General features: G+C 49.0%; 44 protein-coding genes and 2 tRNA genes (1 of these 46 running past the window's edge). 8 read left to right on the top strand and 38 right to left on the bottom strand.

Annotated elements, in window-relative coordinates:
- Positions 1-36 precede the first annotated feature (36 nt).
- From OCV58_RS05935 to OCV58_RS05875, 13 genes are all read right to left on the bottom strand, one after another.
- Positions 37-1,158, bottom strand: a complete 1,122-nt coding sequence (locus OCV58_RS05935) for a glycosyltransferase (RefSeq protein ID WP_154877244.1) — start codon at positions 1,156-1,158, stop codon at positions 37-39.
- 5 nt (positions 1,159-1,163) lie between these two features.
- Entirely contained in the window at positions 1,164-2,171 is a 1,008-nt protein-coding gene (locus OCV58_RS05930) for an adenine nucleotide alpha hydrolase family protein (RefSeq protein ID WP_154877243.1), read from the bottom strand.
- A 19-nt stretch (positions 2,172-2,190) separates the two neighbouring features.
- Positions 2,191-2,841: a nucleotidyltransferase family protein gene (locus tag OCV58_RS05925; protein WP_154877242.1), complete on the bottom strand. Its 651-nt coding sequence runs from the start codon at positions 2,839-2,841 to the stop codon at positions 2,191-2,193.
- On the bottom strand, positions 2,835-3,476 hold the full coding sequence (locus OCV58_RS05920; protein ID WP_154877241.1) for a hypothetical protein: 642 nt from the start codon (positions 3,474-3,476) through the stop codon (positions 2,835-2,837). The genes OCV58_RS05925 and OCV58_RS05920 overlap by 7 nt, the downstream gene beginning before the upstream one ends.
- Positions 3,469-3,699 (bottom strand): hypothetical protein, encoded by a 231-nt coding sequence (locus OCV58_RS05915; protein WP_154877240.1) that lies wholly within the window; start codon positions 3,697-3,699, stop codon positions 3,469-3,471. Before OCV58_RS05915 ends, OCV58_RS05920 begins: the two co-directional genes overlap by 8 nt.
- Before the next feature lie 30 nt (positions 3,700-3,729).
- Positions 3,730-4,800 (bottom strand): FkbM family methyltransferase, encoded by a 1,071-nt coding sequence (locus OCV58_RS05910; protein WP_267312814.1) that lies wholly within the window; start codon positions 4,798-4,800, stop codon positions 3,730-3,732.
- On the bottom strand, positions 4,797-5,624 hold the full coding sequence (locus OCV58_RS05905) for a glycosyltransferase family 8 protein (RefSeq protein WP_267312813.1): 828 nt from the start codon (positions 5,622-5,624) through the stop codon (positions 4,797-4,799). Before OCV58_RS05905 ends, OCV58_RS05910 begins: the two co-directional genes overlap by 4 nt.
- Before the next feature lie 5 nt (positions 5,625-5,629).
- The gene (locus tag OCV58_RS05900; protein ID WP_154877237.1) at positions 5,630-6,505 is read right to left on the bottom strand and encodes a radical SAM protein; all 876 of its coding nucleotides are present in this window, start codon (positions 6,503-6,505) and stop codon (positions 5,630-5,632) included.
- A 23-nt stretch (positions 6,506-6,528) separates the two neighbouring features.
- Complete coding sequence (locus OCV58_RS05895; RefSeq protein ID WP_154877236.1) at positions 6,529-7,233, bottom strand: histidine phosphatase family protein; 705 nt, start codon at positions 7,231-7,233, stop codon at positions 6,529-6,531.
- On the bottom strand, positions 7,196-8,065 hold the full coding sequence (locus tag OCV58_RS05890; RefSeq protein WP_154877235.1) for a serine hydrolase: 870 nt from the start codon (positions 8,063-8,065) through the stop codon (positions 7,196-7,198). The genes OCV58_RS05895 and OCV58_RS05890 overlap by 38 nt, the downstream gene beginning before the upstream one ends.
- On the bottom strand, positions 8,049-9,815 hold the full coding sequence (locus tag OCV58_RS05885; RefSeq protein ID WP_154877234.1) for a non-ribosomal peptide synthetase: 1,767 nt from the start codon (positions 9,813-9,815) through the stop codon (positions 8,049-8,051). The genes OCV58_RS05890 and OCV58_RS05885 overlap by 17 nt, the downstream gene beginning before the upstream one ends.
- A 1,037-nt stretch (positions 9,816-10,852) precedes the next feature.
- Entirely contained in the window at positions 10,853-11,755 is a 903-nt protein-coding gene (locus tag OCV58_RS05880; protein WP_267312816.1) for an IS3 family transposase, read from the bottom strand.
- A gap of 8 nt (positions 11,756-11,763) precedes the next feature.
- Positions 11,764-12,045, bottom strand: coding sequence for a transposase (locus tag OCV58_RS05875; protein WP_072983483.1), 282 nt, complete (start codon positions 12,043-12,045; stop codon positions 11,764-11,766).
- A 234-nt stretch (positions 12,046-12,279) separates the two neighbouring features.
- Here OCV58_RS05875 and OCV58_RS05870 point away from each other — a divergent pair, with 234 nt between their 5' ends.
- From OCV58_RS05870 to OCV58_RS05860, 3 genes are all read left to right on the top strand, one after another.
- On the top strand, positions 12,280-12,981 hold the full coding sequence (locus OCV58_RS05870; protein WP_154877232.1) for an ATP-binding protein: 702 nt from the start codon (positions 12,280-12,282) through the stop codon (positions 12,979-12,981).
- Between the two features lie 104 nt (positions 12,982-13,085).
- Positions 13,086-13,526 (top strand): hypothetical protein, encoded by a 441-nt coding sequence (locus tag OCV58_RS05865; RefSeq protein ID WP_154877231.1) that lies wholly within the window; start codon positions 13,086-13,088, stop codon positions 13,524-13,526.
- A gap of 14 nt (positions 13,527-13,540) precedes the next feature.
- A complete protein-coding gene (locus tag OCV58_RS05860) occupies positions 13,541-14,668 on the top strand; it encodes a site-specific integrase (protein WP_154877230.1) in 1,128 nt (375 codons plus the stop codon).
- 367 nt (positions 14,669-15,035) lie between these two features.
- Here OCV58_RS05860 and guaA read toward each other — a convergent pair whose 3' ends face one another.
- The 8 genes from guaA to OCV58_RS05820 form a co-directional block, all read right to left on the bottom strand.
- Positions 15,036-16,571 carry a glutamine-hydrolyzing GMP synthase gene (guaA, locus tag OCV58_RS05855; protein ID WP_154877229.1) on the bottom strand — a complete coding sequence of 512 codons (1,536 nt, stop codon included), beginning with the start codon at positions 16,569-16,571 and terminating at the stop codon, positions 15,036-15,038.
- A 178-nt stretch (positions 16,572-16,749) separates the two neighbouring features.
- Complete coding sequence (locus OCV58_RS05850) at positions 16,750-17,232, bottom strand: CBS domain-containing protein (RefSeq protein ID WP_087476903.1); 483 nt, start codon at positions 17,230-17,232, stop codon at positions 16,750-16,752.
- A 146-nt stretch (positions 17,233-17,378) separates the two neighbouring features.
- Positions 17,379-17,858, bottom strand: coding sequence for a 23S rRNA (pseudouridine(1915)-N(3))-methyltransferase RlmH (rlmH, locus tag OCV58_RS05845; protein WP_154877228.1), 480 nt, complete (start codon positions 17,856-17,858; stop codon positions 17,379-17,381).
- Positions 17,858-18,970 (bottom strand): S1C family serine protease, encoded by a 1,113-nt coding sequence (locus OCV58_RS05840; RefSeq protein ID WP_154877227.1) that lies wholly within the window; start codon positions 18,968-18,970, stop codon positions 17,858-17,860. The genes rlmH and OCV58_RS05840 overlap by 1 nt, the downstream gene beginning before the upstream one ends.
- The gene (locus OCV58_RS05835; RefSeq protein WP_154877226.1) at positions 18,967-19,896 is read right to left on the bottom strand and encodes an MBL fold metallo-hydrolase; all 930 of its coding nucleotides are present in this window, start codon (positions 19,894-19,896) and stop codon (positions 18,967-18,969) included. The genes OCV58_RS05840 and OCV58_RS05835 overlap by 4 nt, the downstream gene beginning before the upstream one ends.
- 99 nt (positions 19,897-19,995) lie before the next feature.
- Positions 19,996-20,072: transfer RNA gene (locus tag OCV58_RS05830), tRNA-Ile, on the bottom strand.
- A gap of 44 nt (positions 20,073-20,116) precedes the next feature.
- A tRNA-Ile gene (locus OCV58_RS05825) sits at positions 20,117-20,193 on the bottom strand.
- A 147-nt stretch (positions 20,194-20,340) separates the two neighbouring features.
- Entirely contained in the window at positions 20,341-21,528 is a 1,188-nt protein-coding gene (locus OCV58_RS05820) for a pyridoxal phosphate-dependent aminotransferase (RefSeq protein ID WP_154877225.1), read from the bottom strand.
- 210 nt (positions 21,529-21,738) lie between these two features.
- On the opposite strand from OCV58_RS05820, the gene OCV58_RS05815 reads away from it, so the two are divergent.
- A complete protein-coding gene (locus OCV58_RS05815; protein WP_154877223.1) occupies positions 21,739-22,920 on the top strand; it encodes an MFS transporter in 1,182 nt (393 codons plus the stop codon).
- Between the two features lie 83 nt (positions 22,921-23,003).
- On the opposite strand, the gene OCV58_RS05810 is transcribed toward OCV58_RS05815, so the two are convergent.
- The 8 genes from OCV58_RS05810 to OCV58_RS05775 all read right to left on the bottom strand — a co-directional run bounded on the left by OCV58_RS05810 (position 23,004) and on the right by OCV58_RS05775 (position 30,984).
- Positions 23,004-24,353, bottom strand: coding sequence for an MATE family efflux transporter (locus OCV58_RS05810; RefSeq protein WP_267312812.1), 1,350 nt, complete (start codon positions 24,351-24,353; stop codon positions 23,004-23,006).
- Between the two features lie 53 nt (positions 24,354-24,406).
- Positions 24,407-25,723 carry an MATE family efflux transporter gene (locus OCV58_RS05805; RefSeq protein WP_154877248.1) on the bottom strand — a complete coding sequence of 439 codons (1,317 nt, stop codon included), beginning with the start codon at positions 25,721-25,723 and terminating at the stop codon, positions 24,407-24,409.
- A 148-nt stretch (positions 25,724-25,871) separates the two neighbouring features.
- Positions 25,872-26,702: an amidohydrolase family protein gene (locus OCV58_RS05800; RefSeq protein ID WP_154877221.1), complete on the bottom strand. Its 831-nt coding sequence runs from the start codon at positions 26,700-26,702 to the stop codon at positions 25,872-25,874.
- Between the two features lie 11 nt (positions 26,703-26,713).
- A complete protein-coding gene (gene deoD, locus OCV58_RS05795) occupies positions 26,714-27,421 on the bottom strand; it encodes a purine-nucleoside phosphorylase (RefSeq protein WP_154877219.1) in 708 nt (235 codons plus the stop codon).
- A 62-nt stretch (positions 27,422-27,483) separates the two neighbouring features.
- The gene (locus OCV58_RS05790; protein WP_154877217.1) at positions 27,484-28,737 is read right to left on the bottom strand and encodes an AMP-binding protein; all 1,254 of its coding nucleotides are present in this window, start codon (positions 28,735-28,737) and stop codon (positions 27,484-27,486) included.
- Between the two features lie 3 nt (positions 28,738-28,740).
- A complete protein-coding gene (locus tag OCV58_RS05785) occupies positions 28,741-29,877 on the bottom strand; it encodes a thiolase family protein (protein ID WP_154877215.1) in 1,137 nt (378 codons plus the stop codon).
- The gene (locus OCV58_RS05780; protein WP_267312811.1) at positions 29,874-30,422 is read right to left on the bottom strand and encodes a biotin transporter BioY; all 549 of its coding nucleotides are present in this window, start codon (positions 30,420-30,422) and stop codon (positions 29,874-29,876) included. Before OCV58_RS05780 ends, OCV58_RS05785 begins: the two co-directional genes overlap by 4 nt.
- Positions 30,400-30,984, bottom strand: coding sequence for a hotdog family protein (locus OCV58_RS05775; RefSeq protein ID WP_154877213.1), 585 nt, complete (start codon positions 30,982-30,984; stop codon positions 30,400-30,402). The genes OCV58_RS05780 and OCV58_RS05775 overlap by 23 nt, the downstream gene beginning before the upstream one ends.
- Before the next feature lie 631 nt (positions 30,985-31,615).
- Here OCV58_RS05775 and OCV58_RS05770 point away from each other — a divergent pair.
- Both OCV58_RS05770 and potE read left to right on the top strand, forming a co-directional pair.
- Entirely contained in the window at positions 31,616-32,797 is a 1,182-nt protein-coding gene (locus OCV58_RS05770; RefSeq protein ID WP_087476889.1) for an acetyl-CoA C-acetyltransferase, read from the top strand.
- Positions 32,798-33,047: 250 nt separating this feature from the next.
- The gene (gene potE, locus OCV58_RS05765) at positions 33,048-34,376 is read left to right on the top strand and encodes a putrescine-ornithine antiporter (protein ID WP_087476888.1); all 1,329 of its coding nucleotides are present in this window, start codon (positions 33,048-33,050) and stop codon (positions 34,374-34,376) included.
- Between the two features lie 54 nt (positions 34,377-34,430).
- Here the strand turns inward: potE and OCV58_RS05760 are convergent, their stop codons facing one another.
- On the bottom strand, positions 34,431-35,291 hold the full coding sequence (locus OCV58_RS05760) for a hypothetical protein (RefSeq protein ID WP_154877212.1): 861 nt from the start codon (positions 35,289-35,291) through the stop codon (positions 34,431-34,433).
- Positions 35,288-35,680, bottom strand: coding sequence for a hypothetical protein (locus OCV58_RS05755; protein ID WP_233127978.1), 393 nt, complete (start codon positions 35,678-35,680; stop codon positions 35,288-35,290). Before OCV58_RS05755 ends, OCV58_RS05760 begins: the two co-directional genes overlap by 4 nt.
- A gap of 221 nt (positions 35,681-35,901) precedes the next feature.
- On the opposite strand from OCV58_RS05755, the gene OCV58_RS05750 reads away from it, so the two are divergent.
- Both OCV58_RS05750 and OCV58_RS05745 read left to right on the top strand, forming a co-directional pair.
- On the top strand, positions 35,902-37,161 hold the full coding sequence (locus OCV58_RS05750; RefSeq protein WP_095630220.1) for a DEAD/DEAH box helicase: 1,260 nt from the start codon (positions 35,902-35,904) through the stop codon (positions 37,159-37,161).
- 23 nt (positions 37,162-37,184) lie between these two features.
- The gene (locus tag OCV58_RS05745) at positions 37,185-37,715 is read left to right on the top strand and encodes an LptM family lipoprotein (RefSeq protein WP_087476884.1); all 531 of its coding nucleotides are present in this window, start codon (positions 37,185-37,187) and stop codon (positions 37,713-37,715) included.
- Positions 37,716-37,778: 63 nt separating this feature from the next.
- On the opposite strand, the gene OCV58_RS05740 is transcribed toward OCV58_RS05745, so the two are convergent.
- The 7 genes in view from OCV58_RS05740 to OCV58_RS05710 are tightly spaced (at most 17 nt apart) and all read right to left on the bottom strand, a layout consistent with a single transcriptional unit that may run on beyond the window.
- A complete protein-coding gene (locus tag OCV58_RS05740; RefSeq protein WP_154877211.1) occupies positions 37,779-38,537 on the bottom strand; it encodes an ABC transporter ATP-binding protein in 759 nt (252 codons plus the stop codon).
- Positions 38,534-39,331: an ABC transporter ATP-binding protein gene (locus OCV58_RS05735; protein WP_267312810.1), complete on the bottom strand. Its 798-nt coding sequence runs from the start codon at positions 39,329-39,331 to the stop codon at positions 38,534-38,536. The genes OCV58_RS05740 and OCV58_RS05735 overlap by 4 nt, the downstream gene beginning before the upstream one ends.
- Before the next feature lie 5 nt (positions 39,332-39,336).
- Positions 39,337-40,890 (bottom strand): ABC transporter substrate-binding protein, encoded by a 1,554-nt coding sequence (locus OCV58_RS05730; protein ID WP_154877210.1) that lies wholly within the window; start codon positions 40,888-40,890, stop codon positions 39,337-39,339.
- Between the two features lie 17 nt (positions 40,891-40,907).
- Positions 40,908-41,747: a nickel transporter permease gene (nikC, locus tag OCV58_RS05725; RefSeq protein WP_267312809.1), complete on the bottom strand. Its 840-nt coding sequence runs from the start codon at positions 41,745-41,747 to the stop codon at positions 40,908-40,910.
- Positions 41,747-42,679 carry an ABC transporter permease gene (locus tag OCV58_RS05720; RefSeq protein WP_267312808.1) on the bottom strand — a complete coding sequence of 311 codons (933 nt, stop codon included), beginning with the start codon at positions 42,677-42,679 and terminating at the stop codon, positions 41,747-41,749. Before OCV58_RS05720 ends, nikC begins: the two co-directional genes overlap by 1 nt.
- Positions 42,680-42,687: 8 nt before the next feature.
- Positions 42,688-43,470, bottom strand: coding sequence for a class I SAM-dependent methyltransferase (locus OCV58_RS05715; RefSeq protein WP_154877207.1), 783 nt, complete (start codon positions 43,468-43,470; stop codon positions 42,688-42,690).
- Positions 43,471-43,482: 12 nt separating this feature from the next.
- Positions 43,483-43,502, bottom strand: the final stretch of a protein-coding gene (locus OCV58_RS05710; protein ID WP_107196364.1) for a class I SAM-dependent methyltransferase. Its footprint extends 694 nt past the window's final position; only the last 20 of its 714 coding nucleotides appear in the window; its start codon lies off the right edge, out of view; it ends in the stop codon at positions 43,483-43,485.

The raw sequence follows: 43,502 nt of genomic DNA, 5'->3' as shown, positions 1-43,502 counted from the left end.
TAAGCCTCCTATGATTTAGATTGTATCATAGAAGACCTATACCTGGCAGTTATTTACAGAAAAAGCTTCACATAGTCGCTGGTGCAATATATCATTTATGAAACTCAATGCCGATTCATTTCCCGGTACAAACATTACTTTGGGGTTCGAAAATTTAATAACAGATTTTATATTATCCGCTAAATTTTGTGCTGATGAGGATAAGTCAACTGTTTTGATTCCATCGGGATTATATTGCAAGACTTTATTAATATTCTTTTTTTGTTCTTCAGAGCGAAAATCATTATTTGCTGACAGCAAAATAGATGGTATTTTTAAATATAGCAACTCGCTGGTAGTATTACGACCTGCTCTACAGATTACAGCTTTCGCTCCAGAATACATGCGCGCAGGATTGACATACGAATCAAAGATTTTTACAGAATCATTTTCAGACAAATATTGATGCAGTGCTGAAGCCACTGTTCTGTCATTACAATATATCCGACAACGATATGCAGATAGTATTCTGGAAGATTCTATCATCTTTTTCCCCATCAGAATCGTTGATTCCCAAAACCCCTTTGAGGAATTTTGACATCCACCGCCTAATATTCCGACGATATCTTTTGAACTATCATTGTTTTTTATATTTATGATTTCATCTCTCAGAATCGTGTTCACCCACTTGATTTCACTGGAGTTTTTTTCCAATACTTCTGATTTCTCCACCCCCACCCCATGAACAATAGAATATCCGGCACTCAAATAGTGCCTCTGATAAAAAAGCCTCGATGAAATTGGCAAGGAAGGATTATGCAAATCTGACGGATTCAATAAGGATATAATTTTTTCTCGGGGATATATCATGCTGAGTGTACTGATGAACAAGGGTTCACCGTCCACAAGAACTAAATCCGGTTTGTTTTTAATGATATCATCATATATCTCACCAGCAATTTTGCTGATAGGATTCAATCCGATAACCATGATATGAAGTTTCGACGGCTGTTCGTCATGAATTAATGAGATATTATTCTGTTTAAGAACTTCAAGTCCCTGCAGATACGAATAAGCATATACTTCATAGCCCTGTCTCCTTAATGAATTCAACAAAGCAACACCAGACATAACTCTTCCCAACCCTGGAAAACCTCTAAATATTCCATATATTTTCATATTTTTCAAAGCTCCAATATTCCACTTTCAACAAGAATTTTATGCACAGAATCTTTGCTATCTCTAAGACCTTTTTTGACAGCATTTAGCGCTGTTCCCTTATCAATGAATCCAACTGTGATTTCTCTTGATAAGCGCGTTGAATCCAAATGGAATCCCAAATTCTCATAAGCAATCTTTTCACACGCATTAGCCAGAGGGCAGCATTTTCCACCGGTTTCAACACCAAGTTCCTCTACATCGCTCAGGCAGTTCATTTCTTTGAGCTTGTTTTTCAATTCACTGTATTTACGGCGCATTAAAAATGGTAGATGAACAATCAGTACCTCTGCTTGATCAGCAAATGGTTTCAAGCGTCTGATAGCAGAATAACGCCCGTCTGTAAGCGCAGCCCATTCATTGATTCCCACAAAGACTACCGACACATTGTGTTTAATCGCTTCTCCATAATAAGCTTTGATTGCCACCTTTCGACAGGCCTGACAAGGACGCACAAACGTGCAAACAGTATCATCTTTAGTCGAATAGTGTAGTCTTCCTTCTTTATAGGTATCTAAGAAATCCTGATGGCTTATTTCACCTCGTACTGCAGCATCATAAAAATCGCTCATCGCTTGGAAATTTGCAGAATCAGTCTTTGTAATATAGGGAATAGCATCGATCACTTCATAATCTAATCCCATTTTCCGTGCAATCCTATGAATTTTCTCTACACGCTTTTCATTTAAGTTATTGTATCTGGCCTGAAAAGAGAATGCTGTCGGATGGAAGCCTAATGCCAATGCATCCTGAATCATCGCTATACTGTCTTTGCCGCCAGATAAAGCAATTAATGAATCTGCTTTATTTTTTCGTACATAATTTTTCAATATGGACACTTCTTCATCCAAATACGAAGGATCATAATGCTCTTGAAAACTATTGCATACATTGCATAATCCATTTTCTAAGATTCGGATCGATGGATTTTGGGTGGTATTCAAGCATTGACGGCACTGCTGTATTGTCGACATAAAAATGTTCCTCCTTTTGTTAATACTCATCAAATGTTGTATACTTAAATAATATATTTTGATACTCTTTATTTTTCAGTAAGTATATAAGTTGATCGGTAAATTTAAAGAATATCAAATTTAGTTTATCCTTAAATGATCTTTTCTCCACGATGGAGATTCGCTTTTCAATTTCTCGGATATACTGTTCTTTGAAAGCTTTTTTATCAAAAACAGCTCGGACAATCAAATACATTAATATATTTTCATCGCTCATTATCCAATAATTGTATTTATTATTCCATTTTTTCGTTGCCCAAATATCCTTTTGAATATCATTATGAAGCGGAATAACACTGTCACCATAGTTTGTGTAGCTGATACAAGCCAACTTGTCAAATATATGGACTTTAAAATTTCCTTTACAAAAAAACATATCTGGCCGCATTGAATATACAAAAAAATATTTGCAGGACATTCCATTCATAATATTGAAATCATGTTTAATCAGCAAGGAACGGATTTTTACATAATCATTGGGATGCACCAAAATATCAAGATCTTTATTTTCCGGCATATTCATAGGAATGATATTCCCATCGTTTTTCTTCAAAACATAATTGATTTTGTTATCATTTAATAATTGGAATAATTCAATTATATTGTTAGGTGAAACAATATTTTTTACCATTTTACTATTTCCTTTTCTCTTCCCCTGGTATAGTTTGCATCAAAATGAAACCGCAATACGGGAATACTGTACTTACTCCCGTATTTATACATTAAATATGCAGCCCTGATTTCACCGTCTAATATTCGATTATATTCATCAATAATTATAAACTGATTTCTAAATGGATATCCTTTATCATCAACGATTTTCCGTATTCCTTCAATATGCTCCTCTTTTGAAACATTTATTGGTCGATTCATGCAGAAAGACAAAGCCCACTCTCTATGACCATTGAAATAGCAGAAAAAAGGCGACTGATTTAGTTCGAGAATAGTTTTAGGCTCATATAGTGCTTTCAAATCACTGACAACAACATCCTCTTTTGTTATATCAGTTATTTTAGCCCAACAAGGAGCAAATTCATATATAAAATACGGATCAAAATCAGACATTGTGTAGTTTTCAGGCAATGAGATCACTTGGTTCAACGCTTCTAAAACAGCCTGACTGAAATCTAAGAACTCCTTCGTAGATAATGTTAATCTCGTAATCCCTAAATGTAAGTGAATAGCCTCGCCCAAATTATCTTCCCATTTTATATTTGTGCCATTTATACTCGAATTCGATAAGCAAAAAACACCAGGATTACTCATTGGATAGATTGCCTCCCTTATTTTTAAGCCTTAAATAATTTTTTCTGGCAATTGCTGTCGATGCTGCAAATTCAATAAAATGTACGTCTTTAAAAAGAAATTGTATCAATTCATTTTGAATATGTATATTAAACCCGCTACCTTTATTTCCATGGTTAAGTTCAATAAAAAATTTCGAATCTTTTAACTCACAAGTTGATAAATCTTTTATTTTCTCTCCCATCGTATATCCCTCCCATGCGTATTATGAATTTCACCAGGCATAGCAAACCGTTTCCAATAAATTCGACATATTTGAGTGATTATATATGGCTATTTTATAGGCTGGATTGAATTCATGTATCAATAATGGGATATTCCAAAAATCTGACTGCCAATGATAGATACATATTGCAAGTTTAGGTTTATGCATAGATATTGTTTTCCTCAACCCCTTTAACGCATCTATTTCAGAGCCTTCGATATCCATTTTTATAAATGTTGCAGGCACCGGTAAATTATCACCACTCATAGAAGCTACAGTGATATCACCATCATTACCTACGTGAGGATTGCTCCTTTTTGTCGATGAGTGCGAGGACAAAAAGCGGCAATTCCCATCATGGCATCCGAGCGCAGCATTATAGAGTATAATATTGCTGTATTGAGATAAGTTATCCTTAGTCTGCATGTAGTTTTCTGGATCAGCTTCAAATCCATATACAGCTGAATATTTATGATTGACTTTCTCTAAAAAATTAATTGTATCTCTTCCATCATACATTCCAGCGTCTATAAATACTTCTTTATTAGAAAAGGTAAACGCATCATGGAAATACTGGATACGGCTTTCAATATATGGATAATGAAATTGATACGGAGCAATCAACCTGGTCATACAATCCAAGTAAATTTGTTTTGACTGATTATCATATAATAAATTATACACTTTACAAATTTTTTCTATATTAGAATAGATGACATTTCTTTTTTCATAGAGATCAATGTATCCATGTGAATTAGGTCCAACATATACATTATCCGGGATAATACCGTGAGGAGCCATTTTGTTATAAACGCGCTTCGTCAATGCATGCGTATGGATAAAAACAGATTTCCTTTTATTTTTTTTAAGCAATGATGTAAGTTCGTCATCATTTAGAAGCGTAATAATTTCACTGGGTTCGCTATCTGTACATTTTTTGAAATCCAAAATATCTTCCTTTTTATCCGAAACAATCAATACTCTCTCTCTGGCATAAAAATTGTTTGTTTTTTCTATATACCTGTTCTTATTATTTAACAATAGCTTTTCGAAGTCAGACTCCGTTATTATTCTATTCATTTTAACTCCATAAATTTTGAATAATACGTCCAATACAAATCATCATAGATATTATTTCCTATTTTCTCATGCTTATTTTTGCTTCGTATCGCAGCCCAATGGTAAATACCATCCGATAAAGAGGTAGGATTTTTCTTCAGTTCAACAACATATTGGTTATATTCATATGGAAGAATTTTTAAATCATTGTTATTGCCAAAAATGGAGTTAATAGCATCTTGATCACCAAAAAAACTTTTAGGATTGTTTTTAAAATAGTTCATAGCATCATCATAAAAATGATATTTTTTTCTCAGCCTATCCAGGTTGAATATCAAAACTCCAGCATTTACATACGCATCCATGTTTTTGATATCCGTGATGCTTTTTACCCATTCTTTCCACGCCTCATTGTTTCGGAATATATTTAAATCCAACACGGCGGCACAAGTAATATCCTCCAAATCTGTCATCCATATATTACATATGTCGCAGTTTATAATTGTATCTGCGTCAAGATATATAATTTTATCAATGTATTCTGGAAAGATTTGGTCAATATATAATCGATACATGGTCGCATAGGAATGTTTTTCTATGCACTGAGGATCCACATACTTCGTCAGTTCTTCATGCGAATTAATATAGATAAAATTAATACTGCAATAGGTGTATTTACTAATTGCCAACAGATGGTTTTGAGCTGCGTTTGATAAAGTACTGTCTGTAATGATGAATATATTGATATTGTCTTTATTCTTATCACATAATGATATTATCGAAGCTCCTAATTGCTCATAATACGTCCCATCCACATCTGTCAAAGCATAACAAACATTGATCATTCGGATCACCTCAACAATGGACATTCATTAAAATTATCCCATAATAGCGTTATCTGTTTTCGGATGTCTGCTGGCTTAAAACTGAAAACAGGTTCTTGCTTAGAAGTAATACAGCTCATAAAACTGAGATTCGGTAAGAGACGTAATTCCGCATAATCTCTACAAATAGTGATGTCTTTTTGGGCGCATGCCAAGGGAATGATCTTTACAACGGTATCGTTCTTAAGTCTCCATAGCGTAATACCAGAACGAATATCAAAGGTTCTTGTTGCTCCTTTCTTAAATAATAATTGACCCACATTTTCAACCCAATATTCAACTTGATTATCCTTATACTTGCCTTCCAGCAAAGGAAGGATTTTTAGGCGCCGATGCATTTTAGAGGCATAGTCTATTATGTCTTCAACATAGTCATATGTTAATTTGCATAAAACAAAGTTAAAAGAATAATCAACATTATTTGCTTCTAGCGTTTCTACGCAGCGAATAAAAGCAGAAAACTCATTACCAGTAACTTTATGATAATTCTCCTCATTTACTCCTGGAAAATGTAACGTCACTAATACATGAGCCACCGCAAGTCTTTTTGCGATAACAGTATTTATCAGGCTTCCATTAGTGGCTATACCGATCTCATAAGGACCTTTTCGATGAACTAAGTCGATCATATCGAGTATTTCTGGATTCAGAAAAGGTTCGCCACCCGAAAATCGAATCTGATTGATTGGAGTCTCCTCTATGCCTTTAAATATTTGTGAAAATTGTTCATATCTCAAGAATTGCTTTTTGTTAACACTTTCCTGCCCTTCATTATGACAATATATACATTTATAGTTGCAAGAATCTGTTACCAATACGCGTAATATCTTCCAAAAAGACATTTATCCCACATCCTTACGTTTAATCATCTGAATTCTGGTTGCAATCCATAATACGAACGATTAGGATCATCAATTAATAAATATCCTGTTTCGCCATATCCCGCACATCTGAAGATAGTTATTCCCTTTTCAATCTCTTCTGTTCGAAGTACAGTATATGAAGCTGGCGCCATCCAAAATGAATTCATCATTACTGTTAAAGGGATATTCAGTAGATGCGATAATATAACTGATATGGTAGCAAAATGAGATACCAGGAGGATTGTAGCTGTAGGGTCTAATGATAAATTCCTATAAATATTTTCTTCTCGCTGATACCCACTTTTTTTCAACAACTCATCCAAAGGATTCCAAACCGCATCACAATACTTCTTTATATCTCCATTTTTATACATTGAATGTGTTCGATATGATTCGTTACTCAACAATGCCTTATTATTAGCCCAGTATCTTGGGGGAATTTGCCAAGGATAATGCAGTTCACCATTAGGCAATGTGATGAAATGCTTAAATTCATTGAGCCAGTCAACTTGATAAATTGGTAATTTCAAATGCTCATTCAAAATTATCCCAGTTTCTATAGTCCTTGCAATCGTCCCAGTATAAATTTTATCAATCTTAGTTTTTGATAGATGAGCTCCCAACTTATGAGCTGTAATTACGCCCTTATCTGTTATAGAATAATTTTCTTTACAGGGATCCGCATGTCGGACAAAGATTAGTTTCATTGTTTTTAGCCTCCACAAACATATCAAAAATCAAAGTACTGATAGTCTGCATCTTTGCCTTCATTTGATTAAGATCCATATTGGAGTCATAGCTTAATTCCCCTAATATTGCTATTGTATAGTTCCCCTTCTTTGTAAAAACTATACCGCCATCCACGATATAGCTATCTGTCGTATCATCATATATTTTTCCATCAGCCTTTCCACTCTTACATGCAACATCCAAATAATCATCTTGCGCTAACAAATGACCAGCAATTATATCTTTATATGTTTGCTTTAAAAAGATATCTTTCAATTCTTTACAAACAATTTCAGGAAATAATGTATTTTCTTCCAGATTGCTATAAAATGTGGCATATTCTCTAGGTGTTGTCGCTCCAACATTCTTCACTTTTGGAATTAAAAATTTCTTTTTTAATATCGTATTTTTATATCCAAAATCTTGAATCGTCTTATTAATAGACTCTATGGTCAAAAAGTCTATTACCATATTGGCAGCTATATGGTCACTTTTTTCAATCATTAGTTCTACACAATCTTTCAATTTCAATTCGCTATTGATAGGCAGAAACTTTATTACTCCAGCCCCTGTCGCATAATTGTCAGCAGTATAATTCAACAATTCATCGCCAGTAATTAAACCTGAACTTTTTCTTTTTTCATATTCAAGCAGGATAAATGCCATAATGCTACAGGCACTATCAAAAATATCATTTTCATGAAACGAGAAAACAGCTTCGTTTTTAAATTTAACGCTTATACCAATTCTTGCCTTATTACTTTCTATCTCTTCAATAATATGATATATATTATCATCTATTTTTTTCATTATGTTCTCTCACCTGCTCTGATACAAAATCAATCAAATCCCCGATGGTAATTATTTTTTTCTCTATAAGCAATTGATCATCAAATGGTATATTAAAGTAATATTCTAACGTACAAAACAGGTCCGCAAATGCCAAAGAATCAAACCCTACATGCTTCAACAATAGATTTCTATAATTGTCCTGCAGCTTAATCTTACGAATTTCTTCTATCTTATTTCGTATAACTGATGAAACATCTTTTTTCTCTTCAGTTACATCTGTATGCAGTAACGCACTAACTGCTTCTTTACATGACAACCTGTCGATTTTATTGTTTTTCAAATGTGGAATTTCTTTTATATAGAATATTTCTTTAGGCAGCATGTACCGAGGAACTATTTTACACAATTTTTTATATATATTTTCAGGAGATACCTTATCATACGAATAGACACAGAAGATACTGGTACTGTCGTTCTTGTCGTTAATCGGAACAATACAGCACTCATTGCTATCGATAAGCATAGATATTTTCTCTTCTATATATTCAATTGAAATTCTATAACCATTTATATTTACTACATTATCTTCTCGCCCGACAATATAATATTGATGATTCTTAAATTCAACGATATCATGTGTATTGAATACTGTCTTTCCATCAAGATACTTAACGTTGTTATTTACACTATTGTAATAATCATTATATAATTTTTCTGATTCAACCCACAATGTTCCGGAATTTACTTTAGAACCCCCCTGTAGCAGCACTTTAAACCCTTTTAATGGATGACCAATAGGAATTCTATTATATTGTTGAATTTCATTTAAGCCTATTTCTACTCGATGGAAAAAAATTGTCCCTAATTCGGTGCATCCGTAATTATTAAACAAATCGATATTTTTCGTTCGGAATAGCAATAACAAAGCAGCCCCCAGGTTCAGGCGCTCTCCACCGGATACAATATACCTAACACAATCCGGAATATATTCGATTAGCTGGGGTTGTCTACTAAGCAGCTTCAATATTGGTGCACCCAAAAAGACTCCCGTTGATGCATTTTTATTTATCTGGGTACATATTTTCTTAAAATTTATGTTTTTATCGATATCATCAATACATATCGTAGATCCAGCACAGAGGAAAATAAGTGACTGGTCTAGCGAAAAAGCAAAACAAAGCGGAGCATATTGCTGTACAATCTCACCAGATAGAAAAGGTAATTCATCCTTAAATTGCCTATAACTAAAATTCAATTGTCCCAATTTTTTCCTTACGATTTTTGGCTCCCCTGTTGATCCAGATGTCGTGATGTAATAGCATACTTGAGAGTCATCATGAATATTTTCAATACCAAACTTAATTTCCTTTCCTTTAATATTCTGTGTCTGTCTATAACTCTTTAGAGATCTAATAGAAAATACATTATCACAAATTTGCTTTAGTTTAGCATTATTATCTTTAGTATATATAGTTTTTATGTTTAATTTTTCTACAATATTTTTTATATAATTAATTGGAGCTTTTACATCTAAGTTGATAAATGGAATATTTGCCTGCATACAAGCAAGCATTAATAAAAAGTGTTCAATGGATCCATTATCATAAATGCCGATAATATCCCCAATTATGTTTTTATGAACGAGGTCCTTTGATATACTATTACTGATGATATATAAATCTGAAAAAGAAATCTCCCTATCATAACACTTCAAAGCGATGTTCCCATTGTTAAGCGCATGTTCCTGGAATACAGAAAGAATGTTCATGATACACCTTCTTATATACAAGAAATTCGTTTTAAATAAAAATTATCTTTTAGAAAATACTCACGTCCGGAAATTGTTAAACGTCTATTTATCGCTAAATCTCACGAAAATGCTGAACATACTTTTATTATACAGACTTATTATACAAATTGACAAGGACAGATTCTGTCATTTTCCATACTTTCGTTTTCAGTCGACCTAGGTACGCCACATTTGCGTCCAATAACAACAATACCGCTAACACTACTTTGCAATGTTAGCGGTATTATTATGCTTCCTGTTATTCTAAGCCATATTTCTTAAAAAGTGTTTCACGGAACTCTCTATCAGAAACGGCTTTATGGGTAGCTTCATCACTCATGATCAATCCACCTTCGGATTCAGATGGATGCTGCGCATCCTGAAACTCTGGATTGTATTACAACCGTGTACCATTTGTCATAAATCCCGGCTATACACAGGATTCGCGCGGGCTGCCGGTTATGGCAGCCCCTACGCACAAGGCCTTCGGCCGTGTAATTATTTAATATCGCCTGTATGCGATTTCGTAGGGGTCGCCGCGTGCCTTTTCAGCCCGTCAGGTCGCGACCGCAGGAAGTGGCAGGACGGCTGCTGAAACGGACAGCAGAGGCGGGCGACCCGCCTTGAATAATGGCATCGTCACGGAATTTATGACGGACTGCGCATGGTCGTAATACAATCTTGAGTCTGTCGCGGCGCAGCCGCATCTGATTCCGAGCAGGCGAAGCGTGACAGAACCCTACCACCACTACGTGGTCCCCCTCCATCTACGCTGTCCGTTTGGGCAGCTGCCCTGTCGCTCCCTGCGGTCGTTCCATTGCAGACCCAAAAGGCCCTTCTCAGGGGAGGCTTTCTGCTTTTTACTGCTCTTCGCTGCCCTTCGCTACACATACTTTCTTGCCGCAGAAGGCGATACCGTATTTCCATACTTCCTTTATGCCGCGCTTTTGGAATTCTGTGACGTTGGTCCTATGTCAAGTTTGAGTACAAGTTAAATTGAGGTTTTTATCAATCAGTTATCCAGCAATCAAAGCTGTCTTTTTCTTGTAGTTTGCATATAATTTCTCATAGTCATTTGGTGACATATAGTTACAGTGACTGTGAATTCGAACGGTATTATAAAACGTGTTAATGTATTCAAACACCAGCATATAGGCTTGTTGATAATTTTCAATCTTAAATCGATTCAGCCATTCTCGCTTAATCAATGCATGGAATGATTCTATGCAGGCATTATCCCATGGATAGCCTTTCTTCGAATAGCTGCGGCACATCTGTGCGGTTTCCTTGATATAGGATTGCGAAAGATATTGACAACCGCGGTCAGTGTGAATTACTACCAGACGGCCTGGATTCCTGGTTTGCTTTGCCGTTTGAAGCATCCTAATAATGCCAGATGCATCCAACTTCCGGGATAAATTCCAGGCAATGATTTTTCGAGAAAATAAATCCATGATACTGGCCAAATACACAAAGCCTTCAGTAGTCCAAATATAAGTAATATCGCTGCACCAGATCGTGTCTGGTCTTGGCGGATTAAATTGTTCTTGCAGAATATTAACTAATATGGCATCCAAACAACGGCTCTGGGTCGTAACGGTATAATGCTTGACCCAACAAGCACGAATCCCCATTTGCCGCATGTAAAGGCCCACTGTCCTTTCGGAAATACATTCACCTTTCTGTTGAAGCAATTTAGTAATTTTGGGTGCTCCATAGATTTGCTTTGAATCTTCGTAAATGGTTTGAATCTGTTTTTTTACCTCCTTACGGTGCGTAGCTTGTTTGGATAATTTGCGATGACTCCATCCATAGTAACCTGATGTAGAAACGCCCAGTTCTGCCAGCACTCCAGATACCGAAAAATGGCGTTTCCCCTGATGGGCTTTTTCGGCTTCCTGTTTGACGCTATGGTAAATGGCGGGGATTATTTGTCTAGAATGCTGATAGCTTTTTTTAAGACATTGATGGCATCCTTGGCATCTCGTAATTCACGTTTCAAACGAGCGATTTCCTTGGCTTCATCAGATGCATAGTTTCCGGATCCGCGATATGGCATTTCCCCATTATCCCGTAATTGCTTTTGCCATCGGGACAGTGTCTGTTGGGAAATTCCTAAATTATGGGCACACCCAATCAGTCCTAAGTCACGATGATCATGGTAATATTGGACAGCATCCATTTTAAATTGTTTGTCGAACTTCGTCATACTAAGACCCCCTATATATACTTTTATTGTATCACTTTATGGAAAACCTCAGTTTGACTTGTCCTATTTATATGCTAGCACCAAAAAGTATCACCATGCTACTTTCCCAAGACTTACCTGACATCGATACTATAAAGGCGTATGTTGTTGCGTCCGAGCACAAAAAAAAGCCAGCATCATGGTTATTTTGTGCTTTACGAGATAGATATGAGTTAGAACAAGGAGTTGATAAAAATGGAACAAGCCTTAAATGCTCAAAACCACACTCTCCTGAAGGAAAAGCTGGAGAAAGCCTACACGCTCTGGAAGAATATGCCTCGGATTGGTGAGCCTACTGCTGAACCTAAATCCGTACCTTTGGATCTAAGATCATACGGAATATATGCGCGTTATGCCGATGTCACTTTTTCCACTATTGAGTCAAGAGGTATACCCACAAATATTAATGAGCCCTACAAAAAAATCAAACGATACGTAGAGCATCTAACCGAGAATGTACACGACGGAATTGGCCTTATCCTTTCCGTTCCTGTGGGAAATATGAAGACCACCTTAGCAGTAGCTATCTTAAGGAAATACATTGAACTATATCATAAAGGATTTATGGTTTCGATGTCGTCTTTTTTGACAATGATCGACAATAATTACCACTTCCATAAGGTTGATGCTCGAATTGAGAAAATAAAGAATACACACTTGCTCATCATCGACGACTTAGGGGCAGAGTATGACCACTCATGGGTTCAGACACAAGTTGATGCGATCATAACTGAACGATATAACAATAAACTAGCCACAATTATCACAACTAATCTTAGCCGTGATAATATCAAAAGCAGGTATCAACAACGTATATACGATCGTCTACAAAGCACCAATTATCTAGTTAGTTTTTCTGCTAAAAGTCAGCGGTCACCTTTAAAATGGGAATCATAGCATACGAATTATGCGTCACAAAATAGTATAAGCAAGGCCTATTCGGTTACTATATGCAAACAAATGGGCCTGAAATAAATTTATTCAACAAGGAGGTAATTGATATGAGATATCAAATTAAAGCAGGAAACAAAACGATTACCGGACTGAGGGCATGTGTCACCTACCTTCTGCACAAAGTATCGAAATCTCACACTTGGGAGGAAAATTGCCCTGTCGTCATTCGTAAAGGGGCCGACGACAAAACTGCCTTCGTTCAATTTGACTCGGGCCATTGGTATGTCTTTAATTTTGAAGCTGAAATGGTAAATCGCATTCCCGATGAAGTCATCGAAGTCCTTGCCGATGAAAATGAAATGCAAAAAAGAGTGGCGATTCTTATGAAAAATCTCCACTTGGTGGCACTCATGATCAAGCACATGCATTCCTGTGATTGGGTCGATGGACTGCCAATCAAACCATTCTTCAAAGACGGTTTCAGCTGCATCCAGTACGAATCTGGCCGCTGGTGGCACTATGATATTGACAATCTAAACTGGTTCTAGCGAGGTGATTGTCATTGCCAGTATTCAAAGATTCCTCGAATAACACCTGGAGTGCGTCCTTTTACTACACCGATTGGACGGGCCAGCGCAGGCGGAAAAAGAAAGTTGGTTTCAAGACCCGTCGAGAAGCCTTGGCCTTCGAGGAAAATTTCAAGTCCAAGGCCGCCGGGGCCACTACGATGACATTCGGTGAGTTATACGAACTCTACATGGAAGACGCCAGGGTCCGTTTAAAGCCGACAACATACCGGAATAAGGAGTTTATCATCAAGCTGAAGGTCCTGCCCTTTTTCAAGGACCTTCCCATCTCTTCGATTACGCCGGCGATTATCCGGAAGTGGCAGAATCAGATGCTGAGCGCAACGTACACGCCCTTTGGCAAACAGAAGACCGCCCAGCCTTACACGCAAACCTACCTGAAGACGATCAATAATCAAGTATCGGCCATCTTCAACTTTGCCGTGAAGTACTATCACCTTCCGCAAAATCCAGTCCGGCTCTGTGGTTCCATGGGAAAAAAACGGTCCGACCGTATCAGCTTCTGGACGCTCGACGAATTCCGCCAGTTCATTACGGTGTACAAAGACGACATCCTGTACTACACGATTTTCATGCTCCTCTTCTGGACCGGTATGCGCGAAGGCGAACTCTTAGCACTAACCGCAGCGGATTTCGACCTGGAAGAGCAAACGGTCAGCATCACCAAGAGCTATTCCCGTCTGGACGGCCAAGATCTGATTCAAAAGCCCAAAACGTCGAAGAGCATCCGGACCATCACTATCCCGCCCTTTCTCTGCACCATCGTCCAGAACTACATGAACGCCATCTACGGACTCCGCAGCCAGGACCGGCTCTTTCCCACGACGAAGTACGCCATCCTGAATCACCTTCACACAGGCAGTAAAAAAGCCGGCGTGAAAAAAATCAGGGTCCACGACCTCCGCCATTCCCACGCGTCCTTCCTCATCGACCTGGGCTTCTCACCCCTAGTCATCAAAGAACGCCTGGGACACGAAAACATCGAAACCACCCTGAGTACCTACACCCACCTGTACCCATCACAGCAGCGGAAATTGCTAGCGGCCATGGAAAAATTCGGTGAAAAGTCCATCCCTAAAGATGACGACAAAACTACAGCCTAAGTAAATCCAAAACCAGGCGCTGTCATACGAAGACAGCGCCTGGTTGTTTTGTCCATTTCAAATTCATAAAGACTTGCCATTATATCAGAACAGTCTATGTTTAAATTTTACAGCGGGCCGCCCTGTCCGGGTCGGCCCTTACGCACAAGGCCGTTGGCCGTGTATATGTTCAGATTGCAAATCTACGTGTCCTTTGTAACCAAGTCTATTCCATATGTATAAAAATGCACATTTTTTGTTCGAGAAATTTGGCAAAATTAGGCCCCCAAAAAAGTTTTTTAAAATTTTTTGGTACACTTTTGGAACTTTTGAAAAAGCAAAAGCCTCACAAATGGCTTGGTTAAGCGATTTGTGAGGCTTGTTGCAACTATTCCCATTCAATCGTTGCAGGCGGTTTGCTCGTAATATCGTACACGATGCGGTTGATATGGTCCACTTCGTTGACGATGCGGCTCGACACCTTGTCGAGGACATCGTAGGGGATGCGCGCCCAGTCGGCAGTCATGAAGTCCGTCGTCGTGACGCCGCGCAGGGCCAAGGTGTAGTCATACGTGCGGAAGTCGCCCATGACGCCGACAGTGCGGTTGCTCGTGAGGACGGCAAAGTACTGGTTAATGGAGCGCTGCAGGCCGGCGTTGGCGATTTCTTCGCGGAAGATGGCGTCGGCGTCGCGGAGGATTTCGAGTTTTTCCTTCGTGATTTCGCCCATGACGCGGATGGCCAGGCCCGGACCCGGGAAGGGCTGACGCCATACGAGGTAATCAGGAAGGCCCAGTTCTTCGCCCAGTTCGCGGACTTCGTCCTTAAAGAGGTTGCGCAGCGGTTCGATAAGGCCTTTGAAATCGACAACTGCCGGCAGGCCGCCTACGTTGTGGTGGCTCTTGATGACAGCGGCGTCGCCGGCGCCCGATTCGATGACGTCGGGGTAAATCGTGCCCTGAGCCAGGAAGTCGACGGCTCCGATTTTACGGCCTTCGTCTTCAAATACGCGGATAAATTCTTCGCCGATAATCTTGCGCTTCCGTTCCGGTTCGCTGACGCCGGCCAGCTTCGACAGGAAGCGTTCCGACGCGTCGACGCGGATAAAATTCATGCCCGAGCCCTTGAACGCCGCTTCGACTTCGTCGCCTTCATTTTTGCGCATGAGGCCGTGGTCGACGAAGATACAGGTCAGCTGGCTGCCTACGGCCTTAGAAATAAGGGCCGCCGCAACGGAGCTATCTACGCCGCCCGACAGGGCCAGTACGACCTTGCCGTCACCGACGGTCTGCTTGATCGTTTCGATAGCCGTCTTGGCATAGTTGGCCATCGTCCAGGTACCGGTGCAGCCGCAGACTTCAAAGAGGAAATTGTGAAGCATTTCCTTGCCGTGTTCCGAATGGAGCACTTCCGGATGGTACTGCATGGCGTAGAGCTTTTTCGCCGGGTTCTGCATAGCCGCTACGGGGCAGTTATCCGTATGGGCGACGATTTCAAAGCCTTCGGGAATGTCCGATACATAGTCCGTATGGCTCATCCATACGATTTCTTTTTCCTGCAGGCCTTTAAACAACGGGGAAGACGTGTTGACGGTAACCGGCGTCTTGCCGAATTCGCGCATTTCCGCAGACTGCACCTTGCCGCCCAGGGTCTGAGCCATAAACTGCATGCCGTAGCACAGGCCGAGGACAGGGATTCCTAAGTGAAATACTACTTCTTCAATCTTCGGCGCATTGTCCTCATACACGCTGGCCGGGCCGCCTGTAAAGATAATGCCCTGAGGCTGCATTTCCTTTATTTTTGCCAGAGCCTTCTGATACGGGTACACTTCGCAGTACACGTGGTTTTCACGGACGCGGCGCGCAATAAGCTGATTATACTGACCGCCAAAATCGACAACAATAACGAGTTCTTTGTTATCCATTTCTTCCTCCTCATTTACGATAAAATCTCCCAAGCTGCAGTGCAGTCATGGTTTTATGATTCTGTTATTATATCATGAATGGACGCGCAGAAAAAGAGGCAACCCGAGAAGATACGTCAAAAAGCAGGCCGGCAGAGCTTCTCTTGTCTGCCGACCTGCTTTACACACGTTGTCGTCGTTATTTATTTTCTTCCGAAGTGCCGTATTCCTTGTACAATTCGTCCAAAATATTATACCGCGTGACAATTCCCACGACGCGGCGGCCGTCTACGATGGGAATGACCTTCAAATGTTCCGCTACCATGACGCCGGCCAGCTGTTCTACATCGGCGTCGGGAGCCGCGATGATGACGTTCTTGGTCATCATTTCCTTTGCCGTGCAGGCCATCAGCTTTTTAAAGCCCTTGTCGTACTCGCTGATGCCGTTGTAATAAATGCTGGCTCCCAGTAAGTTGACATAGTGAGGAACGTGAGGCTTGATTTTTTTGTACAGCAAATCTGCGTCGGTAATGATGCCGATAAGCTGCTCTTCTTCGTCTACGATAGGAATCGCCGCCACCTTATTTTTTACAAACATGTGAACCAAACTGAAGACGGACGTAGACGGACTTGCCGTCACAAAATTCTTTTCCATGATATCAGACGCAGTACGTTCTTCCATAAGCTCAACCCCTTTTCCGATGTAGTGCAAACCATATTCTAGCTTACAAATCGAGTATGTATAAATACTATATGATATATCGTATATAATAAGTTACACATACGCAAGGAGAATTCCTGCTTGACAAGGAAATTTTTTACTCGTCCTTACCAATGATAGGGCTCATGGCGCTGAATTTTGACAGCCCGATAAATTTGCTCCAGCAAGATCATGCGGATCATCTGGTGGGTCAGCGTAATCCGCCCGAAGGATATGCGGCTGTCGGCGCGGCGGCGCACGCCGTCGGACAAGCCGAAGGGGCCGCCGATGATGAAGGTCAGCTCGCTGCATCCGTGGAGGGCTATTTCGGAGAATTTCGCCGCCATGTCTTCCGACGAAATCAGCGTCCCCTGCACGTCCAGCACGAATACGTACGATCCCTGGCGGACGTGGCGCAGCATTTTTTCCCCTTCCTTCTCCAATACCTGCCGCTTTTGGGCTTCCGAGGGATTATCGGGCATCTTTTCTTCCGGCAGCGCCGTAATTTCCACCTGCCCGTACGGCCGCAGCCGCTTGAGAAATTCATCGATGCCCGCCGTCAGGTACTTCTCTTTTATTTTTCCAATGGTAATAATATGATATTTCATCAGCTTTCTTCATTCTCCGGGCTTGCCTGCAAGACGACTGTCGCCGTCTGTTCCGATTGGCCGCGCATGTAGGTAATGGAAACAGACTCGCCGACCTGGCAGCTGTCCAGCACATTCTGCAGTACTGTAAAATCTTTGACTCTTGTGCCATTAATCGACAGGATGATATCGCCGCGGCTGATGTCGGCCTGATCCAGCGGGCCACCGGGCACTACTTTATAGACGAAAATCCCTTCTACGTCAATTTTCATGCCGAAGCGGGCTGCCATCTGCTGATCCAGCCCGTACAAGCCGAGATAGGGCCGGACGACCTTGCCGTTTTTAATCAGCGCGTCGAGGATCGGCCGGGCCGCATTGATGGGAATGGCAAAGCCCAGGCCTTCTACGCCTTCCTTGGAAATCTTCGCGCTGTTGATGCCGATGACCTTGCCGTCGGCGTCGACCAGCGCGCCGCCGGAATTGCCCGGGTTAATGGCCGCGTCGGTCTGAATCAGCTTCATGCTTTGCCCTTCAGCGCCCAGGGTCCGATTCATCGAGCTGATGACGCCGGCCGTAACGGTGCCCTGAAATTCCAGTCCCAAGGGATTGCCGATGGCGATGGCCGGCTCGCCGACCTGCAGGGCATCGCTGTCGCCGAATTCTGCGACGGGCAGGTTATCCACATTGATCTTGACGACGGCCAAATCGGTCTTTTCATCGCGGCCGACGACCGTGCCCTCCGTGCTCTGCCCGTCGGCCAGCGATACGATGACGGTCTTGCTGTTGCCTACGACGTGCTGATTCGTAGCGATATAGCCGGCCTTGTCAAAAATAATGCCGGAGCCGACGCCTTCGCCGACCAGGACGCGGCGGTTGAAAATATCGCGGTCATAGACCTTCGTCGTAATGCCGACGACAGCGGGCGACACCTTTTTCGCTGCCCGTACGACGGCCGTATTGCGGGCATCGGAAATATCGCCGGACGGGGCCGGCTCGGCCAGCTGCTCTATCGTTCCCTGGTACGTGCGGTTGGGGGCGAAGAAAACGTCGTGAATTTTAAATCCGCCGGCGACGCCGACGGCAATCAGTATGATCCCTACGGCGGCGGTTAGCATGTGTTTGCGCTGCATCAGGCATTACCTCCTTCTTGAAAGCGGACATGGCCGTTTTGACAGGCCAGGCGCAGCAATATATCCTGTCCGACGACGCGGCCGCCCCGGCTGAGCACGGTCCGTACCGTGTGCAGGGACAGGGCGGGCGTATTATTTTTTTCACTGCGATGAGCCAGCAGTACCTTCATCAGCCCTTTCGAGGGGATGCGGGCCAGAAATTTCGCCGCGTCGCGGTTGGACAAATGGCCCCACCGGCTCAAGATGCGGTTCTGCAGGGCGTACGGATAAGGCCCGTTTTTCAGCATTTCCTCATCGTGATTGGCTTCTAAAATCAAGATGTCCGAATAGGCCGCCGCCAGCTCCACGTCATGGCTGATATATCCCAAGTCCGTAGCCAGGGTAATCTTGCTGTCGCCGTGATAAATCGTATAGCCTACGGGGCGGGCTGCGTCGTGGGAAATCAAAAACGGCACGATTTGTATCTCCTTCAGGCCCACACGGCGAGGCAGGCGGACAAACCGGCCGGCATATTCGCCGGCTTTTCTGCCCAGGCAGCTCCACGTCTCCCGCGTCGTATATACGGGGATATCCGTCTTTTTCAGCAGCGTCGCCAAGCCGTTTACGTGGTCGGCATGTTCGTGGGTGATAAAGACGGCGTCCAGTTCAGACAAGGAGCATCCGTACGCTTTTAATCCATTTTCGATACGGCGGCAACTGATGCCGGCGTCGATGAGTATTTTCGTGCGGCCGCAACGGATAAACGCGGCGTTTCCCTTGCTCCCGCTGGCCAGCATGCTGACTAAGCAGTCTCTGTGGCGCGCTTCACCGCCCATGACCGGAATATCCTCCCGCTGCCCTCCCTCCGGCAGGACGGCGCATCCGGCCCGCTGCCTGGCCCGCCCGATCGACGCGGCCAGCTGTTCCAAGCGAAGCTCGCTTTCCGTCATAGATTTCCCCCCTTGTAGTCCTTCTCTTCGTGCTATTATAGCATAGGTTTGGCAAAAAAAAACCATCGTATCGGAATTTCTCCTTAACGATGGCTTATTTGGTGGGCCTAGGTGGACTTGAACCACCGACCTCACGCTTATCAGGCGTGCGCTCTAACCAGCTGAGCTATAGGCCCATGACGTATTTAGTATACCATACAGTTGTCAAATGTCAAGATAATGGTGGGCCTAGGTGGACTTGAACCACCGACCTCACGCTTATCAGGCGTGCGCTCTAACCAGCTGAGCTATAGGCCCATATCTTTGTGACTTGCTTAGTATACCACATTTCACCGAAGTGTCAAGATTTTTCCGCAAATTCTTTGAAAATTTCTGTTTCCTTATGGATTTCCCCCTCGCCGGCACGTTTTGCAGGCGCGGGGGAAAACAAATTAACGTCGCGTCTTATGCATAACTTTCTATCAAGGTCTTGAAGGCCGCAAAGGAGCGCCGGATCATATCGGGATCTACGCAGTAGGAAATGCGGACGTAGCCGGGGCAGCCGAAGCTGTCAGCCGGTACGATGAGCAGGTTGAGCTTCTTAGCCTTTTCGGAAAAGGCGTTGGCGTCGGGCTCCGGCGATTTGACGAACAAGTAGAAGGCACCGCTGGGATAGACGCATTCGTAGCCCATCTCCTTCAGCCCGTTGTACAGCAGCTTGCGGTTTTCGTCGTATATATTCATATCCGACAGCTTGCCCATGCATTTCAGCACGACGTCCTGAAACAGATGAGGCGCGCAGACGAAGCCCATCGCCCGGCCGGCGCCGCACACCGCCGTATACACGGCCTTGGCATCGGCAGCGCAGTCCGGCACGAGGATGTAGCCGATTCGTTCGCCCGGCAGCGACAAGGATTTGCTGTAGGAATAGCAGACGATCGTATTGGCGTAGAATTTCGGCACGTACAAAATCGGCAGGCCGTCGTAAATGATTTCGCGGTACGGTTCGTCGGAAATCAAATAAATAGGATGACCTATGTCAGCCGATTTTTTCGTCAGCAAGGCTGCCAGCTTCGCATACGTGTCGGCCGAATACACCGTGCCGGCCGGATTGTTCGGCGAGTTGACAATAATCGCCCGCGTATGAGGCGTAATGGCCTGTTCCATCGCTTCCAATGAAATCTGGAAATGCTCCGTATCAGGAGGCAGCACGACCTCTTTCGCTCCGGCGTTATGAATGAAGACAGTATATTCCGGAAAAAACGGAGCCACGACGATTACCTCGTCTTCCGGACTTTCGACGAGGGCTTTCAGCGTGACCGTCAGGGACGCCGCCGCGCCGCAGGTCATATAAAAATTATCGGCCGAAACGCCGGCGTCGTAGGTTTGATTCATGTAGTCGGCCAGGCCGCGGCGTACCGCCAAATCGCCGGCAGCAGCCGTATAGCCGTGCACGTCGACGGACTGGCGGGTCGCGACGATTTCTTCAATCGCTTCCTTGACGCACGCCGGAGCCGGAACCGTCGGATTTCCAATGCTGAAGTCAAAGACGTTTTCCCTGCCGACGACGGCCGCCTGTTCCTGCCCGTAGGCAAACAAATCGCGGATGACCGAAGCCTGCGAGCCCAAGGCGTACATTTCTTTTGATGGCATAATCATCAACCCCTTTTTCGTAATGGTTTTATTATACCACAACTCGTGAGTGTATACGGCAACGTATCGTAAAAAATTAGGCGTACGAGGCGAGAGTCCGTAAACTATTTCCAAAAAACGCAAAAATTTTCTTCTCTGCGATTTGAAAAGGCCTGCGTCTTGTGGCATAATAAGATGTTCCAACATATATTATCATCAGGAGGTCTCTATATGAAGAAATTGAACCCTTACGTGTATTTATTTACGATGGGTCATTTTTCCGTAGACTGGTCACAAGGCGCTATCCCCGCCCTGCTGCCGTATTTTATCGCAACATATAATCTCAGCTATCAGGACGCGGCGACGCTCATCTTCGCCAACATGCTGTTATCCTCTATTTCCCAGCCCATTTTCGGCTATTATTCCGACAAGATATCCAAGCCCTGGTTCGTCCCTCTCGGGCCGGTCCTCTGCGGCATCTGCATTACCCTGCTGGGAATTACGGACAATTACTGGCTCATCTTCCTCTGCTCCATGTTCTGCGGCTTCGGCTCCTCTATTTATCATCCCGAAGCGGCGCGCATGGTCAATAAGATTTCCGGCCCCTTAAAAGGCCAGGCTATGGGAAGCTTTTCCGTCGGCGGCAACGCCGGCTTTGCCGTCGGGCCCATCGTCGCCGGCTTCTGCGCCTATACCTTCCACATTTACGGGCTGGTCGTATTCGGCCTCATCAACTTCATCATCGCCGCGCTGATCTATCATTTCATGCCGAAGGTGCTCCATCAGGTAAGCGACGCCGACATCGCCGAAACAAAGGCCCATCCGAACGAAGAAAAGCACAACGACTGGCGCTCGTTCAGCAAGCTTACCGTCGTCATCTTCGTCCGTTCCATCGGCTTTACTCTCTGCAATACCTTTATCCCGATCTATTGGATTCACGTCCTGCAGGCTTCGCCGTCCCAAGGCAGCTTCGCCTTGTCCATACTATTTTTCATGGGCGTAGTCATCACCTTTATCGGCGGCATTCTGGCCGACCGCTTCGGCTTTATCCGCATCATGCGGGGCTCCTTCCTCATCATGGTGCCGGCCATGTTCTTCTTCGTCAACAGCACCGATTTATGGCTGTCGACGCTGCTCCTCATCCCCGTGGCCTTCTCCCTCTTCGCCCCGTACAGCCCTATCGTCATTTTGGGGCAAACCTTTTTGGGCAAAAACGTCGGCTTCGCCTCCGGCGTCACGCTGGGCCTGAGCACGACAATGGGCGGCCTCTTCTCTCCCCTCGTCGGCTGGGGAGCCGACACGTGGGGCCTGACCTCGGCCCTGCAGGTATTATGGGTCTGCGCACTCATCGGCGCGATCTTCACTTTCCTCGTTCCCACGCCGGAGCAATGGAAGCAAAACGGCATGAAGTAAGGAAAACCGATGCCAGATACAGCAAAGCCCCTCGACGCTATCCACGCGCTGAGGGGCTTTTTGAATACGCAGACGACAAGCTGTCAGGCTTTCAGCTGCTTAATGAACCATGCGTAGGCTACGCAGAGAATCGCCGCCGTGACGGCCCAGCTGACGGGAAATACCATCATGAGCGTCGCAAAATCAGGTTCCCAGGCAAAGACGGTATACACCCAGGTCACGCGGGTGCCGCAGATGCCGAAGAGGGTAATCAGCGCCGGTATGAGCGAGCTGCCGTAGCCGCGCATCGCTCCGGACAACACTTCGATGACGGCGTTGATAAATTCCAGGCCGGCCACGTATTTCAGGCGGATAAAGCCCAAGGCGACGACCGTACTGTCGTCGCTGAAAATATGCAGCAAAGGCACGCCGAACAGGATCAGCAGGGCGCAAATACAGGCCGTCAGCAGCAGGTCCTGAAACAGGCACCACTTCATCGCCTGTTTACACCGTTTTATATTCCGGGCCCCGTAATTCTGGCTGACAAAGGTCGTGCAGACCTGTCCGAAGGCGTTGATCAGAAAAAAGGTAAAGATTTCCAGGTTGAAGGCCGCTGCCGACGCCGCCATGACGTCGGGTCCCAATTCGTTGATAGCCGACTGGATGCAAAGATTGGATAAGGCGAATACCATGCCCTGCATCCCCGCAGGCAGGCCGATGCGCAGCATGGGGAGGAGAATCCGTTTATCTACATGAAACTCCGTCAGGCGGACGCGGATTTCCGTCCGGCTGCGGCACAGGAAATAAAACAGCATGGCCGAACTCAGGGCCGTCGCGACGATCGTGCCGATGGCCACGCCTTCGACGGACATATCCAGGACGAGGATAAAGAATAAATTCAGGAAAAACTTAGTAACGCCCGACGCAATCAGGCAATACAGGGGCGTGCGCGTATCGCCCTGGCTGCGGAAAATCGACGATTCGAAGTTGTACAGCAGGATAAAAGGCATGGCCAGCCAAAAAACGCGCAGATACAAGACGGCCAGATCGAAAATTTCTTCCGGCACCGACAACAGGCGCAGCAGCGGCTCAACCAGGAGCTCGCCTGCGACGGCCATGACGACGCCGCATCCCAGGGCAACGAGAATCGCCGTGTGGACGGCGGCGTGGACGCCGTGGATATTCTTCTTGCCGATAAACCGGGCGATGACGACGTTCGCTCCCAACGATATGCCGATAAACAGGCTCAGCACCATGCCGATGATCGGGCTGTTGCTGCCGACGGCCGCCATGGCCTCCTTGCCGACAAACTGGCCGAGCATGGCGATGTCGGCGGCGTTGAACAGCTGCTGCATAATGCCTGTAAAGGCGAAGGGCAAGGCCACGATGAGGATTTTATCCCACAGCGAGCCTTCGAGCATGTTGACGCTTCTCGTATTGTTCTTTCTATTCATATTGCCGCACACCTGACCTTACGGACGAAACAGAGCCCTCCGCAGCATAGCCCCTATGCCCGCAGATGCTTGACGAACCATTGATACGCCGCGATGAGAATGACCGCCGAGACGCCCCAGCTGATAGGAAAGACCATCATCAGCGTTTCAAAATCAGGCTCCCAGGAAAACACCGTATAGACCCAGGCAATGCGGGTGCCGCAGATGCCGAACAGCGTGATGAGAGCCGGTATGAGCGAGCTGCCGTAGCCGCGCATGGCCCCGGAAAATACGTCGATGAGCGACTCGATGACTTCCAGGCAGCCGACGTAGGTCACCCGTATCATGCCGTAGGCAATGACGGCAGCGTCGCTGTTGAAAATACTTAAAATCGGTATGCCGAAGGCGTACACGAAAGCGCCGCAGGCTACGCCGATGATAATATCCTGTACAAGGCACCATTTCAGCACCTGCTTGCACCGATCCAGCTTGCGGGCGCCGTAATTCTGGCTGACGAAGGTCGTGCAGACCTGTCCGAAGGCGTTGACGATGAAAAAGATAAAAATTTCTACGTTGAACGCCGCCGCCGAAGCGGCCATGACGTCGGGCCCCAGACCGTTAATCGCCGACTGGATGCACAGATTCGACAAGGCGAAGACCATGCCCTGCACGCCTGCCGGCAGGCCGATACGCAGCATGGGCATGAGTATCCGCTTATCTACGTGGAAATCCTGCAAATGAACGCGGATATCCGTCGTGCTGCGGCACAGGAAATAAAAGAGCAGTCCCGAGCTGATCGTACTGGCCACGACCGTGCCGATGGCCACGCCTTCGACAGACATGCCGAGGACGAGGATAAAAAAGAGATTCAAAAAGAATTTAACTACGCCGGAAACGATGAGGCAGTACAGAGGCGTCCGCGTGTCGCCCTGGCTGCGGAAAATCGACGACTCGAAGTTATACAGCAGGATAACCGGCATGCCTAAGAGAAAAATCCGCAGGTACAGCACGGACATGTCGAAAATTTCATCGGGCACCGACAAGGCCCGCAGCAGGGGAGCCGCCGCGATTTCCCCCAGAATCGTCATGACTACGCCGCTTCCCAGGGCGACGAGTATGGCCGTGTGGACGGCGGCGTGAACGCCGTGGATATTTTTCTTGCCGATAAACCGGGCGATGACGACGTTTGCTCCCAGGGACACGCCGATAAACAGGCTCAGCACCATGGCGATAATCGGGCTGTTGCTGCCGACGGCCGCCATAGCCTCCTTGCCGACAAACTGACCGAGCATGGCGATGTCGGCGGCGTTGAACAGCTGCTGCATGATGCCCGTAAAGGCGAAGGGCAAGGCTACGATGAGGATTTTATCCCACAGCGAGCCTTCCAGCATATTCACTTTTCTTGTTCGTTTTTCTTGTTTGATTTGTTCCATATCAACTTAATTATGCACATTAAAGTATACTCTCGTCAATACAAAAATGACCGGCAGACGTTGCATTTTCTGTCTGCCGGTCGTTCTTATGCGGTTAATAAATGATTTACGCTTCCAGCCCCAGGCGGTACAAGCGGTTGGCGTTGTCGAAAAAGACGGCCTGCCAGTACTGCTCGGGAATAAAGGCTTTGACAAAGGCGACGTAATCGCCTAAATTGGCCAACGGCCAGTCCGTGCCGAACATAACGCTGTCGTAGCGGTTCAAATAGCACAGCCAGTCGCGCAGCATCGAAATATATCCTTCCTTGGCCTTCAAAAAGCCGTTCATGTCGTGAATCTTTCCCTCAAGCAGCCCCGACAAGTCGACGGCGACGTTGCGGTTCTTTTCCAACACGGCGATGGCGTCCTGCAGGAACGGGTTGCCGATATGGCACATGACGAACTGCACGTCCGGGTGCCTGACGGCCGCTTCGTCGAGCGTCAGGGGATGGCTGTATTTGAGCAAGGCGTTGGCCGTCGCCGTAAGGCCCGTGTGAACAGCTACGGGCTTGTCGTATCTTTTCGCCAGCTCGTATACGGGGTCGTATACGGAATCATAAATATAGACGTGGTTATACCCCGGGTAGAGCTTGATGCCACAGCACTGCTTCCGCTTCAGGTTTTCCTCAAGCAGCGGGAGGGATTCCTCGATATGATCGTTGCAGCCGCTGCTGTCCAGGCCGATGCAGTAGCTCATGAATTCAGGATAGACGTGCCCCTCCGGGTCCAGCGTCCCGTTTCCCATGACGACGCCGTGAACGTAATGGTACTGGGCGTAGGCCTGCCGCAGGTGCTCGGCCGAGTTGACGTGGCCTGCCGCCAGAGCCAGCTCGTTAAAGCCCTTGAAATCGCGGAAATGGAAATGGCTGTCGATAATTTTCAATGTATTGCCCTTCATCGCCTGCGCTCCTACTCAGCTGTAATCGTTTCCAAGGCAATGCGGATCATGTCGTCGAAGGACGTCTGCCGTTCTTCCGCCGTGCAAGCTTCCTTGGTCAGCAAGTGATCGCTCACGGTAAACAAGCCCAAGGCCTGAACGCCGTATTTCGCCGCCAGCACGTACAGCCCTGCCGTTTCCATTTCCACAGCCATGATGCCATACGCCGTCAGTTTGTCGTTATCGATTTCATCGTCATAAAACCGGTCTACCGAGACGATGTTGCCGACGCGGACGGGAATGCTCTGCCGCGCCGCCGCGTCGTAGGCCTTCCACAGCAGCTCAAAATCTGCCAGAGGCGCGTAATTGATAGACGGGCCGAAGATGTTGCGTATAATGGACGAATCCGTCGTAGCTCCCTGGGCAATGACGACGTCGCGCAGACGGATATCCTGGCGCATAGCGCCGCAGGTGCCGACGCGGATCAGCTTTTTGACGCCATAATCGCGCATGAGCTCCGTCGCGTATATGGAAATAGACGGAATCCCCATCCCCGTACCCTGGACGGAAACGGCCTGTCCCTTATAGGTTCCCGTATATCCAAGCATATTGCGGACGCCGTTGTAGCAAACGGCGCCGTCTAAAAAATTCTCCGCTATATACTGAGCCCGCAGCGGGTCGCCGGGAAGCAGGATCTTATCGGCAATATCGCCGGCCTTGGCTTCAATGTGCAAACTCATAACAAGGACCTCCTCTGTACAGCCCTATCGCTGTGAATCTATAATCTATCGCCTTTATTATATCACACTTGCAAAGAGCTCGTCATAGATAATAGACGTCCTTTATCAATTTTTCCGCTTTCCGTTTTAGGCAACTGCCTTATTTCTATAAAGCGGTTCGGAATCTCCTGAGGCAGCAGCCTTCGCCGCAGCGCGTTTAGGCATCCCGTTTTATCGGCATTCCATTTATCGGATGACGAGATATAGGCGACAAACTCTTCCCGGTGAGGCCGGCGCAGGACGACGACAGCTCCTTCTGCGTCGGGAATACATTCCCGCAGCGCCCGTTCCACTTTATAGGCCGATATGCTGACGCCGTTAACCCGGCAGATATCATCGCTGCGTCCGAGGTAATGGAGCTTGCCGTCGTCGTCTATATATCCCCGGTCATGAGTCGCATAGGGCATGGACAGGCCCATCACATGGCCTGCCGTGGAAACGGTAATTTCCTGCGTATCCTCCTGCACGGCGACATGGACCCCTGCGAAGGGCCAGCCTACGATGGTGTCGTCGTCGGTCATGTCCTCATCCCGGATATAGGTGATATAGTTCAATTCGCTGGAACCGTAGTACAAGATAATTTCCGCCATGGGAAAGACCTGCTTCAGCTGACCGGCCTGCCGTTTACCCAAGGCCTGGGAACCGCTGATAATATGCTTCACCGTATTGACGGCGCAGCCGGAGACTTTCATCTGCTTCATCAAGAGAAATAGCTTTGCCGGAATCATATACAGCGCGTTGACCCGATACGATTCTATCATCGTCAGCCACTGCTTCGGATGGAGGCCGTCGGCTCCTATGACGGTGCCTCCGGCGGAAAATACGCCGAGATACATGTTTAAGTTTCCTGTGAAGGCCAGGCTCCCCTGGCAAAACATGACCGTGTTTTTATCGACGCCGAATACGCCGTTCTGCACGGGAAAAAAGGACGCCCAGCTGTCGTAGGTCCGCCACCACAGCTTCGGACGGTCGGACGAGCCGGACGTCATGACACCCATGCAGGCACCTTCCGGCGGGGCTTGCGAACAATCATGCCTCCCGTCCCTTGGCTGCGGAGCGATGACCGGTACCCAGTTCGTGCCGGCGTAAGCCAAAAACTGAATCAGCTGTTCGGCAATCGTATCGGCATAAATCCACCGGCAGGCTCGCTCTCCGCCGACGGCATCCCGCAGCGCCTGAGCCCGGCGCGCCAGCTGCCCGTAGGTATACCGGCTGGTTTCCGTAATGAGAGCCGTTTTTTCAGCGTCCTGCGCCTGAATAAGCGCTAAGTAATCCATAGTCTACACTCTTTCTATGATCATCGCCTTGCCCAGTCCGCCGGCGCCGGCAATACTGCAGCAGCCCAGCATGCCATCCCGGGCCCGCAGCCCTTCGATAGCGTGCAGGAGCAATATAGCGCCGGTCGCTCCGTACGGATGGCCGTATGCCAAGGCTCCGCCAAAGGGATTATACGCCGCCGCGCAGCGTGGAAATCGGCGGGCAAATAGCTCGCCGATCAAGGCAAAGGCTTCATTGATTTCAAAAACATCTATATCTTCGCCGCGCAGCCCGCATTGTGTCAGCGCGGCTTCTGCGGCCTGCACCGCTCCGATGGGACTCAGCAGCGGGTCTACGCCGCAGGAGGCGACGCCGCGTATTGTCACAGCCGGCTGCAGTCCGTATCGGCAAGCGTACACAGGAGAACACACGATCACAAAGGCCGCGCCGTCGTTGGTAAGGCAGGCGTTGGCCGCCGTAATCACCTTGCCGTCCGGCAATACCGGCTTCAGCCGCCGCAGCAGCTGCGGACGCATGCCATGACGAATCCCTTCATCCCGCGCGCCGCCGCACACCGGGGCAATACACGGCTGAAACACGCCTTGCGTTTCAGCTTCTCCGGCCAGGGCATGGCTGCGAAGAACCCAGGCGTCCAGCATTTCCCGCGTAATATGGAATTGTTCCGCCGTGTATTCGGCGCAGCGGAGCATAGAGTCTTCGCTCCATACCTGCGGGCTGAATTGCGCCGTCATGTACCAGTCCCCATCGCCGCGGTAGGCCGGATGGTTAGGATGACAGCTTCGTCGCGGCTGGGTAGACGCGCTGTCAAAGCCGCCGGCCAGAATGCATTCCGCCTGTCCCGCAGCCACCTTTGCCGCCGCGATGGCGATGCTCTCCAGGCCGCTGCAGCACTGCATATCGACGGTCACGGCTGGTATCGACAGATCCAATCCCGCTTCCAGCGCAGCCAGACGGGTAATATTGCCGCCGCAGCCTACGCTGTTGCCGCCGATGATTTCGTCGATGCGGACCAGCCCGTATGCGCGGATCACTTCCTGCAAAACGGCTGCGCCCAGCTTCTCTGCCGGCACATGGCGGTACATGCCGTTGTACACGCCGATGTAGCTGCGCAGGCCGCCGATAATATACACGTCGTTCATCGCATCGCACCCAGGATCTTATACAAGGGCCGGGCCAAAGCCGCCGCCCCCAAGCACTTGACGATATCCAGGGGGATAAAGGGGAGCACGCCGCTGAGCACGGCCCCTTCCCAGGTCATGCCCGTAATAAGCTTCAGTTGAATGCATCCCAGCACGTCGATGACCGGCAGGCCGATGCAGACGCCGACAAGGGCGAAGCGCTTGAAATTGTACTCCTTCCCTTTCAGCCAGGCAATGAGCGTCACGGCGACGACATAGCCCCAAATATACCCGCCCGTCGGGCCGAACATTTTTCCCGGGCCGGACGCGCCGCCCGTAAACACGGGGATGCCGATAAGGCCGATGCAGACGTACGCCAGCATCGCGGCACAGGCCTGTTTCGGCGGCAGCAGATAGGCCACCAAATTGACGACCAGCGTCTGCAGCGATATAGGCGACATAGAAAAGGGCAGAGGAATAATCATATACGCTGATACGCAGTTCATGGCGATGAGCAGGGCCAGCCGCGTCAGCGTTCCGGCATCATATGTTGTTGATTTCATCATGTACACGCTCCTTATAGGGTAATCGTTCTATCGTATTTACCAGGCGGCCGCCGACATAGCCTTCTATACCGGCAGCCGTCTCCACGAGGCAGAGCTCTTCGCCGGTATATACGGGCTTTCGGAATTTGCAGCGCCAACGAAGGTCGTCTTCATCCAGCGACGACAGCAGCCGTTCCAGAAAACACAATCCGGGGACGACGGCCCCCTTCCCCCGATGTATCTCGTTGGCATCGCCGCTGATAGCCAGGTAATCCAGTATTTCCTCATCAGAAAAAACATGACGCCACAGGACTTCGCCATCAGGAGCACCCTCGGCCTCGGCCGATATAATCTCCCGGGAAAGGCTGAGAGGCTTGACCAGCAATACCGTCAGCGACTGACGGCACCTGCCGCCTTCATCCCATCCCAGCACTTGCAGCACGGCCCGCCGCTCCGTCTTTCGGCAGATCTCAAATGAAAACGAATGGGCCTTTCCTTCCAGGCACAGCGAGGCTTCTGCCAGGAACCAGCCGGAAAAATCATAGCTTTTACAGGCAGCCAGCTGCTGAATCAGCTGCATCATCAGCATCCCTTCTTTCTGTTCAATATGTATGGGATTATAGCAATTTCATTTATCAGTGTCAACTATATAAATTATTTTAAGTTAACAATAAATTGAACTATCGTTATTTATTTCACATAACAAACTATACGCTTTGAGCAATATGCTCTTATTACCTTATCTATAATTAAAACATTATAATAAATATATTTCTTCAGTTTATTCATGTATTATGCGTTTTTTAGCTGTATCATATTCAAATATGAGTATTTAATATAAGCAAACGCTTTTTTCCTCTTGCATTTATTTGTGAAAAAATGTACTATATGTATAACGAGATTGTGAAATTTAGAACTCATCTTTCCCGTTATACCGATGATGTTCCAAAATTTGCTATAGGCTGTGACGCCATATCAGCCGCAGCAGTGTTTCAGGTCATCATTAATTATTTTTCGATTATGAATCATAGCAAACAAAAATATATGTATAAGGTATTATTTTTTGTAATAACTTTGTATACCCTCTTGCATTTATGTTGAAAAGTTTGTTATGATTATAATAACAATATATCATTCATACTGATGATACATTTGCAACATGTATGTCTTATCCGGACATACTATTACATTCAAACCATAAGGAGTGATTTTCTGTGAAAGAAGTAGTAATCGTAAGTGCTTGCCGTACAGCTATTGGTAAATTTGGCGGTTCCCTGAAAGACGTTCCTGCAGCAGATTTGGGCGCTATCGTTATCGAAGAAGCCATCAAACGCGCAGGCATCGACAAAGCTATCGTTGACGAAGTCGTTATGGGCAACGTTCTCCAGGCTGCTCAGGGCCAGAACCCTGCTCGTCAGGCTATGATCAAAGCAGGTCTCCCCGTTGAAACGCCGGCTATGACGATCAACAAAGTCTGCGGTTCCGGTCTCCGCTGCGTATCCCTCGCCGCTCAGATGATTAAAGCCGGCGACGCCGACGTTATCGTAGCAGGCGGTATGGAAAACATGTCCGCAGCTCCGTACGCTATTCCTAAAGCTCGTTATGGCTACCGTATGGGCAACGGCGTATTGGTCGACACGATGATCAAAGACGGCTTGTGGGACGCTTTCAACGATTACCACATGGGCATCACGGCTGAAAACGTAGCTGAACAGTTCGGCGTTTCCCGTGAAGATCAGGACGCTTTGGGCGCTCGTTCCCAGCAGAAAGCTTGCGAAGCTATTAAGAGCGGCGCATTCAAGGATCAGATCGTTCCTGTCGTCATCCATGGCAAAAAAGGCGACACTGTTTTCGATACAGACGAATTCCCGCGTGAAGGCACGACGGTTGAAAGCCTCGCTAAATTAAAACCGGCCTTCAAAAAAGGCGGCACCGTAACGGCTGGCAACGCATCCGGCATCAACGACGGCGCAGCTGCATTCGTCGTAATGTCTGCTGAAAAAGCTGCTGAACTCGGCCTCAAACCGATGGCTAAAGTCGTAAGCTACGCTTCCGCAGGCGTTGATCCTTCCATCATGGGTATCGGACCTGTTCCTTCTTCCCGCAAAGCTTTGGAAAAAGCCGGCCTCACAGCTGACGATCTCTCCCTCGTAGAAGCTAACGAAGCGTTCGCAGCACAGTCCGTATACGTTGTTCGCGAACTCGGCCTCGACATGAGCAAAGTCAACATCCACGGCGGCGCTATCGCTCTCGGCCATCCGATCGGAGCTTCCGGCGCTCGTATCCTCGTTACGCTGCTCTACGGCTTGAAAGAAGTCGGCGGCAAATACGGCTTGGCTACCCTCTGCATCGGCGGCGGCCAGGGCACGGCTTGCATCGTAGAAAACATCGACTAATTTCAATTGATATTGTCGTAACTAAACGCATGGGCATCTTTGTCCATGCGTTTTTTTGCACTTCTGACAATGTAAAAAATGGGAAAGTTTTTTACTATATCTTTACGGTATATAACGTTCTCTATACGTACTATTTTCATATAATTATTTTTCAAAAACTATTTTATTTTCTTCACAAAAATGATAGAATGAACTAGCCAAAATAAATAGTTGTTCATACTAAAATTTTACAATGAAAGAAGGACTGATAATGAAAACTACACGTCGTAAAATGTCTTTGGTTCAGCTGACCTTCGTCACTGCAGCCAATATGTTGGGGGCAGGCATCATCATGCTGCCGACCAAACTTGCTGAAGTCGGTACGATTTCCATTATTTCGTGGTTAATTACGGCTCTCGGCTCGCTCGCCCTGGCTATGACTTTCGCCCGATGCGGCATGTTTACTACGAAGCCTGGCGGAATGGGCGGTTATTCCGAATACGCCTTCGGGCGAATAGGACATTTTATGGCAAATTATGCCTATGCAGTTTCCATCGTCATTGCAAACGTGGCTATCGCCATTTCTGCCGTAGGATATGGCGCCGGGTTCTTAGGAACCTCCTTTACGCCGCTGCAAACATGTTTATATACAATCGCCTTGCTCTGGATCGCGGCCGCGTTAAATTTCAGCGGCTCCCGCTATTCGGGCAAGCTCAGCACGATAACGATCTGGGGCGCGATTATTCCCGTCCTGGGCATCTCGCTCATCGGTTGGTACTGGTTTGAACCGTCTACGTGGATTTCTTCGTGGAATCCGAACGACGTTGGGTTCATCGACGCCGTCGGCAATTCCATTGCCCTGACCCTCTGGTCTTTCCTGGGTCTGGAATCGGCTGCCGTCAACATGGACGCCGTAGAAAATCCGCAGCGTTCCGTTCCCATCGCTACCTTCGTCAGCACCTTGGGCGTAGCGTTTATCTATGTCGCCTCGACGAACGTCATCGCCGGCATCGTTCCCAATGCGGAAATCCTGAGCTCCAGCGCGCCCTTTGGCCTGGCCTTTTCGTACATGCTCGGCTCTACGGCCGGTAAGGTCGTCATGGGCCTGATGGTCTTCTCCTGCGCCGGCTCGCTCCTGTCGTGGCAGTTTACCCTGGCCCGCGTCTTTAAGACCAGCGCCCAGCGGGGCCTGTTCCCGAAGGTATTCGCCAAGGTCACCAACGCCGACGTTCCGGTCAAAGGCATGATCCTCATCCTGGCTATGCAAAGCTGCCTGGCCCTGATGACTATCAGCCCGACGCTGGCCAAACAGTTTGAGCTCCTGGCAAACCTGGCCGTCGTGACAAACGTTATTCCCTACATCTTCTGCGCTTTTGCATTGAAATCTATCTTGGAAAAAGAACAGATTTCCAATGCCGTCTGCAACAGAAATACGTCTATTTTCCTGTCCGGTGTATCTATTATCTACTGCATTTACGCCCTGACGACGACAGACGCCGTAACCTTCTTCAGCGGCTGCTTGGCAGCCTTCATTGGCTGGATGATTTACATGGTCCGTTTCAATATCCTGAAACAGCCCTTGCCGCTGCAAAATAAATAAACACGTGCAAAAGAGCCGGTCCTCGCGGATCGGCTCTTTTTATATCGGTCGTAATTACTTTATGAATTTATACACGGCCATGACGAACACGTTTCCAACGGCGACAGAGGCAACGACCAAACAGCTTTCTACGACAAACGGCGTAATGAATACGAGAAAATTATTTTGCACGACAGGCATGCATTGGAAAATAAGGGAGCTGAAAATTTGCAGGCGGCTGTCGAAGATAATCGAATTCGCCACCAGCCAGACAGCCGTCATCACGACGATGCGCAGGCACTGGATAATCCGCTCCTTCCCCGGCAGGCCCTTTGACGGGAAAAAATAAAAGGCGAACACGGCGATGACGCATATGCCCATAGCAATAAATCCAAAGCCCATGATGCTCATCACGCCGACGACCAGGCTGGTCGTTACTTCGCCGTCGCCGACAGACGGAAACAGGAGCATGCCCATGACGGCGCAAGGCAGGGGCATGCTATATAAAATCGTATCCAGAAATTCGGAAAACCAGTAGGCCCGGCGGCGCTTCAGCCACCAATCCACGCCCCAGGCAGCCAGAGACTGCAGCGTCAGGGTCCCCATCATCCATACGAAAAAGGAGGCGACCCGCAAGGCGTATTCCTGCCAAAACGGATAGGCCATGAGGCCGTTGAGAATGGCGACGGCAACGCACAGGGCGACGATGCCGCCGTATAGTATCGCACCTACGGACGCATATTGCGACGTTCCCGTCCCCTTCATCTGGCGGCGGCGCACCGTAATGGGCAGGCTCAGCGAAGCCAAAATGAACACCAGGACCGACAGGGATACGAACAGGCCCTTATCGGACGCAAAGGCGCCGAAGGGAATGGGGACTGTCCAAAGAGCCAGCCGCAGAACAGCCCGCACGCGATCTGTCACAGACGCCGTCATAGGCTCCCTCCCTTCGCCGTATCCGACCCGGTCAGGCAGGCCAGGCCATAGGCCAGCAGCAGCGTGACGCATACCTTTCCGTACATGCCGACGATGAATACGATATCCCGTCCAACAGTCGGCCATTCCCAAAAGGACGACGATTTCCAGATATCGCCCATACAGGCGCTGAAAACGGCAAAGGCCGCGGCGACAGCCAGCCACATGACGACAAAGGCAGCCCGGCTTATCTTCCGCTGTTCCGGGCCGAACCGCGCTTCGGCGCTACCTAAATAAGCCCAGGGAACCAGGAAGGACAAGACCGTATAGCTTACCAGGGCCACGACGGCGCTGGAGCCGTTATGTATCGTATACGCCCCGATGGGAATCGGGATAATAAAAAAACACATGAACACGCACTGACGAATTACATCGCAACAGCCACTCATTTCTTTTCTGTACCTCCATTACAGGAACTCTCTTGCTTAATAATTAAGTATACCACATACAGGGCATACATGGGTAGTCGTTATAGCCGGCCGGCGCAATCTTCTATTGCGAAAAAGACGGCTCTTGTGTACAATAGATAATAATTACGCAAATATTTACATAGAAAGGTATTTACACAATCATGTCCAAAACATTCCAATCCCTAGGCATTACGCCGGAGCTTTGCGAACTGCTGCGCAAGCAGGGCATCCGCGAGGCTACGGCCATACAGGAACAGGCAATTCCGCCTGTATTTAAGGGGCGCGACATACTGGCCCAGGCCCAGACCGGCACAGGAAAAACCTACGCCTTCCTCCTGCCGTCATTGCAGCAGGTCAAGCCGAACGTCCATATGGAGCAGGTCCTTATCATCGCGCCGACGCGCGAGCTGGCCCGGCAGATTGCCGAAGTAGCCGACGCCCTAGCCCCGGCTCTCGGCGTCGACGTCCTCAGCCTCATCGGCGGCAAGACGATCGAAAACCAGCTGCAGAAGCTGCACCGCCATCCCCACGTCATCATCGGCACGCCGGGCCGCCTCCTGGACCACTGCCGCCGCAATTCCCTCGATTTAAGCGGCGTCGGCCGGGTCGTCGTCGACGAAGCGGACCAAATGCTGCAGTCGGGATTTTTAGAAGACGTCGACATCCTCATCAGCATGACGCCCAAGCGCCGTCAGCTCCTGTTTTTCTCCGCCACCATACCGGACAAAATCAGAGGCCTGGCAAAAAAACACATGCAGAATCCCCTGTCGCTCCGCGTATTGGAAGGCGAAACCATCGCCCTGGAGCAAATTGAACAGCGCATCTACATGACCAGCGAGGATAAAAAATTCCCCATGCTGTGCCAGATGCTGCAGGAGATGAATCCCTACCTGGCCGTCGTATTCTGCAACACTAAAGAGCGGACGGCCCAGCTGGCCGGTCAGCTCATCGCCGCCGGCTTCAACATCGGCGAGCTTCACGGCGACATGTCCCAAGGCCGCCGTACCCAGGTGCTGCGCGACTTCGCCCGGGCTAAGACGCAGATTCTCGTGGCGACGGATATCGCCGCACGCGGCATCGACATCGAAGGCATTACGCACGTATTCAATTACGACGTCCCCCGTGACGTAGATTATTATATCCACCGCATCGGCCGGACAGGCCGGGCCGGCAACGAAGGATTGTCCGTCATGTTCGCCACCGGCGCCGACGAAGACTGGGTCCGCCGCATCGAACACAGCATTCACGCTACGATTACCAAATATACGACGAGCGGCAAAATCAAAGTCAAGGCCAGCGCGCGGCCTCCCAAAAAGAAAAAGGTATACAAGGACAAGCTGCCGGCCAGCACGTACCAGCCTACGAAAAGCAAGCGCCACAAAACGCTTCATAAGGGCGGGGACAACCGCCGCCGGCGGTAATATACAGCAAGGAGGTACTGAATATGAAAAAACAATTAGCCGTCGTCCTGGCCATTCTGACGCTGTTCGTCAGCGCCGGCTGCTCCCAGACAGACACGCAGGACGCCAATAAGGCCAAGACCACGCAGGAACAGCAAGTCGACAAGGGAAAAGCTGAAAAGGCCACAATCGGCGAAGTTGCCGGCCTCGGCGATACGGCCCAGGATTGGGAAGCCGAATTCGGCCATCCCTATGCGCAAGGCGACACGCTGAAAGTATACAAGGGCGGCCTCTACGAAGTCGTGTTTGAAAAGGACCGGGCCGTTACGATTACCTTGCCGGCTAAAGACGGCAAAGAACCGGCGACGGATACGCTTCTTCCCCGCGACGGCAAGAAGCAGTCTGAAAACAGCCAGCAAACGGGCGGCATGACCATGACTGTAGAAAAATGGCACAGCCATATGCTGGAAAAAGCGATTCCCGACACGAAGGGAACCTATACGGTCATGAAAAATAAGAACGGCGAAGAATATGACAGTATCATCGTCGACTGCACGCCTAATTTGAAAAAATAAATACAATCATACGAAAAAGGCTCCTCCCTAGTCCCATGCAGGCTATGGAGGAGCCCTTTTTCGTCAGTATAGGACGGCCTCGATAAGGCGCCTCGTGTATTCGCTTTGAGGACGGCAAACGACGTCGTCCATCCGTCCTTCTTCTACAATCCGGCCCTTGTCCATGACGATAAGCCGGTCGCAGCACTGCTGCGCTACGGCCAAATTGTGCGTAATAAACAGGAGCTGGAGACGCCCCTCGGCCTTTAGCTCCAGCAGCAGTTCGAGAATCTGCCGCTGGGCCATGACGTCCAAGGCGCTCGTCGCTTCGTCGCAAACAAGCAGCCGCGGCTGTGCCGCCAAGGCGCGGGCGATGGCCGCCCGCTGGCATTGGCCGCCGCTGACCTCATGAGGATACCAATCGGCGGCGGCAGCAGGCAATCCGCACCGTTCCAGCAGCGCTCTTACCCGTTCCCGCCGTTCGGCTTTGCCGACGCCGCCGTTCTTAAGACATTCTCCGACGCCGTCTCCCAGTGTCCGCCGCGGGTCAAAGGACGACCGAGGCGACTGAAATACCATTTGCACTTCTTTATACACCTGCCGCAGGGCCTTTCCCCTGGCCTCCGTAATATCGCAGCCTCTCAGCAAAATACGTCCTGACGTCACGTCGATAAAGCGGCATACCGCATTGGCGACGGTGCTCTTTCCCGACCCGGACGGGCCGATCAGGCCGACGCTTTCGCCTTCTTCTATGCAAAAACTAACCCTATCCAGCGCCCTGACCTGAGCGCCCTTTCTTCCTGGAAATACTTTCGTCACTTCTTGCAGTTCCAAAACAGTCATCGTCTGTCCCTCCGCAGCTTCGGCACGGCAGCCAGCAGCTCCTTCGTATACGCCTGGGCCGGCGAGGCCAGCACGTCTTTCGCCGGTCCGTATTCTATCATCTGCCCGTCTTTTACGACCAGTACGTAATCGGCTACACGGGACACGACGCCCATGTCGTGCGTGACCAGCATAATCGCCGTACCGTACTGGTCCCGCAGATACAGCAGCTCATCCAGTACCTGCTTCTGCGCGCAGACGTCGAAAGCACTCGTCGGCTCGTCGGCCAGCAGCAGGGCCGGCTTCAGCAGCATGACCAGGACTAAGGCCGCGCGCTGGTTCATGCCTCCTGACAGCTCAAAAGGATAACTTTCCCATACGCGCCGACCGTCTGAAAAGCCCAGGCGCGCGAAAAGCTCCAAAGTCTGCCGCCGGACCTCTTCCTTCCCCATATCTAAATGAGCCGCCGCAGCCTCGCAGATTTGACTGCCTATGGTCCGCACCGGACACAGCGACGCCGCGGCATCCTGAAAGACCATGGCCATCTGTGCGCCGCAAAGACGCCGCATCCCTTCGTCCGATAACGCCAGTATATCCTGTCCTTGGAACCAAATATGTCCCTGCGTCACGGCGCCTCCCGGGCCTAAGAGATTCATAGCGCTTTGCAGGAGGGTGCTCTTGCCGCTTCCGGACTCGCCGACTATCCCCAATATCTCTCCTGGCTGCAGCGAAAACGTCGCCTGCCGTACGACAGGCCGGCCGTCATAGCAGATGTTTACGTTGTCATAGGCGATGACCGCCTCTTTCATGTCCATCACCTTCACGTCTTATCTAAATCCGCCGTAATTTCATAAAAATCGCAGGGATGAGCCGCAAGGCCGACGACGCCCTTCCTGGCGATCATGCTCATCTTCAAATGGGAGCAAAATACATAGGCGTGGTCGTCCAGGATAGTCTGCGCCATCTGCGCGGCCAGCGCGCCCCGTTCATCGGGGTCAAAGGTCCCTTCCATCTTCCGGGCTAATTCTTCCAGGGCATCGCTGTGATACCGGCCCGTATTGCTGTCCGACCCGTCGAGGCAGCAGTAGGTGAAGAAATACTGCGGGTCTCCCGACGGAGCCGTCACCATCGCGCTGGCATAGACGTCCCAGGCGGAGCGGTCCTTTTTCACGCGGTTGTGGTCAGCCGTACACTGTATATCCACAGCGACGCCAATCTGCTTCAGCGTCGCCTGAGCCGATTCGGCCAGCAACGGCAGTTCCTGACGGCTCGGATAGGTAAGCCAGCGGAGGGCCAGCCTGCGCCCGTCCTTTTCCCGAACGCCGTCGCCGTCTTCATCCTTCCAGCCGGCGTCGTCCAATACGCGCCGGGCCCCTTCTAAGTCATAGGGCTCGGCCTTCGCCGCATCGCCGCCGAAGGCAAACGTATCGGGAAAGGGACCGGCGGCAGGGTAGCCGTTTCCATGGAGCAAGGCGTCGACAAAGCCCTGCTTGTCAATGGCCATGGAAATCGCTTTGCGGACGGCTTCATCCTGCATCAAAGGACTGTCGAAATTCATCCAGACAAAGAAGGTGCGGCTTGTAGCCGCGCTGCTAATCGTGTACTCGTCGTTTTGAAACAGGGGATAGCTGGCATAGGGCATGCCGTAGGCCGCGTCGATTTCGCCGGACTGCAGGGCCATAGTCAGCGTATCGCCGTCGGAAATAGTCCGTATCGTAATCGAATCCAGCTTGGGCTCGCCGTTCCAATAGGCATCATTTTTTACGAGGTCGACGTGGTCTCCGGACACGAGGGACACGGCCTTATACGGCCCCGTCGCCGTCACCATGCCGTCGCTGGTGATGCCGGCCTGCATGTCGATGATGCAGCCGTATGGGTCGGACAGATAATTGGGCAGGGCCGGCACGGGAACCGTCGTCCGAATCGTCAGCACCTGTCCGTCCGCTTCCATCGAGGCAATATGCAAATCGCCGGCCGCCCGCTTATGGACGGCAACCAAATGCTCCAGACATTCCTTGACGGCCTGGGCGTCTACGGGCCGGCCGCTGGTAAAGGTCACATTCCTGCGCAGGACAATCCGCCACGTCACGTCGTCGACAGGCTCATAGCTTTCTGCCAGCCACGGCTCGATTTCCATCGTATCGGAGTATCGGAACAGCGTCTCCCCTACGCCGTAGCGGATGCAGGCCCAGCCGCTGTTGTCGTTGTGCGGATTGATGTCGGGCTCGTTGTTTTCAGGGTTAAAGGTCGTATCGCCCATGACAAAGGTTTTGCCAGCGGCGGAACGGTTCGCCTCTTCCGTACCGCCGCAGCCGGCCGCCGTCAGCAGCAGGAGCGCCGCCGCAATCCACGCTATAAACCGCTTTTTATTCATCCTCGCAAACCTCCCCATTACCGTCCCCGCTCTTTCGGGTCTATATAATCGCGCAGCGCATCGCCCCACAGATTCAATATAGCTACGGAAAGAAAAATAGCCGCTCCGGGAGACAGGACGACCCAGGGATAGGTCTGCAGCATGCTTCGTCCCGTGCTCATCATGCTGCCCCATTCGGCGGCCGGCGGCTTGGCGCCTAATCCCAAAAAGGACAGGGCCGCCAGCTCCATCATCATCGTACCGATGTCCAGGGCCGCCGTCACGACGATCGTTCCCAGGCAGTTCGGCAATATATGGCGGATCAGGATCTGCCGAGGCAGAGAACCGGCCATCTGAGCCGCTAAAATGAACTTCTGCTCCTTCAATGCCAAGGTCCGGCTTCGGACCAAGCGGGCGTACTTAGGCCAACTGACGGCTCCTAAGGCAACGACGGCATTGTGAATCCCGCCGTGCAAAACAGCCGCTATAGCCATGGCAAAAATCAAGCTGGGAAAGGCCAGGCAAACGTCGGCCAGGCGCATGCACAGGGCGTCCGCCTTCCCGCCGTAATATCCGCACAGCAGTCCGACACCCGTGCCGATAAAAGCAATCATGGCGACGAGAGCCAAGGCCGAAAAAATGCTGAGCTGCGCGCCGGCGAGAATCCGGGACAGCATATCACGGCCATACCGGTCGGTCCCCAGCCAGTGGTCCCAGCCCGGAGCCTGAAGAGCCGCGTCATACTGCTGGGCATACGGGTCGTAAGGGCACAGATACGCGCCGAAGGCCGCGACGCACAGCAATGCGGCGGCGCAGAGAGAAAACAAGATAAGGCGCCGCTTCGGCGCCTTACAAGAACTAAGAGCTTCCGGTAACATCAGCGCCGCCCCTCTTTCCATCGAATCTGCGGGTCCGCTATCCGATAGACGATATCAGTCAGCAAATTGACGACGACGTAGATGAGGGCCATCCATACGACATAGGCCTGAATCATGGGATAATCCCGGCCGTGAATCGCGTCGACGGCTAGCTTTCCCACGCCGTCCCACATGAAAATAGATTCTACAATGGCCGTCCCGCCCAGCAGACTGCCGATGGAAAGAGCCAGCAATGTCAGGATCGTACCGAAGGAAGCCCGCAGGATGCTGCGCCGCAGCGTCCAGGAAAAGGGAAGGCCCCTCGATTTCGCACCCAGCACATAGTCCTTGCCCATTTCTTCCAGTACGGCCGCCCGTACTTGCCGCAAATACTTGGCGGACATCGCAATAGCCAGCGTCGCCGTCGGCAGCGCCAGATGCTCCAAGCCTTCCCCCGAGGAAAGGACTGGGAACAGGGGAATCTGGACGGCAAACAGATACAGCAGTACCAAAGCCAGGAAAAAATTAGGCATGCTGTTGCCGCAAAAGCTGAAAAAACGGATGACGTAATCTGCAGGCGAGTTGCGCCGGACCGCCGCCGCAATGCCCAGCGGAACCGAAACGGCGACCGTCAGCAGGACGGACGACGCCGTAAGAAGCAGCGTCGCCGGCAGCTTATCCATAAAGGTAGCAAAAACATCGCGGCCCGTCATGAAGCTGACGCCCATATTGCCATGCAGCAGATGTCCCAACCAGACGAGATATTGCGCCAGAAACGGCCGGTCCAAGCCCAACTGCGCCCGTTCGGCCGCCACGACCTCGGCGGCGACGGCGATGCCGGCCCGGTCATATTTTTGAACGACGGCATCGCTGCCGGCAATATGCATCATGGCAAAGGACAAAAAGGTAATTCCCAGCAAAATCGGAATCAGCTGCAGAAGCCGTTTTATCACATACATCATCATAACCGCTTCACAGCCTTTATCATAAACATAGGCGTCGAGCCGTTATTGATGCGTTCTTCCCGCGTCCATACCGTCTTCCATATATCCTCGTCGGCGACGGCGTCCATCCCCAAGTGCCGCAGAATATCTAAATCCCACTGCGGGCGCACGCATCCCGACAGGGGCGCTTTGCCGGCGATCGCTTCCATAGCCGGTATATCTGTCCCGTCCGTCTCGTCGGCTACGCCGCTCCGGCGGATGTGCTCCCTGTCTTCCATATATCCCCGCCGCGCTTCCTCATCGTATAAATACCGATACCAATTGGCGTCGAAATTCAGCAGCAGGCCGCCCGGTTTCAGGACGCGCCGCCACTCGCCATAGGCCTTATCAGGGTGTGGAAGGTTCCACGTAAGGTTCCGCGTGACGACGACGTCGAAATACCCGTCGGCAAAGGCCAGCTGCTCCGCGTTCATGCGGCAAAACCGTATAGACCGGCCGAGCCGTCCGGCGTTGTATCTCGCTTCTTCCAGCATAGACGCTGTATAGTCGACGGCCGTCACCTCATAGCCCCGTTCAGCCAGCAGAATGGCGAAAAATCCCGGCCCCGTGCCGACGTCCAGCACGCGGATTGATGAAGCACTCTCTTTACCGCAGGCCGCGTCTATGTGCTGCAGCAGCGTCCGTCTCCAGACGTCCCTCTGGCCTGAGCTCAGCTCGTTTTGATGGACTGCCGAATATCCCGGCGCGCGGTTTGTCCAATAGGCCATATTTTCTTGTTCATAGCTTTCATAAGCCGCCATAGTCATCCCTCGTCAAACATACGCCGCAATAC

The organism is Megasphaera stantonii, from assembly GCF_025567065.1.
GTDB lineage: Bacteria > Bacillota > Negativicutes > Veillonellales > Megasphaeraceae > Megasphaera > Megasphaera stantonii.
Note: the sequence above shows the minus strand (reverse complement) of the source record. Positions and strands in the feature narration are given on the sequence as shown.

Excerpts from the sequence above, each read along its gene's own strand:
- OCV58_RS05935 (WP_154877244.1), bottom strand. The coding sequence starts at position 1,158 with ATGAAAATATATGGAATATTTAGAGGTTTTCCAGGGTTGGGAAGAGTT.
- OCV58_RS05930 (WP_154877243.1), bottom strand. The coding sequence starts at position 2,171 with ATGTCGACAATACAGCAGTGCCGTCAATGCTTGAATACCACCCAAAAT.
- OCV58_RS05925 (WP_154877242.1), bottom strand. The coding sequence starts at position 2,841 with ATGGTAAAAAATATTGTTTCACCTAACAATATAATTGAATTATTCCAA.
- OCV58_RS05920 (WP_154877241.1), bottom strand. The coding sequence starts at position 3,476 with ATGAGTAATCCTGGTGTTTTTTGCTTATCGAATTCGAGTATAAATGGC.
- OCV58_RS05915 (WP_154877240.1), bottom strand. The coding sequence starts at position 3,699 with ATGGGAGAGAAAATAAAAGATTTATCAACTTGTGAGTTAAAAGATTCG.
- OCV58_RS05910 (WP_267312814.1), bottom strand. The coding sequence starts at position 4,800 with ATGAATAGAATAATAACGGAGTCTGACTTCGAAAAGCTATTGTTAAAT.
- OCV58_RS05905 (WP_267312813.1), bottom strand. The coding sequence starts at position 5,624 with ATGATCAATGTTTGTTATGCTTTGACAGATGTGGATGGGACGTATTAT.
- OCV58_RS05900 (WP_154877237.1), bottom strand. The coding sequence starts at position 6,505 with ATGTCTTTTTGGAAGATATTACGCGTATTGGTAACAGATTCTTGCAAC.
- OCV58_RS05895 (WP_154877236.1), bottom strand. The coding sequence starts at position 7,233 with ATGAAACTAATCTTTGTCCGACATGCGGATCCCTGTAAAGAAAATTAT.
- OCV58_RS05890 (WP_154877235.1), bottom strand. The coding sequence starts at position 8,065 with ATGAAAAAAATAGATGATAATATATATCATATTATTGAAGAGATAGAA.
- OCV58_RS05885 (WP_154877234.1), bottom strand. The coding sequence starts at position 9,815 with ATGAACATTCTTTCTGTATTCCAGGAACATGCGCTTAACAATGGGAAC.
- OCV58_RS05875 (WP_072983483.1), bottom strand. The coding sequence starts at position 12,045 with ATGACGAAGTTCGACAAACAATTTAAAATGGATGCTGTCCAATATTAC.
- OCV58_RS05870 (WP_154877232.1), top strand. The coding sequence starts at position 12,280 with ATGGAACAAGCCTTAAATGCTCAAAACCACACTCTCCTGAAGGAAAAG.
- OCV58_RS05865 (WP_154877231.1), top strand. The coding sequence starts at position 13,086 with ATGAGATATCAAATTAAAGCAGGAAACAAAACGATTACCGGACTGAGG.
- guaA (WP_154877229.1), bottom strand. The coding sequence starts at position 16,571 with ATGGATAACAAAGAACTCGTTATTGTTGTCGATTTTGGCGGTCAGTAT.
- OCV58_RS05850 (WP_087476903.1), bottom strand. The coding sequence starts at position 17,232 with ATGGAAGAACGTACTGCGTCTGATATCATGGAAAAGAATTTTGTGACG.
- rlmH (WP_154877228.1), bottom strand. The coding sequence starts at position 17,858 with ATGAAATATCATATTATTACCATTGGAAAAATAAAAGAGAAGTACCTG.
- OCV58_RS05835 (WP_154877226.1), bottom strand. The coding sequence starts at position 19,896 with ATGACGGAAAGCGAGCTTCGCTTGGAACAGCTGGCCGCGTCGATCGGG.
- OCV58_RS05820 (WP_154877225.1), bottom strand. The coding sequence starts at position 21,528 with ATGCCATCAAAAGAAATGTACGCCTTGGGCTCGCAGGCTTCGGTCATC.
- OCV58_RS05815 (WP_154877223.1), top strand. The coding sequence starts at position 21,739 with ATGAAGAAATTGAACCCTTACGTGTATTTATTTACGATGGGTCATTTT.
- OCV58_RS05810 (WP_267312812.1), bottom strand. The coding sequence starts at position 24,353 with ATGAATAGAAAGAACAATACGAGAAGCGTCAACATGCTCGAAGGCTCG.
- OCV58_RS05805 (WP_154877248.1), bottom strand. The coding sequence starts at position 25,723 with ATGCTGGAAGGCTCGCTGTGGGATAAAATCCTCATCGTAGCCTTGCCC.
- OCV58_RS05800 (WP_154877221.1), bottom strand. The coding sequence starts at position 26,702 with ATGAAGGGCAATACATTGAAAATTATCGACAGCCATTTCCATTTCCGC.
- deoD (WP_154877219.1), bottom strand. The coding sequence starts at position 27,421 with ATGAGTTTGCACATTGAAGCCAAGGCCGGCGATATTGCCGATAAGATC.
- OCV58_RS05790 (WP_154877217.1), bottom strand. The coding sequence starts at position 28,737 with ATGGATTACTTAGCGCTTATTCAGGCGCAGGACGCTGAAAAAACGGCT.
- OCV58_RS05785 (WP_154877215.1), bottom strand. The coding sequence starts at position 29,877 with ATGAACGACGTGTATATTATCGGCGGCCTGCGCAGCTACATCGGCGTG.
- OCV58_RS05780 (WP_267312811.1), bottom strand. The coding sequence starts at position 30,422 with ATGATGAAATCAACAACATATGATGCCGGAACGCTGACGCGGCTGGCC.
- OCV58_RS05775 (WP_154877213.1), bottom strand. The coding sequence starts at position 30,984 with ATGATGCAGCTGATTCAGCAGCTGGCTGCCTGTAAAAGCTATGATTTT.
- potE (WP_087476888.1), top strand. The coding sequence starts at position 33,048 with ATGAAAACTACACGTCGTAAAATGTCTTTGGTTCAGCTGACCTTCGTC.
- OCV58_RS05760 (WP_154877212.1), bottom strand. The coding sequence starts at position 35,291 with ATGACGGCGTCTGTGACAGATCGCGTGCGGGCTGTTCTGCGGCTGGCT.
- OCV58_RS05755 (WP_233127978.1), bottom strand. The coding sequence starts at position 35,680 with ATGTGTTTTTTTATTATCCCGATTCCCATCGGGGCGTATACGATACAT.
- OCV58_RS05750 (WP_095630220.1), top strand. The coding sequence starts at position 35,902 with ATGTCCAAAACATTCCAATCCCTAGGCATTACGCCGGAGCTTTGCGAA.
- OCV58_RS05745 (WP_087476884.1), top strand. The coding sequence starts at position 37,185 with ATGAAAAAACAATTAGCCGTCGTCCTGGCCATTCTGACGCTGTTCGTC.
- OCV58_RS05740 (WP_154877211.1), bottom strand. The coding sequence starts at position 38,537 with ATGACTGTTTTGGAACTGCAAGAAGTGACGAAAGTATTTCCAGGAAGA.
- OCV58_RS05735 (WP_267312810.1), bottom strand. The coding sequence starts at position 39,331 with ATGGACATGAAAGAGGCGGTCATCGCCTATGACAACGTAAACATCTGC.
- OCV58_RS05730 (WP_154877210.1), bottom strand. The coding sequence starts at position 40,890 with ATGAATAAAAAGCGGTTTATAGCGTGGATTGCGGCGGCGCTCCTGCTG.
- nikC (WP_267312809.1), bottom strand. The coding sequence starts at position 41,747 with ATGTTACCGGAAGCTCTTAGTTCTTGTAAGGCGCCGAAGCGGCGCCTT.
- OCV58_RS05715 (WP_154877207.1), bottom strand. The coding sequence starts at position 43,470 with ATGGCGGCTTATGAAAGCTATGAACAAGAAAATATGGCCTATTGGACA.